This is a genomic window from Leisingera sp. G5_S3_59_S7 (assembly GCF_054968485.1).
This window is the reverse complement of the sequence record NZ_JBQKUH010000013.1, coordinates 1-53997: the sequence shown is the minus strand read 5'-3', so window position 1 is coordinate 53997 and position 53997 is coordinate 1. Positions and strand designations below refer to the sequence as shown.

Sequence of the window (53997 nt, the reverse complement as noted above, 5' to 3'; positions counted from 1 at the left end):
TACGTAAGGCGCACGGGCGGCGGCCACGACCAGCCAGGCCAGGATCGCAAGCGACAACAGGCTGTAGGCAATGATGTAGCCGCGCAGCCCCATGCGGCTGACCAGCCAAGGCCGCACCGGCGGGCGCACGGGAATGGCGTGGCTGGCCAGGAACAGCATCAGCGCGGCGGTGAATTCAAGCCAGCCCATGGGGTTTCTCCGGATATATATCAGTCTTGCGTGCAGCTATAGGCGGGCGGGCAGTATAAAACGTTGCCCCAGATCAAAAAAGGGCGCCGCTGGGGCGCCCTTCTTTAAGGGTTTTCAGGATCGCTACAGACCCAGCGCCTTGCGCCGCTCCTCTGCAAAACCCTGCACCATGCGGTCGGCAATCAAGGCAAGGATCGCCATCGCCGCGCCGGCGGAGATGCCCAGCCCCACGTCCGCCTGCCCCAGCGCCAGGTAGATCGACTGGCCCAGGCCAGTGGTGCCGATCAGCGCCGCAATCACCAGCATCGCAAAGGCATAGAGAATGGTCTGGTTGAGCCCCAAGAGGATCGACGGCGCCGCATAAGGCGCGCGGATGTCCTTGAGCATCTGCCACGTGGTTGCGCCAGAGGCGGTGGCTGCTTCGATCATCTCATCCGGTGTCGAGACCAGCCCGTGCCGGGTGTAACGGATCATCGGGACGATGGCATAGGCGATGATCGCCAGGAAGGCGGAGAACTCGCCGATCTGGAACACCATCAGCACAGGGATCAGGAACACGAACAGCGGGATCGTCTGCAGCATGTCACAGACCGGCCGCACCACGCGCCAGACACCGGGTGACACCGCAGAGGCCAGGCCAACCGCTCCGCCCAGCACCGCGCAGGCAAAGACCGCAGCGCCGGAGAGGTAGAGCGACAAGAGCGCCCGTTCCCACAGGCCGGAGAGAAGGATGGTCCCCAAGAGCACCACAGTAAGGATTGCCAGCCCGCGCCCGCCTGCGACCCAGGCCAAGGCCCCTGCCCCGGCGAGCACAAAGGGCCAAGGCAACTGCGAGATGCCGGTTTCCAGCATTCCGGCGGCAATCAGCAGCATCACGCCCAGCGCAATTTGGCCGCGCAGGGCAAAAACCACCGCCGCCGCAGCGCCTGCTGCAAACAGCCCCAGGCTCATCACCGGGGTCCAGGCAAAGCCCCAGGTGAAGGGCAGCACAGCCTGATCCAATCCGATCCGCAGCGGCAGCAGCACGTAGAACAGCACGTTGTTTTTCAGCGCTGTCAGAACCTCCGCATTGGCGCTGGTGAAGGCCGACAGCCCCCGGTCGACGCTATCCGCGACCGGGTTGAACAGGGCATAGGTGCCGGGCTGCTGAAGCTGGCTCCAAAAGATTGCGCTTACTGCCGCGCCCAGTGCCAGAATGCCCCAGGCAACGCGCGGGTCGTGTCTGTTGCGCCGGTCCTGAGTCAGGGTGCCACTCATCCGGTCGATCAGGATCGCGAAGATCACGATTACCAGACCGGCCAGCAGGCTTTGCCCGAACTGCGCCTTGCGCATGGTCAAGAGGACCTCCCAGCCGATGTCGTCAAAGCCGCCGATCACGGCCGCAATGATCACCATCGACAAAGCCGCCATCAGGCATTGGTTGACACCCACCATGATCTGCTGCCCGGCCGAGGGGATCTCGCACTGGAACAACTGCTGCAGGCGGGTGCCGCCGGACATGACGGCGGCTTCCTTGATCTCAGGCTCCACCCGCTCCAACCCCAACAGCACGTTGCGCGCCATTGGCGGGGCGGCATAAATGGCCGAGGCGATGAGGCCGACCACCGGGCCAAAGCCGAACAGCACCAGCAGCGGCGTCAGGTAGGCAAAGGTCGGCACCGTCTGCATGATATCCAGCACCGCCTGCACCGGCTGGCGGATCCTGGGGTATTCATTGGCGAGGATACCGATGCCGCCGCCGATGATCAGCGCCAGCGGCACTGAGACGGCAACCAGCGCCAGGGTGTTCATGCTTTCGGGCCAATAGCCCGACGCCAGCACAAAGCCGAGGCCAACCACAGCCATCAGCGCCATGCGCACGCCGCCCAGCATCCAGGCCAGCGCCGTGGTGGCGCAAATGACCAGAGGCCAGGGCGTGTGGCTCAGCACATAATTGGCGGCCTCCATAGGGTAGAACATCAGCGCCGAGAAACTGCGCGCCGCAGGTTTGATCAGCGCCAGAAACCATTCCATGGCGGCCCCGACCCAATCGGTTGCGGGCAGCACCCAGGCGGCCGGGAATTTCACCAGCCACGGCAGGCTGCTTTCCAGCAGAAGGCATAGGGCGCCTACCGCCGCTGCGATCAGCGCCGCAATGGAGCCTTTCGAAAGACCCGCCATCACTCTTGCTCCACCTGCAGGGCCGCGGCCAGATCCGCAGGGTTCACCACGCCGACCAGCTTGCCGTCATCCGTGCGGACCGGCACAGGCTCGTACAGCTCCATGCAGCGCGCAAGGGCTGCATCCAGCGTCATGTCCTGGCGCAGGCCGGGATCGTCGGCGCCGTAAACATGGTGTTCGCCCGGCTGCATCACCGAGGACACATGCGCGTGCTGGCCCTTGGCCACGTCCTTGGAAAACTCGCGCACGTAGTCATCGACCGGGCGCAGCACGATGTCGGCGGGTGTGCCGATCTGCACGACCTTGCCGTCGCGCATGATGGCGATGCGGTCAGCCAGTTTCAGCGCCTCGTTGATGTCATGGGTGATGAAAACGATGGTGGTCTTCAGCTTGGCCTGGATCTCCAGGAACTCATCCTGCAGCTGCCGCCGGATCAGCGGGTCCAGCGCCGAGAACGGCTCATCCAGGAACCAGACCGAGCAATCCGCCACCAGCGAGCGGGCGATGCCGACGCGCTGGCGCTGGCCGCCGGAGAGTTCGCGCGGGTAGTTCTTTTCGCGCCCGCCGAGGCCGACCAGTTCGATGACTTCCTGCGCCTTGGCAAGGCGCTGCTTCTTCTTCACCCCCTGCACCCGCAGCGGGTAGGCGACGTTGTCGGCTACGGTCATATGCGGGAACAGGCCGAAGTGCTGGAACACCATGCCCAGCTTCTTGCGGCGCAGCTCGATCAGCCGCTTGGGGCTGGCCTCGACGATGTTCTCGCCATCGATACGGATTTCGCCGCCGGTGGCGTGCAGCAGGTGCGAGATGCAGCGGATCAGGGTCGACTTGCCGGAGCCCGACAGCCCCATGATCACGAACAGCTCCCCCTCCTTCACGTCAAAGGAGGCGTCCTGCACCGCCGGAATCAGCCCCTTGGAGCGCAGATCCTGAGCTGCCGCTTCGGGTGTTTCGTGCCGCGACAGCGCCTCCTTCAAGGCGCTGCCTGCATTGTTGCCAAACACTTGCCAGACATTCCGGCAGGTGATGGCAGGCGTTTCAGAGCCGCTCACTGGGCAAGGCTCAGTTGGTGGCGGCGTCGACAACCGGGCGCCACTTGTCCTCGTTGGCGGCCATCCATTCGGCAACCACCTCTTCGACCTTGCCGCCGTCCACATCGACCGCGCCCATCATCGGCTGCTGGTCTTCCACGGCCAGGGTGTAGTTCGACAGGATTTCATAGGCTGCGGGCCAGGTTTCCTCCATCCCGGACCAGGCGGCCTTGAAGATGCGGGAAGGCGAGAAGTCGCAGTCGTTCACCGCATCGGGGTTCGGGCCCCAAGCCGGATCGCTGAAACAGGCGTCCTCGCCCGGCGGCAGGTCGACGAACTTGACGTCATAGGCGGACATCGCCCAATGCGGCTGCCAGAAGGTGATCAGCAGCGGCGTCTTGCGCTCGGTCGCGGCGCGCAGCTCGACGATCAGCGCCGCCTCGGAGCCAGCAGGCACAGCCTTGAACGGCAGCCCCAGACCGGTCATGCGGTCCGCACCCGGCGTGCCCCAGTCAGCGGGGTAGTCCACCAGGCGGCCTTCGGGCAGGGTTTCGGCGGTGGCGAACTGCATCGCGCAGTCTTTCAGCGCTTCCCAGGCCGGCAGGCCGGGGCAGATCTCCGCCACATGCGCCGGATAGGCGATGCCTTCACGGGCGTTCAGCTCCAGGTCGCCCAGCTCCACCACGGTGCCTTCTTCGATCTTCTTGGCGTATTCGTCGGAAACGTTGGAGGACCAGATTTCCAGCGTCGCGTGGATGTCGCCATCGGCAATCGCCTGGAACTGGTTCATCATGCCCGCAGAGACATATTCGACGTCATAGCCTGCAGCCTTGAGCATCTCGCCCGCGATGTGGGTGGTCACGTGCTGGCCGGTCCATTCGTTCACCGCCAGCTTGATCGGCTTGCTGGTGTCGCCCAGTTCAGCGGCCGAGGCGATGCCCGCAGCCACAGTCATCGCGGCTGCGCCCAGTGCCAGCGCATATCCTTTGAAAGTCATCTCAATACTCCCTGTCATTATCCTTTTGCGCCGCCTGTTTCCGGCTGTGGCGCGTCTTTTGGAACCCGACGGTTCATGGCACCTGACTGGCATTTCAGCCGGCCGTGTTTCTGTCAGCGGCGCCCATGAGCCAAGTGTGGCCGGGGATAATGCAAGTATTGGAACATATTACGACACTTTGTCGAGCAATTGCGTCGCAAACGGCAAAATATTTTGATTGACGGTTCAAGTTTTTGTGCAAACACACAAGTTCCGGAATCACTTTCCCCGCCCTCGCCGGGCTTACGCGGCGGCGCATCCAGGCACAAGCCGCAAGGCTGAATGCGAAAACAGCGCCCCGCATCGCAGAGGCGCTGTTCCGAAGATTTAATCACCAAATTGCCTGGCTGCCCCCGCGATCAGGAACGGCCCTTGCCGGTGGCCTCCTCGACCGTTGGCATCCACTTGGCGCGGTTCACCGCCAGCCAGCCGCGGGCCGCGCCCTGGACGGTCTCGCCCCGCACATCCACCAGCCCGATCAGCGGCTGCTGGTCCCAGATGCTCAGCTCGTAGTTCTTGAGGATTTCATGGGCTGCGGGCCAGCGGCCCTTGAAGCCGGACCAGCTGGCCTTGACCACGCCGCCGCGGGCAAAGTCGCAATCGCCGGTGGCCTTTGGGTTCGGCCCCCAAGACGGGTCGCTGTAGCAGGCCGGCTCCGGCTTGGGCAACCGCACGAATTGCAGCGCATAAGATGACATCGCCCAGTGCGGTGCCCAGAAGGTGGCGATCACCGGGCGCTTGTCCTTGTAGGCCTGCTGGAACTCCTCGATCATCGCCGCCTCGGACTCGGCCGCGACCACGTCAAACGGCAGATCCAGCGCCCGGATCCGGTCCGCCCCGGGCGAGCCCCAGGATTCCGGATAGGCCAGGTAGCGCCCGCGCTTGCCGTTGCCGTCTTCGGAGAAGATGCTGGCACACTCACGCAACGCTTCCCAGTTGGGCAGCCCCGGGCACATCTGCGCCACATAGGGCGGGTAAACCACGCCGTTGCGTGCATCCAGCCCCAGGTCGCCCAGTTCTTCTACCCGGCCAGCCTCCCGCGCTGCGATGTATTCGTCGGGATTGCTGGTAGTCCAGATCTCCACCATGGCATGCAGCTCGCCAGTGGCAATCTGCTCGTACAAGGCGCCCTGATCCGCCTCGACATATTCGACCGTATAGCCTGCCTCCTCCAGCATCCCGCCCGCGATATAGGTCGACAGGCGCTGGCCGGTCCAATTGTTCAGCGACAGGCGGATGGGCGTTTCCACATCCCCCATATCGGCCGCTTCAACGGCCCCCGAAACTGCCAGCGCCGCCAGCGCTGCCGTAAACGCTTTGACTTTCATTGGCGTCACTCCCGTACTGCCAGTCTTCCCACGTGCCGCGCGCAGGCGCAGCTCAGGGTCCGGCATAACAGGGGGACATTGACAAAGATTAACGCTGCGGCGGGGCGGCTTCGCGAAAGAATAGAAAAAAGCCTAAAACTTGCTTCAAGCGCGCATCGCGCCGCGGGAACAGCGCCAACCGGTCAGGCGGTGCGCCGGGCCACCAGCAGCACCGGATCATAGGTCAGCGGCAGCTTTCCATCGCAGCCGAACCGCGCCCGGTAAGCGTCCTCAAAGTCGCGCAGATGCCGGCGGGACCAGCTTTGCTGGGCATGGCCGTTGACGCCGGTCTGGCGCAAATGCCGCAGCAGCGCCAGCGCGCTGTCGAATTCCAGCACCACCGGCGCCTGTTTGACCGCCAGCAGATCCAGGCATTGCGGCAGCACCGGCCGCCACTCCGCGGCATCCAGGTAGCTGGGCGCGGCGGCCGCGGAGCCCAACGCCGCCAGCTCGCGAAACTGCCCGCGCCCGAAGCCCGAAAGCGCCAGCCATCCGCCGGGCTTCAGCCGTGCCGCCAGCCGCGCCGTCAGCGCCGGCAGGTCCGGAATCCATTGCACGGTGGAGGCCGAGGCGATCAGATCCAGCCCGTGCGGCAGCGGCAGGCTTTCGACCGGCCCGGCTTTGAACCGGGCCTGAACCGGCGCAGCGCCCCCGAAATCCTGCAAGGCGGACGCCGCTTCCGGCACCAGATCGTTCAGCAGCAGGCTGCCAATTTCGAACCGCTGCACCAGCTGCCGGGTCAGGTGGCCGGTGCCGCAGCCGAATTCCAAAGCAGTCTCGAATTGCCCGGGCGCGCCCTGGGCCTGCAGCAAGTCTGCCAGCCGTGCGGCAATATCCGCCTGCACCGAGGCGGTGCGGTGATAGCTTTGCAGCCCGCGGCGGAAGCTTTGCCGGACCCGCGACTGGTCCAGCTGAGGAGGCGTCATGTCTTTCATTGCAACAGCGCCTCCCACGCCGCGAACTGGCCGAATGGCGCGTGCGGCGCGTCGATCAGGCTGACTGCCTGCCCCGCCCAGGCCCGTTCCAGGTTGGCGGGCGGAAAAATCTTGTCGCCGGTGCTGATCCAGACCCGGTCGAACCGCGTTTGCGGAGCGTCGCCGCGCCGCTCCACTGCCAGCAGCTCAGCCCGGAGCGCGTCCGCATCCAGCGGCTCAGGGGGCTGAGGCTGCCCGAAGACGCGCGTCAGGAAGCTCTGAAAGCTTTCCAGGCTCAGCGTCTCAGCCGTTTTGCGGAAGACCGCGGGCGGAATGCCCGCGCTGCGGTTCACCGGTTTCAGGCTGCCGTTCACCGCCACCTTGCGCTGGAACGGATCCGGCCGCCCCTGCTGCCAGTGTGCATAGGCCGCCACGCCGAACGACCACGCCAGCAGGCTGATCCGTTCATAGCCCGACAGGTCCGGCAGCTCCGCGTTCAGATCGCTGTAACCGCTGGCAAACAGGATGTCCTGCGGGCCATCCAGATGCCAGAACACCTCTGGCCCCACAGCCCAGCCGCCAAAGACCACGATGGCCTCGGCTGCGCTGTTGTGTTTGAGCCAGCGGAATTCCATGCCTACAGCTCCCGCGCCAGCCGCAGCATGCCCGCGGTGATTTCGCTGAGCTGATCCGGCGCCGTGATGAAGGGCGGCATGGTGTAGATGTTAGTCCCGAAGGGGCGCAGGAAGACGCCCATCTCATGCGCGCGGGCGTGCGCCTCGTCTGCGGAAACCCGGTGCTTCATCTCAATCACACCGATGGCGCCCAGCACCCGCACGTCCGCCACATTGGGCAGGCCGCGCGCAGGCGCCAGCTCCGCCTCCATCTGCTCGCCGATAGCCGCCACCGTGCCGCGCCAGTCCTGGCCGGTCAGCAGGTCCAGCGAGGCCTTCGCGGCCGCACAGGCCAGCGGGTTGCCCATGTAAGTCGGCCCGTGCATGAACAAACCGGGATTGCCGCCGCCGATGCCTTCGGCCACGCGGTCATTGGTCATGGTGCAGGCGAAAGAGATATGGCCGCCGGTCAGGCCCTTGCCGAGGCAGATGATATCCGGCTCGACGGTGCAGAAATTTGTGGCGAACAGCTCGCCCGTGCGGGCGAAACCGGTGGCGATCTCGTCGAAGATCAAGAGGATGCCCAGCTCATCGCACATTGCACGCGCCTGATTCAGATACTCCGGGTGGTAGAAATACATGCCGCCGGTGCCCTGCACCACGGGCTCCAGAATGAAGGCTGCGATCTTCTGCGCGTTGGCTTCCAGCACGGCACGCAGTTCTCCCAGACCGTTTTGCGCCGGGTCGTCATTCCAGTCCTCATTAATGCGGTTCGGCGGGCGGGAGACGAAATGCTGCACGCTCAGCGCGCCCTGAAACAGATGGTGCATGCCGGTGTCCGGGTCGCAAACGCTCATCGCCTTCCAGGTATCGCCGTGATAGCCGGAGCGGATGGTGGCAAACTCCTTGCGATCCGGCTGGCCGATCGCGTGCTGGTACTGCACCGCCATCTTCATCGCCACCTCGACCGAGACCGAGCCTGAATCACAATAGAAAATGCGCGTGAGGCTTTCGGGGGTGATCTCCAGCAGCTTGCGGCCCAGGTCAATCGCCGGGTCATGGGTCAGCCCGCCGAACATCACATGCGGCAGGGTGTCGAGCTGGTCGTGAATGGCCTTGGTGATCGCCGGATTCTTGTGGCCGTGCATCATGCACCACCAGGACGACATGGCGTCGATCAGCCGGGTACCGTCGTCCAGAGTGATGTAAACACCCTCGCTCTCCTTCACGACGAACGTCGGACCGGGCTTGGCGACATTGGTGTAGGGATGCCAGAGGTGCTGCTGGTCAAACTCCAGCTGGGTGAGGTCTGCGGCACTCATGACAGCACCTCCTTGATCAGGTCCACCCGGATGCTGGCCTGAAAGGCCACGGCCAGCGCGTCAGAGGTCAGCTCGCCAAGCACCGGCAGCCGCCCCAGGTGCGCCACTTGGCCGAATTGGCAGATGGTTTCCTCCACCGCCGGCTCCGCGTCGCCGATGAAGGCCACGCCCGCAACCGGGCAGCCCGCATCGCGCAGGGCTTTCAGCGACAGCAGCGTGTGGTTGATCGTGCCCAGCTGGGTCCGCGCGCAGAGGATCACCGGCGCGCCCCAGCGGGCGAACAGATCGAGATACAGCACCTTGCGGTTCAGCGGCACCATCAGCCCGCCTGCGCCTTCGGCCACCAGCACGCCATCGGCCTCAGGCAAAGACAGCGAATCCGGGTCGATCTCCACGCCCTCGGCCTCTGCCGACAGATGCGGCGAGGCTGGCAGTTGCAGAAGATACCCTTCAGGCAGCGCCGGGCGGCCCGACAGGCGGGAGACGATCTGGCTGTCGGTCTCCTCTTCCAGTCCGGATTGCACCGGCTTCCAGTAGGTTGCGCCCAGGGCCTGCACCAGGCCGGCCGAGAAGACGGTCTTGCCAATGCCTGTATCGGTCCCGGTGACGATCAGCGCGCTCATGCCCCATTCTCCATTTCCCGGGCGAGGTCTTCGAACATCGCGGTGATGACCCCTGCCCCCGTGTTCAGCGTGATCGACAGCCGCAGCCGCGAGGTGCCGCGTGGCACGGTCGGCGGGCGGATGCCGCGAATGTCATAGCCGCGGGCCTGCATAGCGGAGGCCAGCGCCATGGAGCGCTTGTCGTCACCGATCACCACCGGCAGGATCTGGCTTTGGAAACCCTCCAGCCCGCACAGGCGTTTGGCTTCACCTTGGGCATGGGTGATCCCCTGCCACGCTTGCTCGCGGCGGCTTGGGTTCTGCTGCAGCTCCTGCAAGGCCGCCCGCACCAGTGCCGCGTTCAAGGGTGACGGGGCGGTGGCAAAGATAAACCCGCGCGCCTTGTTGATCAGCGTCTCAATCAGCACCCGCTGACCGCAGATCAAAGCGCCGGAGGCCCCCAGCGCCTTGCCGCAGGTGTGCAGGCTCAGGACGTTTGGCCGGTGCGCGATCTCATACGCCAGCCCGCGGCCCAAATCGCCGAACACGCCCGTTGAATGCGCCTCATCCACCACCAGCACTGCGCCGTCCGCATCGGCCAGTGCCATCAGCGCGTCCAGCGGCGCGAGGTCGCCGTCCATGGAATAAACCGCCTCAACCGCGATCCAGACCTGACCGGTGCCGCCCGCCGCGCGCCACTCTTTCAGCACCCGCGCCGCGTCTTCCACATCGCCATGCGCAAAGCTGCGGGTCTCCGCCCGGCCCAGCCGCATTCCGTCGTGAGTGCTCGCATGGATCAGCGCGTCATAGAGCACCAGATCGCCCAGTTGCGGCAGGGTAGAGAAGATCGCCTGATTGGCATTAAAGCCGCCGCCCATGAACAGCGCGGCCTCGGTGCCGAAGAACTCCGCTGCCTCAGCCTCCAGAAGCTGGTGTTCCGCGTCATTGCCGCGCAGCAGGCGCGCGCCGCCTGCCCCCACCGGCACACCGCGCGCCAGCGCATCGGCTGCGGCGGCGCGCATCACATCGCTGCACGCCAGCCCAAGGTAGTCATTGGAGGCGAAGTCATGCCCTTCCCGCGGCATCAGCTGCCGGTAGCGTCCGCGCGTGCGCAGCGCTTCCAGCGATTTCTCATGCCTGGGGAAGGCGCCCGCCATCAGCGGCTGCCGTCGCAGCCCGCGGCCATGGCGGTGATGCCCAGACGGTCGAACAGCTGCTGGTCCTTGTCCTCTTCGGGGTTGTCGGCAGTCAGCAGCGTGTCGCCGACAAAGATCGAGTTGGCCCCGGCAAAGAAGCACATCGCCTGCATCTCGTCCGACATATCGGTGCGGCCTGCGGACAGGCGCACGTGCGATTTCGGCATCAGAATGCGGGCCAGAGCAACCGAGCGGACGAATTCGATCGGGTCCAGCTTCTCGACATTGGCCAGCGGCGTATCGGCGATCGGGATCAGCATGTTGACCGGCACCGAATCCGGGTGCACCTCCAGCGTCGCCAGCGCCAGCATCATATCGATACGGTCCAGCTGCTGCTCGCCCATGCCGACGATGCCGCCGGAGCACACCTTGATGCCCGCCTCGCGCACTCGGTTCAGGGTGTCGATCCGGTCGGCGAAGGTGCGGGTGGTGATGATCTCGGAGTAGTAGCGCTCCGAGGTGTCGATGTTGTGGTTGTAATAATCGAGACCGGCGTCGCGCAGGCGGAACACCTGTTCCTCGTCCAGCATGCCCAGGGTCATGCAGGTTTCCATACCCAGGTCCTTGACGCCCTGCACCATCGCCTCCAGAGCCGCCATGTCGCGGTCCTTGGGAGAGCGCCAGGCGGCGCCCATGCAGTAACGGGTGGCGCCGCCTTCCTTAGCTTTCTTGGCCTCGGCGATCACACGCTGAACCTCGATCAGCTTGGAGGCCGAGAGCTGCGCGCCGTTGCGCGCCGACTGCGAGCAATAGGCGCAATCCTCGGCGCAGCCGCCGGTCTTGATGCTGAGCAGCTTGGATTTCTGCACCTGATTGGGGTCGAAATACTGCCGGTGCACGGTGTGCGCCTGAAACAGCAAGTCCATGAATGGCTTATTGTAAATCGCTTCCGCTTCCTCGCGGGTCCAGTCGGTGCGGATGGGTGCAGCGTCCAGCATGCTGTCTCCTGTTCTCTATACCTGTTGGCCATGCGCGGATGGCGTTGCTGGTTTTTATAGATAATTTTGCAGCCGCCGATCAAGCATCAAAGCTGCGCTGCAGCGATTTGCCTCAAAAACCCGCCCATAAGTCCAGTATCACGCTGATACTAATACCAAAAAATAATCTACAAAGATTCCGGTTGACGCGAACCCCGCCCCTCCCCTAGCCCTATAGGCACGCAGGGGAGTCCCGCCCAAGGGACTGAGAGGCGTCATGGTGCGGGGTATCCCGGACCGGCGGCGCGACCCTTTGAACCTGACCCAGTTGATACTGGCGTAGGAAGCAAGAAGCATCGCACGGCGCCCCGGCGGCAAGCGCTGTTTCGGACAGGCAGCATGCGTGCACCGGCCGTACACCGGCTGTACACCCCCCTGCCCGTTTTCCTCCGTCCCGGCTCAATTGGTGTTTTTGAACCGAAGCCCCGGAGGAACACCAGATGAACGTCCCCAATCCCAAGATCACCACGGGCGCCCTGCCCGCATCGCGCAAGATCTATGTCAGCGGCGAGGTCCACCAGGACATCCGCGTGCCAATGCGTGAGATCTCCACCCACCCTACCGCGGGCGAGGCGCCGTTGCCGGTCTATGACAGCTCCGGCCCCTACACCGACCCGGACGTGCTGACCGACATCCGCCAGGGCCTGCCGCAGCTGCGCCGCCAGTGGATTGAGGCGCGCGGCGACGTCGAGAGCTACCAGGGCCGCGATGTGAAGCCGGAGGACAATGGATTTGTCGAGGGCGACCGGCTGACGCCTGAGTTCCCGGTGAGACCCGCCCCCCTGCGCGGCAAGGACGGCAAGGCGCCGACCCAGCTGGCCTATGCCCGTGCGGGCATCATCACACCGGAGATGGAATTTGTGGCGATCCGCGAAAACCAGCTGCGCGAGCTGTCGCCGTGCTACGCGAACCGTGACGGCAATGACTTCGGCGCCAACATCCCCGACTACGTGACGCCGGAATTCGTGCGCCAGGAAATCGCCGCGGGCCGCGCCATCATCCCGGCCAACATCAACCACCCGGAAATCGAGCCGATGATCATCGGCCGCAATTTTAAGGTGAAGATCAACGCCAACATGGGCACCTCTGCCGTCACCTCCTCGATGGAGGAAGAGGTCGACAAGCTGGTCTGGGCGATCCGCTGGGGGGCTGATACGGTGATGGACCTGTCGACAGGCCGCAACATCCACAACACCCGCGAATGGATCGTGCGCAACTCTCCGGTTCCGATCGGCACCGTGCCGATCTACCAGGCGCTGGAAAAGGTGAACGGCATCGCCGAGGACCTGACGTGGGAGGTGTTCCGCGACACGCTGATCGAGCAGGCGGAACAGGGCGTCGACTATTTTACCATCCATGCCGGTGTGCGGCTGCACATGGTGCCGATGACGGTGAACCGGGTGACGGGGATCGTCTCGCGCGGCGGCTCGATCATGGCGAAGTGGTGCCTGCATCACCACAAGGAGAGCTTCCTCTATGAGCATTTCGAGGACATCTGCGACATCTGCCGCCAGTATGACGTCTCCTTCTCGCTGGGCGATGGCTTGCGCCCCGGCTCCATCGCAGACGCCAATGACGAGGCGCAATTTGCCGAGCTCGAAACCCTGGGCGAGTTGACCAAGATCGCCTGGGCCAAGGATTGCCAGGTGATGATCGAGGGTCCGGGCCATGTCGCCATGCACAAGATCAAGGAGAACATGGACAAGCAGCTGGAGTGCTGCCACGAGGCGCCGTTCTACACGCTGGGGCCGCTGACCACTGATATCGCGCCGGGTTATGACCATATCACCTCCGGCATCGGGGCGGCGATGATCGGCTGGTTCGGCTGTGCAATGCTGTGCTACGTGACACCGAAGGAGCATCTTGGCCTGCCCGACCGCGACGATGTGAAGACGGGGGTGATCACCTACAAGATCGCTGCCCATGCTGCCGACCTCGCCAAGGGGCTGCCGGGCGCCCAGCGCCGCGACGATGCGCTGAGCCGCGCGCGGTTCGAGTTCCGCTGGGAGGATCAGTTCAACCTGTCGCTGGACCCGGACACCGCGCGCGAGTTCCACGACCAGACCCTGCCGAAACAGGCCCATAAGGTCGCGCATTTCTGCTCCATGTGCGGGCCGAAGTTCTGCTCCATGCGGATCAGCCACGACATCCGCGCCGAGGCGCAGAAAGAGGGCATGGAGGCGATGGCCGCCAAGTTCCGCGAGGGCGGTGAGCTCTATGTCCCTGCTGCCGAAGCTGTGGAACCGGCGGAATGATCACCATCGCAGGCGCGGGCCTCGCCGGTCTCGCCTGCGCCTATGAACTGGCGCAGCGCGGGGCGGCGGTCACCGTTTATGAGCGGGGCGAGGCGCCCGGGGCCGGCAGCGTCGCGCGCTTTGCAGGCGGCATGCTGGCGCCCTGGTGCGAACGCGAAAGCGCCGAGGAGGAGGTGATCACCCTCGGCAGCCGCGCCTTCGATTGGTGGGCCAAGGTCACAACGGTCCACAGGCGCGGCACGCTGGTGGTGGCGCCTGCCCGCGACCGGGCGGAGCTGACCCGTTTCGCCCGCCGCACGTCAGGCCACCGGGGTGTGGACGGGGCGGAGATTGCCAAGCTGGAACCGGCGTTGACGGGGCGGTTTGCGCAAGGGCTGTTCTTTGAGCAGGAGGCGCATCTGGACCCGCGGCGCGCGCTGCGCGATCTGAGCGCCAAGGTGCAGGCGATGGGGGTGGAGATCCGCTATGGCACCCCTGCCCCGGCCCGCGTCACGCTGGATTGCACCGGGATGGCGGCACCGCTGCCCGGCTTGCGCCCGGTGCGCGGCGAGATGGCCATCCTGTATTGCCCGGAGGTGGAGATCAGCCGCACCCTGCGGCTGCTGCACCCGCGGATGCCGCTCTACCTCGTTCCGCGCGGGGACGGGTATTTCATGATCGGCGGCACCATGATCGAGAGCAGCTCTGACCGGCCCATCTCCCTGCGCTCGCTCAACGAACTGCTGAGCGCGGCCTTTGCCCTGCACCCCGCCTTTGCCGAGGCCAGCGTGGCGGAGACCGGCGCGGGCCTGCGTCCGGCCTTTCCGGACAACCTGCCGCGGCTGACCGAACAGGACGGCACGCTCTGCCTCAATGGCCTTTACCGGCACGGCTTTCTGCTTGCCCCCGCGATGGCGCAAGCCGCGGCACGCCGCCTGTTACAGGAGACATCAGATGAAGATCATCGTGAACGCCGAACCGCGTGACGTATCCGCAACCGATCTGAAGACGGCTCTGCACGAGCTGGGCTTTGCCTCCTCGGTCGTGGCCACCGCGTTGAACGGCACCTTTGTGGCCCGCGGCAAGCGGGAAGAGGTGCAGCTGTCCGAGGGCGACCGGCTGGAAGTGCTGGCCCCGATGCAGGGAGGATGAGATGAAAGTTTACGGAACAGAGATCACCTCGCGCCTTTTCCTGGGCACCGCGCAATATCCTTCACCCGCAGTGCTGGCCGGGGCGATACAGTCCAGCGGCACGGAGGTCATCACCGTGTCCCTGCGCCGCGAGACCGCCGATGGCTCCGGCGCCGGGTTCTGGGAGAGCCTGCGGAAAACCGGCTGCCGCATCCTGCCTAATACCGCCGGCTGCCATTCAGTGCAGGAGGCGGTGACCACCGCCCGTATGGCACGGGAGCTGTTTGATACCCCTTGGATCAAACTGGAGGTGATCGGCCATTCCGACACTCTGCAGCCGGATGTTTTTGGGCTGGTGGAGGCGGCGCGGGTGCTGAGCAGAGAGGGTTTCCAAGTTTTTCCCTATACCACGGACGATCTGGTGGTGGGGGAAAAGCTGCTGGACGCCGGCTGTGAAGTGCTGATGCCCTGGGGAGCGCCTATCGGTTCCGGCCAGGGGCTGCGCAACCCGGACGCCCTGCGCACGATGCGCGCGCATTTCACCGGTGTGCCGCTGATTGTCGATGCCGGCATCGGGCGGCCGTCGGACGCTGCCCAGGCAATGGAGTTGGGTATGGATGCGGTCCTGTTGAACACCGCCGTGGCCAAGGCCGGCGACCCCGCCGGGATGGCCCGCGCGATGGCGCTGGCTATTGAGGCCGGGCGTTTGGGATATGAGGCCGATCCGATGGAGCCGCGCGACATGGCGGTGCCCTCCACCCCGGTGCTGGGCCTGGCGGAGTTTGCATGATGGAGCGTTTCTATCTGATCGTGGGCCATGTCGGCCGGCTGGAGCTGCTTGTCCCCCAAGGGGCGAAACTGGTGCAGCTGCGCATCAAGGATGAGCCGGAGGCCGAGGTGCGCCGCCAGATCGCCCGCGCCCGCGACTTTTGCGCGGTGCATGGCGCGCAGCTGGTGGTGAATGACTATTGGCAGGCGGCCTTGGACCTGAATTGCAACTTCGTCCACCTGGGGCAGGAGGACATGGACACCGCCGATTTCGCCGCGCTGCGCCGCAAGGGGGTTCGGTTCGGGCTGTCGACACATGACGAGGGGGAGCTGGACCGCGCCCTATCACTCAACCCGGCATATGTGGCACTGGGGCCGGTCTATCCGACATTGCTGAAGAAGATGAAATGGGGACCGCAGGGTCTGGAGCGGGTCGCGCGCTGGAAGCAAATGGCGGGAAAGACCCCTTTGGTCGCGATTGGCGGGCTGACGCCAGAGCGGCTGCCGGGGGTCTTTGCCGCAGGGGCCGACAGCGCCGCGGTGGTGACTGATATCCAGCTGGCGGACGACCCCGAGGCGCGCACCCGCGAATGGGTGGAGGCCTGCCGCGCAAAGGAGCCCGCATGAGCCGCTACGCGCGCCAGATGATCCTGCCGGAGGTCGGTGCGGAGGGTCAGGAGCGGCTGGCAAGCGCCCATGTGCTGGTGGTGGGCGCAGGCGGGCTGGGCTGCCCGGTGCTGCAATATCTGGGCGGGGCCGGAGTGGGCCGGATCACGGTGATGGACGGCGACCTAGTGGAGGAGAGCAACCTGCACCGGCAGGTGCTCTATTCCATGGCGGACCTCGGCCGGCCCAAGGCGGAGGCTGCACGTCAGCACCTGCTGGCCGCAAATCCGGCGTTGCACGTCAGCGCATTTGTTCAAGCGCTGGACGCCGCCAACGCCCCCGCAATGGTGGCCGGGGCCGATCTGGTGGTGGATGCGGCAGACATTTTTGCGGTGTCTTACATCCTCTCGGATGAATGCCTGCGGCAGGGCAAGACGCTGATTTCCGCTTCGGCGCTGGGGCAATCCGGGTATGCCGGCGGCTTCTGCGGCGGCGGGCCGTCCCTGCGCGCGGTGTTCCCGGACTTACCCGCACAGGCTGCGACCTGCGCAACCGCGGGCGTGATGGGGCCTGCCGTGGGCATGATCGGCGCGCTGCAGGCGCAGCTTGCCCTGAAGGCGCTGCTCAATCACCAGCCCTCCCCGCGGGGACAGCTGTTTATCTTCCGCCTGCAGGACCTGCAGGTCAGCTCTTTCCGCTTTGATGGGGCGGAAGAGCCGGAGGAAGCCCTGCCCTTTATCGCAGCGTCTCATATCGGCCCTGAGGATACGGTGATCGAGCTGCGCGATGCCGCCGAAGCCCCGCGCCTGCCAGCGCCGCAGGCCCGGCGGATTTCCCGTGCGGATCTGCTGGCGGCGGGCCTGCCCCGCAAGGCGCGTATCGTGCTGTGCTGCCGCACAGGTTTGCGGGCCTGGGGGGCGGCACAGGACTTGCGGCAGGCCGGGTATATCGATCTGGCGCTGCTGGCAGCGGGAGACAGTGCGTGACAGTGATCCTGGCCATTGGCGGCACCGACAGCAGCGGCGGCGCGGGCCTTACCCGCGATACCGCCATGGCGGCGGAGCTGGGGACCGCAGTCCGGCCGGTGGTGACAGCCGTGACCGTGCAAACCAATGAGACTGTACTGGACGTCCACCCCTGCCCGCCCCCACGTGTTGCGGATCAGGCGCGCGCCGCCTTGGCAACGCCTGCTCTGCCGGGGGCGGTGAAGATCGGGATGCTGGGCTCCGCTGCGGTGGCAGAGGCGGTGGACGCGGCCCTGCCCGCGGGATTGCCCATCGTGCTGGACCCGGTGCTGAAGGCAAGTTCCGGAGGCACTTTGATGGAGGCGGACGGTTTTGGCGCGCTGCTGCGGCGGGCGGCGCTGGTCACGCCGAACCTGGCGGAGCTGGAGGTGCTGTCCGGCGTTTTGGGCAGCCCTGAGGCGCAAGCCGCTGCACTGCTGACGCAGGGGGCGCGCGCGGTGCTGGTCAAAGGCGGCCATGGCACCGGTGCTGAAAGCGTGGACCTGCTGTTCACCGCGGAGGACGCGCCTGCCCCCTTTGCCGCGCCGCGGCTGGCGGTGTCAAAACGCGGCACCGGGTGCAGTCTGGCCACGGCCATTGCCTGCCATCTGGCAAAGGGGGACAGCCTGCAAGAGGCCTGCCGCCACGGCAAGGACGCGGTGCACTGCTGGCTGCGCCGCTGAGGCGCGCAAGGTCGCTGCCAGACAGTCTTTAGGCCGGTTTCAGGACGGAGCTTCCCGGCCCGTCTCCCTAGTGTCCGGGCAGCCTTTCACGCCCAGGCCCGGGAGACCTGCCGCATGACCGATATCACCGCGCTCACCGCTGAGCAGATGGCAGCGAAACTGCGCACGCGCGATCTGAGCGCCCGCGAGGTGCTGGCGGCGCACAAGGCGCAGACCGAGGCGCGGGAGGGCGCGGTCAATGCCTTTGTCACCATCGACTGGGACGCGGCAGAGGCGCGGGCGGCGGAATTGGATGCGATGGCCGCCTGCGGGGAGTTTGCCGGGCCGCTGCACGGGCTGCCCGTGGCAATCAAGGACTGCTTTGAAACCAGGGGCCTGCGCACCACCTGGGGATCGCGGAGCTTTGCGTCCCATGTGCCGGACTATGACGCGCTGCATGTGGCGCGGCTGCGGGCGGCGGGCGCGGTGATTACCGGCAAGACCAACACGCCGGAGTTCACCTTTTCCGGCCAGACCAGCAACCTGGTGGCCGGCACCACCCGCAACCCGCTGCACCCGGAAAAATCCGTCGCCGGCAGTTCCGGCGGCGCGGCGGCGGCGCTGGCGGCAAATATGGCGGCGCTGGCCGATGGCTCCGACCTCGGCGGCAGCACCCGCACGCCTGCGGCCTGGTGCGGGGTTGTGGGGATGCGCCCCACCTCCGGCCTTATTCCCTATGAGCCGAACCCGGCGCCCTTTGACGGGCTGTCGGTGCCGGGGCCGATGGCGCGGACAGTGCGGGACCTGGTGCTGATGCTGGAGGTGATGCAGGGCCACGCCCCCAGCCAGCCGCTGGGCTTCTGGCAGGATGTGCCGCGGCTGGCGGATCTGGAAGCGCCCCCTGCCAGGCGCTGTGGCCGGATCGCCCTGTCGCTCTCCCCCTTCGGCGCCAGTGTGGAGCCGTCGGTGCAGGCGGCGGTTGCGCCGGTCGGAACCCTGTGCCAAGCGCTGGGCTGGCAAGTGGCTGAGGACGCCCCGGCGCTGGAACCGCTGCTGGCGCATGGCGGTATCACCCGCGGCCAGTGCGCGCTGCAGATCCGCGCCGCGCTGGAACCGGACATGGAGCTGGCGGGGGAAAGCTTCCGCACCGCTTGCGCCCAGGCAGAGGGGCGCAGCCTGGCGGAACTGATTGCCTATCAGAAAACCCGCGCCCGGGTCTGGGCGGATGTTGCCGCCTTCTTTGACCGCTACGACGTTGCCCTGTGGCCCACGGCAACCGGGATGCCGTTCTCAGCAGACCTGCGCGACGGCGAGCTGCCCGAGGACTGGCGCACGGTGACCCTGACGCCGCCGATGGAGCTGCCGTCAATCTCAATCCCCTGCGGCCGCTCGGCGGACGGGATGCCCGTCGGGCTTCATATCACCGGGCCGAAAGGATCAGATGCGCGGCTGCTGCAATTTGCCCGCAGCATCGAGCGCGCGCTGCGGTAGCGGGGCAGAAACGCGCGCCCGCCGCCAGCCTCAGCGCATCCAGAAGCCTTCTTTCTTGATCCGGTTGCGGATCGCCTGCTCGCGCCGGGGCAAATTCCCGCGGTCGAACAGCGCCCGCACCTTCGCGCCGCGGCCCTGGTAGACCATGCGCTTGATCGGCTCATAGGCTTTCAGTACCTTCTTGATCCGGTTCGGCGCGGCTATTTCATGCAGCAGCTCAACCACCCGGTCGCTTTCACGCGCATAGAGCAGCGGAAATAGCCGGTAGTGGCAGCTGGTCTCTCCATCGAGGTAACCGCTTGGCAGCGCATCGCGGCCGCCGCCGAAGGAATGGATCACCAGGGGCAGCACGATCTGGTCGAGCCAGGGGTCCAGGCTTTGGCCGGTGAGTTCGACTGGCGGATCGTCCCGGACCGACTGCGCATAGGCCAGGAACCGCGCGCCAAAGGCCCGCGGACAGGCGCCGTAGAAAAAACCCGCGTTGAAATAGAGATACCGCTTCCAGAATTCATCCGGCTGGCTGAGGTCGAGGCTGGACGGGAAATCGAGGCCGAAGCGGGCATAGAGCGACTGCCAGATGCCAGCATAGCCGGGACCGTACAGCGTCGGCTTCGGCCATGTGCCCTCCACCCGCAAGGAGGCCGAGGGGCAGGAGAAATCGAACGGCACCTCCGCCAGCTCGCCGGTGATCAGCGTATCGGTGTCGAAAAACGCAAAAGGCTCGCCCTCGGGCAGCGCCTGCAGCGCCTCGATCTTGTTGCCATAGGGGTATGCGGCGCCGAACGCCTTGCTCTCAAACGGCAGGATTTCCGCCGCCAGATCCGCCAGCGCCTGCAGCACCTCCGGATTGCGGATGCTGGGATCCTTGTCCCACAAGGGCCCCGGCTGCGGCACCGCCACGAACAGCCGCCCGGCAAACCCCGGCGCGCAATGGCGCAGCGAGGCCGCAAACAGCACCGCCTCATACTGCAGCCGGCCCGCCTGGCCGATGATCATCACGTTGAAGGGGGCATTTGCCATTGTTTTCCCCGTTTTTCCGTCCCTGCCGGGCGGTTAGGACTGCCTGTTAAGGCCGCAGGCAGAACTGCCTGATAAGGTAGCTACAAGCCTGCAGGATGCCGTGCAACAGGCGGTTGGAAAATTCGGGCGCCCCTGTGTTGCAGCGGGCGCCGCAAGCGGAGAAAGACTATGATTGATGTGATCCTGGCAATCATCGCGGCCTCGGCCCAGCCGGGTGCGGACAACGGCGTGCCCGCGACCGCGGCGGTGTCCGCGCCCGCGCCGGCCCGCACCGCGCTGGCGGCGGAGCCGCAGGAGGCCACCGGCCGCTTTACCACTGCAACAGAGGTGAAGCCGATCCTGTCCGCGACCCGGGCCAACTGGATCCATGTGCGCGAATTCAACGGCCAGGACCTGCTTTATGTGACCCACCTGTGGTCCTGGCGCTGCGGCCTGGCGCAGGTCAGGCTGGGCGTGAACGGCGCTGCGCCGGAAATCTGGCCGCTGCCGGAGTGCCACCTGGACGAAGGCTTTCCGAACATGATCAAGGAAGAGGACGGCATGCCTTACCGCAGCTATCCGCTGGGCTCGATTCAGCAGATTGCTGTGGAGGTGACGTTTGATGATCTGACAGTGGAAAGCCTGGCCTTCGGGCGTGACGGGCAGCCCCTTCCGCAGGACTGAACCGGCTGCCTTGCCTCGGCGGCATGAAGGCAGCCCATTTCAGGAAAAAGACCTCTTGCGACAGACCCGCGAAGGATGTTAAGCGCGGTTTCACAGCTAAGTGCCCCTATAGCTCAGCTGGTAGAGCAACTGATTTGTAATCAGTAGGTCCGCGGTTCGAGTCCGTGTGGGGGCACCACCAACCTCTCTAAAGCATTGGTTTCGCTTCAGGTTTCCTGCGCTCTCCGGGGGCACCGGGAAAAGCGTTTTTGGCCGTTCTGCCCGCAATACCCCCTCAACTCACAGGTGCCAGAGCCCGCCTGCCGTGTTGAAACCGCCGCTTGCAAACCGCAGAACATATCGCAACCCGGCCTGCTTCCGCTGCGGCATTGCCGCAATTGCCTTCCGCACTCAGCCATGCTGTTGTGCGCGCGAAATAGTTTTCAGGGAGACCCACTCATGACCGATGCCCCGTCTTATGGTTTTGACACCTTGCAGATCCATGCTGGCGCCAAGCCGGACCCGGCCACCGGCGCGCGGCAGACGCCGATCTATCAAAGCACCGCTTATGTCTTCCGCGATGCCGAACACGCTGCAGCCCTGTTCAACCTGCAAGAGGTCGGATTTATCTATTCCCGCCTGACCAACCCTACCGTTGCGGTGCTGCAGGAACGGCTGGCGACGCTGGAGGGCGGCGTCGGCGCGGTCTGCTGCTCCTCCGGCCACGCGGCGCAGATCATGGCGCTGTTCCCGCTGATGGCGCCGGGCTGCAATGTGGTGGCCTCGACCCGGCTTTACGGCGGCACAGTGACCCAGTTCAGCCAGACCATCAAACGCTTCGGCTGGTCGGCGAAATTCGTCGACACCGACGATCTGGATGCAGTGGAGGCGGCGATCGACGAGAACACCCGCGCCGTGTTCTGCGAATCCATCGCCAACCCGGGCGGCTATGTCACCGACATCCGCGCGCTGGCCAATATCACCGACGGCGCCGGTATTCCGCTGATCGTCGATAACACCTCCGCCACCCCCTACCTGTGCCGCCCGATCGAGCAGGGCGCGTCGCTGGTGGTGCATTCGACCACCAAATACCTGACCGGCAACGGCACTGTGACCGGCGGCTGCGTCATCGACAGCGGCACCTTCGACTGGTCGGCCAATGACAAGTTCCCCTCCCTGTCGGAGCCGGAACCCGCCTATCACGGCCTCAAGTTCCATGAAACCTTCGGACCCCTGGCCTATACCTTCCACGGCATCGCCATCGGCCTGCGCGATCTGGGCATGACGATGAACCCGCAGGCGGCGCATTACACGCTGATGGGCGTCGAGACGCTGTCCCTGCGGATGCAGCGCCATTGCGAGAACGCCCGCAAGGTGGCCGAATGGCTCGAGAACGACGAGCGGATCGACTATGTGACCTATGCCGGGCTGCCGTCCTCGCCTTATTTCGAGCGCGCCCAGGAGCACTACCCGAAGGGCACTGGCGGGCTGTTCACTTTTGCCGTCAAGGGCGGCTATGAGGCCTGCATCAAGCTGGTGGATTCGCTGGAGATTTTCAGCCACGTGGCCAATCTGGGCGACACCCGCTCGCTGATCATCCACTCGGCCTCCACCACCCACCGGCAGCTGACACCGGAGCAGCAGGAAGCGGCGGGTGCCAGCCCCAACGTGGTGCGCGTGTCCATCGGTATCGAGGATGCGGACGACCTGATCCGTGACCTGGACCAGGCGCTGGCCAAGGCCTGCGGCTGACTCACCGTCTACCCGTAAGAGAAAGGCCGGGCGCCCTGCCCGGCCTTTTTTTATTCGCTTACCGCGCCGCCCGGCACGGTCATGTCGAACACCACTGAGACATTATGCGTGAAGGTCAGCTCCCCGGCTTCGACCGGCATCGCCTCGCTGCGCGCCATGTCCATGGCCATCATCGGCCGGGGCCCGCCACCGCTGCCGTTCTCGGTGATTGTGCGCACCGGACCCAGCTCCATGCCGGCCGCTTCAGCCAGCTGCTGCGCTTTGCGCATCGCATCCTTCACCGCCTCGCCGCGGATCCTGCCGATGACCGCGGCAGGGTCCTCAACACCAAAGTTCAAGCCCTGAAACTGGTTGGCGCCGGCCGTCAGCACCGTGTCCAGCACCGGCCCCAGCCGGTCCAGATACCGCACCCGCACCATCAGCGTGTTCGAGGCCTGGAAGCCGGTGATCTCGCGCCGGCCGCCGTTGCCGCTGGAGCGGTCCTGCGACCAGACCGGATGCATCGCAATCTGCTGGGTTTGCATGTCCGCGCCGGCGATGCCGCTGTCCTTGAGCCGCGCGATCACCGCGCCCATCGCCTCCGATGCTGCCGCCATTGCAGCTGCGGCTTCCTCCGCCTCCTCGGTCACGCCAAGAGTGATGGTTGCCAGCTCAGGGGCCACCTGCAGCGTGCTTTCGCCACTGACCGTGATCTGCCGCGGCGCGGCGGCCTCGCTTGCCGCAACAGCGCCAGCGCCCATCGACAGCGCCAGTGCGGCGGCCAGAAGTTTCTTTGCTTTCATCCTCAAAAGCTCCTTTGTTGAATGACCACTAGATGGGGGTGGCGGACAGCCGCCCGCAAGCCCCGCCGGAAGTCTTTTCCTTTAACTCGGCAGACTCCTGCTTTAAGGTCCGCGGCAAAACACCGGGCGCGGCAGGCGGCCCCGGGCAGTATGGATTTGGATGGTTTGACCCAAGGCATGAAACCGGCTTTTGCTCTTTCGCTTTCCGCTGATGGTATTGCGCTTCTTTATCGCGCCGGCGACGGCTGGCGGAGCGTGGGCAGCACCCCGTTCAGCGCTGAGGATCTGCCCGCTGCGCTGGCGGACATGCGCGCCGATGCGCTGCGGCTGGCACCGGGCGGCGTGTTCAGCAAGCTGATCCTGCCCAATGACCAGATCCGTTATCTGACGGTGGAGACCGGCGAACTGCCTGCGGAGGAGCGGATTGCTGCCGCCAGGGCCGCGCTGGAAGGCGCGACGCCCTATGAGGTGGACGAGCTGGCCTTTGATATCAGTGCTGACGGCGGCCTGACCCATATCGCCGCCGTGGCGCTAGAAACGCTGGATGAGGCAGAGACCTTTGCTGTGGAGCATGGCTTTGGCCCTGCCAGCTTCGTCGCGGCCCCCGAAGACAGCGGGTTTCAGGGTGAGCCATTCTTTGGCACTGCCCGCGCGATCCGCGGCACCGAGGTGGAGCCCGACAGCGCCGCAGTAGAGGTTGTTGGCCCGGCTAAGATGCCGGATCCGGCGGCGGAAGGCGATCAGGAAGACAGCCCGCCCGCCCCGGCAATGGACACCGCGGAGCCACCCAAGGACACTGCCGCCGACCAGCCCGCGGCGCAGCTGCCGCCTGCGCCGCAAGCTGAAAGCGTTGAACCGGCAGGCGGCAGGGACACCCCGGAGCACCCACAGGCGCCCGCGGAGGAACCAGAACCGGAAGCGGAACCGGCAGAAGAGGAAGCCACTGAGGACGCCCCGGCGACGGCCGCAGAAGCAAAGACGCCAGCCAGCCTTCCGCCTGCGCCGCCTGCACCGGCAGCCGATGGCTCCGCGCAGGAGGGCAACGGGTTTTCCAGCATCCGCAGCAAGGCTGCGCCCGCAAATTCCTCTGCCCCGCCTGTTTTGGGTCCGGCAAAGGCACCGCAGCCGGAACAGGTGCCGCCGCCGCTTGCCAAAGGGCCCCAGCCGGCCCCAGCCCCGTCAGCGGCGAAACCGCTGGAAGCCGCTGGTGCGGCCAGGCCCGCGGACCAGGCCGAAGCCGCCGTGCCGCAGCCGAAGATCCCGCCCGCCCCCGCGGCGCTGCGCGAGGCTGCCGCAACCCCGGCCCCGCCGCCCAAGGAGGCCGCCGGCAAACCGGCCGCCAAAGGCAAACCGCGCTACCTTGGGGTGATCCTGACCGCCTTGCTGCTGCTGTTCATGGCCACCGTCGCGGTATGGGCGGTTTTCGGTGAAAACGGCTTTCTTTCGGACACACCTGCTGAGGACAGCAGCCCTTCCCCCGACCCGGAAGCCGCCCCCGGCAGCAGCCTGCTGGAAGACGAAGACAGCCCGGCCGGAACACCGGCAGCAGCGCCGCAACCAGGCACGGACGAGGGTGCGCAAGCTATCGCGCCGCAGGTAAGCGTGCTGGCGGATCAGCCCGACCCCGGCGTGCAGGAGACCGGACTGATCCCCGCTGCCGCAGACGAAGCCGCCGCAGATGGCGCGGAGCTGCCCGTGGAGAGCGCTGACACCGCCGCAGTGGTCACGGACGCCCCTGAGGGCGGCGAGACGGAGGGCGGCTTGCAGGCGTCTGCCCCGGCGGCGGCGCTAGAAGAGCCGCTGGACGAACTGGCCCAGGCCGCGCGCTACGCCGCAACCGGGGTCTGGCCGGTTGCTCCTGACCTGGGAAGCTTCCCCGCTGCGCCGGGCCTTGACGAGCTTTATACCGCCTCCATTGACCAGCCCGACATCGCGGCGGATGCCGTGGCTCTGCCGCAGGCGGAGTCTTATGCACAAGACGGTCAGCCGGCAGCCATCACCTCCCCTGCCGCGGCGGGGCAAGCATTTGAACTCAACGACCGCGGCCTGGTGACGGCTAGCCGCGAAGGCACGCTCAACCCCGATGGCATCATGGTCTACCTCGGCCGCCCCGGTAAAGTGCCGCCGCGCGCGCCGGAGCGCAGCGACCCCGCCGCCGAAGCCCTGGCTGAGGAAGTGGCCCGCAACCAGGTACTGTCGCGCAAGCGCCCCAAGGCACGGCCCTCGGACCTGGAGGAACAGGTCGAGCGCGCCCAGCTGGGCGGCCTCAGCCGCGCCGAGCTCGCCTCGCTGCGCCCGCGCCAGCGCCCGGCCAGCCTTAAACCGGCGGAAGAAGAGCAGATGCCTGCCACCGCCCTGGCGGTTGCCGCCTCGGTGGTGCCCCGCGGGCGGCCCGCGAATTTCGCCAATCTGGTCGACCGCGCCCGCCGCAACGCCCAGAACCAGGTTCAGACCGCAGCCGCCGTGCCAGCCGCTGCCGCCGCCGCTGCGCCCCGCATACCGACCACAGCGTCGGTCGCCCGCCGCGCCACCGTCAGCAACGCTATCAACCTGCGCAAGCTGAACCTGATCGGCGTCTACGGCACCGCATCCAACCGCCGGGCGCTGGTCCGGCTGCCCTCGGGCCGCTACAAGAAGGTGCAAGTCGGAGACCGCATCGACGGCGGCCGGGTGATCGCCATCGGCGAAAACCAGTTGCAGTACCAGAAAAGCGGGCGCAACCGCACCCTGAAGATGCCGAACGGCTAAAGGCCCGGGCTGTACGGCGTCTCCCCCTCTTATCCCCCCTCCTAGGACCGGCAGTCAGCCGGGGGTGACGGGTTCGCGGCGGCAATCGCCCATCTTCTCACCGGCTGACTGGGCTGATTTACTCCTCTTTTCTTGATGCCGGACATAAAAAAGCCGGGCCCGCACTGCGGACCCGGCCATCGCACTTGTTTGGCAGCGGTTACTCGGCGGCTTGGATTTCGCCGTTTTCGATCTGCTCCCGCTCGATCGATTCAAACAGCGCCTTGAAGTTACCCTCGCCAAAGCCGTCGTCACCCTTGCGCTGGATAAACTCGAAGAAGATCGGCCCGATCACGGTCTTGGAGAAGATCTGCAGCAGGATCTTGGTTTCGCCGCCGTCGACCACGCCCTCGCCGTCGATCAGGATGCCGTGTTTCTTCATCCGATCCAGCGGCTCCTCGTGGCCCTGCACGCGGTCGTGGCTCAGATCGTAATAGGTCTCCGGCGGGGCCGGCATGAACTTGATGCCGCGTTCCGAAATCTCATCGGTCGAGTCATAGATGTTCTCGGTGCCGACGGCGATGTGCTGGATGCCCTCGCCCTTGTACTTCTTCAGGTAGGAGACGATCTGCCCAGTCTCGCCCCGGTCCTCGTTGATCGGGATCCGGATGCGGCCGCAGGGCGAGGTCAGCGCGCGGCTGAGCAGGCCGGTGTACTTGCCTTCGATGTCAAAGAAGCGGATCTCCTTGAAGTTGAACAGCTCGCCGTAGAAATTGAACCACTTGTCCATGTTGCCCTTGTAGACATTGTGGGTCAGGTGATCGAGGTAATAGAAGCCGACGCCGCGCGGCTTGGACTGCTTCAGCCACTCGAATTCCTCGTTATAGGGCGAGGTGTCGTAATACTGGTCGATGAAATAGATCAGCGAGCCGCCGATGCCCTTGATCGCGGGCACGTCCATGGTTTTGTCATCATCTTCATAGGGTTCGGCCCCCTTGGCAACGGCATGCTCGAACGCCTTCTGGGCATCCGCCACGCGCCAGCCCATCGACGGGGCGCAGGGGCCGTGCTCTGCGACGAACTTCTCGGCAAAGCTGCCGGCCTCGGCGTTCAGGATGTAAGTGATGTCGCCCTGCTGCCACAGCTCAACGCCGGGCTTCTGCTTGTGACGGCCGACCAGCTCATAGCCCATCTGGGTGAACAGGTCGCGCAGCTCCTGCGGCTCAGGGCTGGCAAATTCAACAAATTCAAAGCCATCGGTGCCAGCGGGGTTTTCAGGCGTGATCTCGGATTTCGGGGCGTTATGCGGGAACGGGCCCATCGCGCGTCTCCTTCATCTGATGTGGGGACAGAATTAAATCTTGTCCTAAGAATACCGCTTTTCGGATACAGGGTTTCCGCATAGTTTCGCGCGCGCCGGTTGATTTGCGCGGGTTTTTTGCGGAAAGTGGGGGAAATGAGGAGTATTTGCGCATGCTGGATCCGACAGACACGAAACTTCTCGCAGCACTGCAGAAGGACGCGCATCTGACCGCGCAGCAGCTTGGCGACCTGCTCAACCTGTCGCCCAGCCAGGCCGGGCGACGGCGCCAGCGGCTGGAGGCGGAAGGTTATATCGAGGGGTATTCCGCGCGGCTGAACCCGGCCAAGCTGGGGCTGGCAGTACAGGGATTCGTGCAAGTGCATCTGGGCAGCCACGGCCCCGAACAATCCAAGGGTTTCGCCCGGCTGGTGGCCAGCCAGCCGCAAATCACCTCAGCTTGGACAATGACCGGCGAGGCCGACTACCTGCTGCGGGTCTATTGCGCCGACCTGCAGGCGCTGAACGCGCTGATTCACGAGATCCTGCTGCCGCACCCCGGCGTGTCCAGAGTCCAGAGTCAGATCGTAATGGCACAATTAAAACGCGATGCGCCGCTGCCGACTTAACCAAGCGGGAAGGATTTGAACGTAAACAGACGGCAACGAATTCCGTAATCAGAAGTGGAAATTGCCGTGTCTTTTGTTGACCGCCGTGTTGAAACGCGACCAAGCAGCGGCGAGGCTCCCTTTGGCCTCAATGAAGTTTTCTTTTCCAGGACTGACAGCCGCGGTGTGATCCAGGCGGGCAACTACGTGTTCCGCCGCGTCGGTGCCTACCCCTGGGAGGAACTGATCGGCGCGCCGCACAAGGTGATCCGCCACCAGGACATGCCCAAGGGCGTGTTTTCGCTGTTCTGGGACACGCTCAAACGCGGCGAATGCATGGGTGCCTATGTCAAGAACAAGTCCAAGGACGGTCTGTACTATTGGGTGTTTGCCGTGGTCGTCCCCTGCGAGGACGGCTATCTCTCCGCCCGGATCAAGCCCAGCAGCAAGCTGTTCGATGAGGTGCGCGCCTTCTATACGCAGATGCTCAAACGCGAGAATGAGCAAGGCGTCAAGCCGGAGGAAAGCGCCCAGTACCTGCTCGACTGGCTGAGCGGCCATGGCTACGAGAACTACCACGAGTTTGCCGCCCACGCGCTGAGCCAGGAGCTGATCGCGCGTGACACCGGCCTGGGAAACCAGGCCCACGTCCGCATCCAGGAGCTGACCGGCATGCTGCGCAACGCCGAAACCCTGGTGGAGGAAACCGAGGGGCTGATCGCCGATTTCGACGCCATGCACACGATCCCGCATAACCTGCGGGTGCTGGCTTCGCGGATCGAGCCGTCGGGCGGCCCGGTCACGGTGCTGTCGCAGAACTACGGCTCCATGTCGCGTGAGATGTCGGACTGGTTCGGCGCGCATGTGATGGGCAAGAACAGCAATTTCGCCAAGATCAAATCCTCCGTGAACGACAGCCTGTTTGTCGAAGGCATGGCGCGGATCCTGATCGAATGCGACAATCAGCTGCAAAAAGAGCGCCGCGACCTGGGTAACGTCGACATGGAGGCCGAACGCAAAATTCTCGGCGACCTTGTGAAGGACCAGGTCAAGCGCGCGCAGGACGGCATGAAGGAGGTCGACCAGGAATCCGACCGCATCACCAGTGCCTGCCAGATCATGCACCGGCATTTCCTCGGCCTCAGCTCGACCCGGGTGCTGCTCAAGATCGAAAGCGCAAGACTGACCGATTCCGGTGAAACCCTGGCCGATATCATCGACCAGCTCGGCGGTTTCCAGGAGCGGATATCGCGGCGGCTGGACCGGATCGGCAAACTCAGCGAAGAAATCCGCCTGCTTGAGCAATAATTCCGCAGCGCCTGCCCCAGGCAGGCGTTGAATTGCCCTAACCGCGCACCGCAGCTGCCAAAGCCATTGCCAAGGTACCGGCGCGCTTGCGATACCTTCTGTATGGAAGAGTTTTTTTATCAGGCAACCGTTTATCTGGCGGCCGCTGTCATCGCGGTGCCTCTGGCCGCACGTCTCGGCCTCGGCTCTGTGCTGGGCTACCTGGCGGCGGGCATTGCCATTGGCCCGGTGCTTGGCCTGACCGGCACCGAAACCGAAGACCTGCGCCATTTTGCCGAGTTCGGCGTCGTCATGATGCTGTTCCTGATCGGGCTGGAACTGGAGCCGCGCACGCTGTGGGCGATGCGGCACAAGCTGCTGGGCTTGGGCGGCATGCAGGTTTCCCTGTCCACCCTTGCCCTGATGGGGGCTGCCATGGCCATGGGCCAGCCCTGGCATGTCAGCCTTGCCATCGGCCTGGCGCTGTCGCTCTCCTCCACCGCGATCGTGCTGCAGACCCTGTCGGAGAAGGGGCTGATGCGGACCGGCGGCGGCCGCTCAGCTTTTTCGGTGCTGCTGACCCAGGACATCGCGGTGATCCCGATTCTGGCTTTCCTGCCGCTGCTCGGCTCATATGCGATCCCGCAGTTCTCCAGCGACGGCTCCATCAGCCTCGAAGGCGACAACCATGGCGCAGGTCACAGTTCGCTGTCGCTGGTGGACGGGCTGCCCGGCTGGGCCGTGGCACTTGTGACCCTCGCGGCCATCGCCTTTATCATCCTGGCAGGCATTTACCTCACCCGGCCGCTGTTCCGCTTCATCCACGCCTCCAACCTGCGCGAGATGTACACCGCGCTGGCGCTGATGATCGTTGTCGGCATCTCCTTCCTGATGACGCTGGTCGGCCTGTCGCCGGCGCTTGGCGCGTTCCTGGCGGGGGTGGTGCTGGCCAACACGGAATTCCGGCACGAGCTGGAAAGCGACCTTAACCCCTTCAAGGGGCTGTTGCTGGGGCTGTTTTTCATCACCGTCGGCGCAGGCATCGACTACCGCCAGTTCCTGGCCGACCCGGCCGACCTGATCGGCCTGGCAGCGCTGGTGATCTTTGCCAAGGGTGCGGTCCTGTTTGCCGTTGGCCGGGCCTTTGGCCTGCGCCGCCGCGGGCTGTGGCTGTTTACACTCAGCCTGGCCCAGGCTGGTGAATTCGGCTTTGTGCTGCTCGCGTTCTCCCGCCAGCTCAACGTCATTCCGGCGGCGCTGTCGGAAAAGCTGCTTTTGGTGATTGCGCTGTCGATGCTGATCACGCCGCTGCTGTTTATCCTCTATGACCTCCTGTCCAAACGCATGGGCGAGGCCCGCCAGGAGCACGAGCCGGACGAGATCGACGAGGAAGGCCCCGTCATCATCGCGGGCATCGGCCGCTTCGGCCAGATCGTCAACCGGCTGGTGCAGGCCAGCGGCTTCAAAACGGTGGTGCTGGACCATGACATGGAAGCGGTGCAGCTGATGCGCCGCTTCGGGGTCAAAAGCTTCCTCGGCGACCCGACCCGCCCGGAACTGCTGAAGGCGGCAGGCATCGCCAAGGCCAAGGTGTTCGTGGTGGCGCTTGATGACCCCGAAGGGGTGGTCAAGATGGTATCCTATGTGCGCCGCGCCTATCCGGACCTGCATATCATCGCCCGCGCCAAGGACCGCAACCACGTCTATGAGCTGTATAAGGCCGGCGCCGACGACATCGTGCGCGAGCTGTTCGACAGCTCGGTGCGGGCGGGCCGCTACGTGCTGGAGAACGTCGGCCTCACCGAGTACGAGGCGGCGCAGGCGGCGCAGACCTTCTATGGCCATGACCGCCAGAACCTTCGCGACTTGGCCGAGCACTGGATCCCGGGCGTGCCCGCAAGCCAGAACCCGGCCTATATCGAACGGGCGCGGGAACTGGAAAAAGCCATCGAAAGCGCGATTTTCGAGATGGCAGAGCGCAAGCGGAAGAAATCCTCCGAAGCCGCCGAATGAAAAAGCCCCGGCGCAGGCCGGGGCTTGGTTTTGCAGGGCCAGTCACGCGGTCAGCCGTCTGAGACCCCCGCCTCGGCAAAAGTCGCCATGCCGCTGTGGCAGGCAATCGCGCCTTTCAGCACCTGGATCGCCAGCGCCGCACCTGAGGCCTCGCCCAGCCGCAGGCCCAGCGACAGCAGCGGCTGCTTGCCCAGTTTTTCCAGCAGCGCCCGGTGGGCGCCCTCAGCGCTTTGATGGCCTGCCAGCGCGTGGTCCAGCGCGCCGTCTGCGGTTTGCAGCAGGCAGGCGGCAGCGGCGCAGCAAATGAAGCCGTCCAGGATCACCGGGATGCGCAGCACCCGGGCCGCGGCAATAGCGCCGGCCATGGCGGCAATCTCGCGCCCGCCGAGGCAGGCCATCGCATCCAGACCGTCCCGGATGGCGTCTTTGTGCAGCGCCACGCCTTCGGCCACCACCCGGGTTTTGCTGGCAAGACCGGCGTCATCCACGCCGGTGCCGCGCCCGGTCCAGTCCGCCGCCTCACCGCCGAACAGCGCACAGGCCAGCGCCGCAGCCGGGGTAGTGTTGCCAATGCCCATTTCGCCAACCACCAGCAGGTCAGCGCTCGGATCCACCGCATCCCAGCCTGCCTGCAGGGCGGTCAGCAGGTCTTCTTGGGTCATCGCCGGGCCCTGGGTGAAATCGGCGGTCGGCCGGTCCAGCTCCAGCGCGTGCACATCCATGCGGGCGCCTGCCAGCCGGGCCAGCTGGTTGATCGCGGCCCCGCCGTGTTCGAAATTGATCACCATCTGTGCGGTGACCTCCGGCGGAAAGGCCGAAACGCCCTGGGCCGTCACCCCGTGATTTCCGGCAAAGACAATCACCTGCGGCGCGGAGATTTCGGGCCGGCCGCTGCCGCGCCAGCCGCCGTACCAGACGGCCAGATCCTCCAGCCGTCCCAGCGCGCCCGGCGGTTTGGTCAGCTGGCTGTTGCGCGCGGCAGCCCCCTGCAGCGCGGCCTGATCCTGGGCCGGCGCGTCGGCCAGTGCGGCGCGGAAATCATCAAGAGAGGAAAGCTGTGGCAGCATGTGAAAGCCTCGTTGCATCTGAGCGGGTGACGCGGATAAAGCGGTTGGCAATCTGTTTAACCGCTGGCGGCAGTGCCGCAAGCCCCGCAATAGGCCCGTAAATGCGAAAAAACGACATTCAGGCAAATGACGTGGCTTTGGCACTGGTGCTGCTGACCCGGCTGCCGCTGCCGCATCTGCCCGCTGCGACTTTCCAGCGCCAGGCCAAGGCTGTCTGGGCGTTTCCGCTGGCGGGCCTCGCGGTCGCCCTGCCCGCGGCGCTGCTGGCCGCGCTGGCGCTTGCTGCGGGCCTGCCGCCTGCGGCGGCGGCGGGGCTGGCGCTGGCGGTTCAGGTGATGCTGACCGGCGCCATGCACGAAGACGGGCTGGCCGACACCGCCGACGGGCTGTGGGGCGGCTTCGACCGCGCGCGGCGCCTGGAGATCATGAAGGACAGCCGTATCGGGGCCTATGGGGTGATTGCGCTGATCCTGGGGTTCGGCCTGCGCTGGTCTGCTGTGGCCGCCTTGCTGCAGGTTGCAGCCCCCTGGCCCCTGGTGGCGCTGGCAATGATGAGCCGGGCGGTGATGCCTGCACTGATGGCGGCGCTGCCCAATGCGCGCACTGCAGGTCTTTCGCAGACTGTGGGCCGCCCCCGCGCCCTGCCTTGTCTTTTGGCGGCGTTTCTTGCAGTTTTGCTGTCACTGCCGCTGATTGGCGCAGCGGCCCTGGGCACCGCCCTGGCAATGGGCGTGGCTGCCTTGGGCCTCGGCGCGCTGGCCAAGGCCAAGATCGGCGGCCAGACCGGTGACATTCTGGGCGCGTCGCAGCAGGTTGCCGAGATTGCCGGGCTGCTTACGCTGCTGGCGCTGAGCTAGCCGCCCGTCCAAGACCGGTTATTCCAAACCGGGCGTCGGGATCTTCAGCTTGGCACCGCAATGCTTGCAATGCACCGCGTCGGCTTCATGGCGCAGCAGCCCGCATTCCCGGCAGGTGTAATGCACTTTTTGCGGCTGAAACAGCGTCTGCGCCAGACGCACGAACAGCGCCACGCCCACGGCCATTACAAACACCGAGAACAGCTTGCCCGCGGGTGTCGTCATCGTGATGTCGCCGAACCCGGTGGTGGTGAGCGCCGCCACCGTGAAGTAGAGCGCGTCGATATAGGGCGTTTCCGTGACGTGGTCGTCAAAGAAGAACACCAGCACGGCCGCGGCGGTCACAAAGATGAAAACCAGAAGGTTGATGGCCGCGATCACCGCGTCCTCGTGGCGGCGGAAGATCTTGCTGTCCCGGCGCAGATCGCTCAGCAAATGGTAGGAGTGAATGAGCCGCAGCCCCCGCAGGACCCGCAAGAAGGCCAGGTTGCCGGCCAGGAACGGCTCCAGCAGCAGCGACAGGATCACCACGATATCGGCAAGCGTGTAGATGCGCAGCAGCAGCTTGCGCGGGCTGGAGGCGATCCACAACCGGGCTGCAAGGTCCAGCAGGATGACAAGGCCAACGGCAATGCTGAATCCGATCAGGACCGGCCCGTGGTGCAGATGGGCTGTCGCCAGGAAAAAGGCAATCGTCAGCCCGTCGAACAGGATCAGACCATAGCGGAAGGCCACCGCCCCGCGGGCGCGTCCCAGGTACAACCCTTTTACCAAATCCCGGAATTCGTCCATCTGCGCCTCCCGGGCCAACTAAAAGGCAAAGCTTCGCCGCCCGCAACCGCCGGCCTGAATGCAAAGAAGCCGCACCCGGGGGCGCGGCTTCTGCTGATGAATACTATCCGCAGGGATCAGGCAGCGCGAGAGGTCAGAACCTCATCCACCTGCTTGGCGGCAGCAATCTCGTCGTTGCCGGAGACGGCGGCCACTTCGCGGGTCAGGCGCTCAAGCGCGGCTTCGTACAGCTGGCGCTCGGAGTAGCTCTGCTCGCGCTGATCATCGGTCCGGTGCAGATCGCGCACCACCTCGGCAATCGAGATCAGGTCGCCGGAGTTGATCTTCTGCTCATATTCCTGGGCGCGGCGCGACCACATCGCGCGCTTCACCTTGGCCTTGCCCTTAAGCGTCTTCATCGCCTGCTCGATCACATCGGGCGAGCTCAGCGAACGCATCCCCACTTCGGTCGCCTTATTGGTCGGCACCCGCAGGGTCATCTTGTCCTTTTCAAAGGTGATCACGAAAAGCTCCAGCGCAAAGCCGGCCACTTCCTGCTCCTCGATCGAGATGATCTGGCCAACGCCATGCGCCGGGTAGACCACGTAATCATTGGGGCGGAATTCGAGCTTCTTCGACTTGGTCATACAGGTTTTTCCTCACTCACAGCCGGGCGGCACCGGCATTAACGCGAAAAAGCACCCGGCTCCGGCCAGTTCATTTTGACCAGTCCCCGGGACATTTTTCTCCGCAGAAATACCGCCCGAAGTGCGCACCGCTTGAGGCGTGCGCCGGGGGCGGACTCCGATTGTTTATGTCTATTGTGGCTCGAGTATATCATAAAAAAGGGCCGCCCGAAAGGCAGCCCGCTGGCCAGGAGACGTAAAATCCAAATGCAATGCGGCGATTTTCCGCACAATTGCGGCATCGCCGCGCTAGGCAGGGAATCAGCCGCCTTCGCCGGGCGCCTCGGAGAAATACTTCTCCATCTTGCCTTCTTCGCCGTCGCGTTCTTCGGCGTCGGGCAGCGGGTCCTTCTTGGACACGATCACCGGCCACATTTCGGAGTATTTGCGGTTGAATTCAACCCACTTGTCCATGTCCGGCTCGGTGTCCGGACGGATCGCATCCGCCGGGCATTCCGGTTCGCAAACGCCGCAGTCGATGCATTCGTCGGGGTGAATCACCAGGGTGTTCTCGCCCTCGTAAAAGCAGTCCACCGGGCACACCTCGACACAGTCGGTGTATTTGCAGGCGATGCAGTTTTCCGTCACGACATAGGTCATAGTACCGAGTCCCGTTATCCGTTTGCGCCTAGCTAATCCAGACCGGCGAAGGCTTCAAGCCGTCAAAGGGTATCCTGCTTGCGAGTAAGATCAAGCGCCCTGCGGGCTTTTTTGTCCGGGCGGCCTTTTCCTTCGAACTTGGGATTGGCCGGAATTTTTTCCTGCTTCTCCGTCATGTCGAAATACAGCGCCTGCGCTTCCGGCGCCGGGCCGCGGCGCTCGCCGGTGCCCTCTACCCGCACCACGCGGATCACCTTGCCCTGGGAAAAGGTCAGAACGTCTCCGGGAGAGACGTTCTGAGCCGGTTTCAATGCCTTGGTGCCGTTGACGCGCACATGGCCCGCACTGACCTGTTTGGCGGCCAGGCTGCGGGTCTTGAAAAACCGCGCAAACCACAGCCACTTGTCGATGCGGATCTTGGGCGCGTCCCCGGTCATGGCCGGGTCAGTCGCCCTGTTTCAGCCCCATCAGCGCAGCGGCAAAGGGGTTGTCCGGGTCGATCTGCTTTTCCTTCTTGGCGGGACGCGAGGAATAGGTCTTGGCGCCCTTGTCCTGGCGCGGACCGCCCTTGCGGCCAGGCTTGCCGCGGCCGCCTTCGCCACCGGCTTTGCCGCCGCGCGGTTTGCCCTTGCCGCCCGGCTTGTCGTCGCCCTGCGCACGGCGGTTCTGCTGGCGCTGGCCGCCCTGGCGTCCGCCCCGGGTGCCGCCCCAGGTGAAGGTGTAGAAGACCTCCATTTCCGGCGCGTCCACGGCGGCATCGGCCGCTTCGCCAACCGGGGTTTCATCCGCAGCGGTCTCCGGGACCGGCGCCTCTGCCACCGGCTCGGCCGGTTCCTCGGCCACCGGAGCAACGCCTGCATCCTCAATCGCTTCGGTGCCTTCCGGCACATCTGCGGGGGCAGTTTCGCCATCTTCGACCGGCGCGGCAGCGGGCGTGTTCTCGACCTCAGCGGCGGCGTCCATCACCGGCTTGTCTTCGGACGGGGTGCCGGTTTCGGTGACAACGGCGTCGACCGGCTTGACCTTCAGGCGCTCGCCCTTTTCGGCTTTGTAGCCCAGGCCCTGCATAAGGTCGGCGAACTGGTCCAGCGTCATGCCGGTGATCGACAGCATGTCAGCCTTGGCTTCAAAACCGCCGCGGCTGTCTTCGCCGCGCAGCATGTCGGCCAGACGCTCCAGCATGTCGATGCGGATCATCCGCTCGCCTGCCGCACGGTAGCCGCACATGGTGTCATAGCCTTCGGGCGCGTCCTTGATCGACGGCACGGTGACCAGACCCGGGGGCGGCGCCTCCGGGAAGTCCTGCAGGCCATTGGCCAGCGACCACAGCACCAGGCGCAGACGGGTCGGCGCGGGCTTCAGCAGCAGCGGCATGAAGATGGTGAACTGGCCAAAGCGGATGCCATGCTTGCGCAGGGCGCCGCGGGCGTCCTGGTCCAGGTCCTTGACCTCTTGCGCAACGCCTGCACGCGGCAGCACGCCGAGGTTTTCGACCATCCGGAAGGCAAAACCGCGGGCCAGGCCGGACAGCTCTTCGTCCTTCTGCAGGTTCAGCAGCGGCTCGAACAGAGCGTTGATCTTGCGGGTGATGAAATGCAGCAGGCGGCGCTCAACCTTCTGGGCGACATCAGGCCCCGCCGCTTCGTCGACGAACACCTCGATCTGCGGGCTTAGCGCGTCTGCGCCAGCCACCAGCTTGCCCACCGCATCGCCGCCCCACATCAGGCCGCCCTGTTCGGTAAAATCGATCTCGGTATCAGGCGCGTTATAGAACCGGTCCGCACGCAGATGGAATTGCGGCGCCAAAGCCTGCAGCGAGGCCGCTTTCAAGGCTTTTGCCTCGGCACCCTGCGCACCTTTGTCCGGGCTGAACCGGAACCCTTCCAGACGGCCGACGAATTCGCCTTCGACCGTCACTTCACCCTTGTCATTCACTTCGGCCAAAAGGGCCTCCTTCTGTTTGAGCCGGCGCAGAAGCACGGATGTGCGCCGGTCCACAAATCGCTGAGTCAAGCGCTCGTGCAGCGCGTCTGACAATCTGTCTTCTACAGCGCGCGTCTCCCCGCGCCAATGGCTTTCGTCACGCAGCCAGCCATTCCGCTGCGCGACATATGTCCACGTCCGGATAAAGGCCAGACGCTTGGACAGGGTATCTATGTTGCCGTCGGTCCGGTCAATCCGCTTGATCTGGCGGGCCATCCAGTCGTCCGGCACCACGCCGCCGCCGTGAAGGTGCTCGAATATAACGCCCAGAAGCGACGAATGTTCCGCATGGCTGATGCCGCGGAAGTCCGGAATCCGGCACACGTCCCACAGCAGTTTCACCGATTGCGCATTGGTGGTGCGGGCGATGATGGAGGATTCGCGCGACAGCATTTTCAGCGCGCCCAGGTCGTCGGCCTCACGCGCCTTGGTCAGGTGCTCGTTCGAGGGGCTTGATTCGAGCGAGTTGATCAGCGCCTCAACCGTGCCGAACTGCAAGTCCGCTGAGCGCCAGTTGAGCTTTTTCAGCGGCGTGAACTGGTGGTTCATGATGGCCGAGGCGGTGCCCTCGTCCAGCGGCCGGGCATCACCGGTGACGCCGAACGTGCCGTGGCTCATCCCCCGGCCTGCGCGGCCTGCGATCTGCGCCAGCTCATTGGGGGCCAGCGGGCGCATCCGGCGGCCGTCGAACTTGGTGGTGGAGGAAAACGCCACATGATCGATGTCAAGGTTCAGCCCCATGCCGATGGCATCGGTGGCGACCAGATAGTCGACCTCGCCATTCTGATACAGCGCCACCTGGGCGTTGCGCGTGCGCGGGGACAGCGCCCCCATCACCACCGCTGCGCCACCCTTCTGGCGGCGGATCAGCTCGGCAATTGCATAGACGTTATCAACAGAAAACCCGACAATCGCGGTGCGCTGCGGCATCCGGCTTATCTTTTTCGAACCTGCATAGACCAGATCGGACATCCGCTCGCGGCGGTGGAATTCGACACCCGGCACCAGTGCCGAAATCGGCCCGCGCATGGTGTCAGCCCCCAGGAACAGCGTCTCCAGCGTGCCGCGGGCCCGCAGCAGCCGGTCGGTGAAGACATGGCCGCGCTCCGGGTCGGCGCACAGCTGGATCTCGTCGATCGCCAGGAAGTCGCAGCCCATGCCCTCGGGCATCGCCTCCACGGTGCAGATCCAGTACTGCGCCCGCGGCGGCACAATGCGTTCCTCGCCGGTGACCAGCGCCACGACGGAGGGCCCGCGGGCGGCAACCACCTTGTCATAGACCTCCCGCGCCAGCAGGCGCAGCGGGAACCCCATCACACCGGTGCGGTAGCCCAGCATGCGTTCGATGGCGTAATGGGTTTTGCCGGTATTGGTCGGGCCCAGAACGGCCACGATCCGCGATGCGCTTGCCATTGCTTCAGCCCCCGCCCCCGAAAGGGCTTAGAGTTCCCTGCCCTCGACCGAGGGCTTCAGACGTTCGAGGGCGCTGCTTACTTCCTCGTGGTGCGGATGTATAGCCTTGGCGCGCAGGTAGGCCTGATAGGCGCGCTCAGGCTCACGGAACTGTTCGAACAGCGCGCCCAGCGCGTAGATGGCGTTGTAATCCCGGGGATTCAAGGCCAGCGCGCGCTCTAGGTCGGCAACTGACGGGCCGTAAAGCCCCATCGCGAAATAGACCCGCGCGCGCTCATACCAGCCCCGGGCGAATTCCGGCGCATGATCTGTCAGCGCCGTCAAATGCTCCGCCGCCTGCTGCAAATCCCCGCGCTCCATCGCGTCGGTGCCGCGCCGCAAGAGCAGGTCCATCGACGGCGAGCCGCTCCTCGCCCACAGCGCCTGAAGCTCGCGGTCAATCGCCGCAGCTTCCGTTGCTTCGGCCAAGGCCAGGTCTTGCAGCAGCACATCGGCAGACAGGCCCTGGGCCATAGCCTGCCCGGGCAGGAAAAAGGTGACTGCGGCCGCCGTTGCCGCCACGATAGCTTTGAGCTTTGGGAAATTTGCCAGCATGATGCCCCCAGTGTAATCCCGCGCGCCGCATTTTCCAGTATTGGATGCACATGCTTCACAGGTTTGTGCTATAAGCGCGCAAAACAGATTGAGGACCGATATGAGCGTTACCCTTGAACAGGCGGCAGAGGCCCTGAACGGCAAACTGGACGCAGGCGAATTCGATTCCACTGCGAAATTCCAGATCGAAGGCCTGGGCGCCATCATGCTGGACGGCGCCGGCGCCCGTGTCGGCGACGAAGAGGCGGATGTGACCATGACCGCGGACGCCGATACCTTCCAGTCGATCCTGGACGGCGAGCTGAACCCGACCGCTGCCTTCATGTCCGGCAAGCTGACCATCGACGGCGACATGGGTGCCGCGATGAAGCTGGCTTCGGCACTGGCCTGATGGACGGCGCCCCGGTGGAGCTGCAGCCTGCACCCCTGTTCGCGGAGATCGCGCAGGGGCCTGCAAATGGCGCGGCCCATTGGGTGCAGACCACTGACGGCCTGCGCATCCGCGCAGGCCATTGGCGTCCTGAGGGGGCGGGCAAGGGCACGGTCCTGCTGTTCCCCGGGCGCACCGAATATGTTGAGAAATACGGGCTGGCCGCGGCAGAGTTTGCCGCCCGCGGCTTTGCCACCCTGACGGTGGACTGGCGCGGCCAGGGGCTGGCCGGGCGGATGCTGGCCGAACGCAGGCTGGGCCACGTGGGCCATTTCACCGATTTCCAGAAAGACGTGAAGGCGCTGGCGGCGCTGGCGGAACAGCTGGAGCTGCCCAAGCCCTGGTTTCTGGTGGGTCATTCCATGGGCGGCGCCATCGGCCTGCGGGCGCTGATCGAAGGGCTGGACGTGAATGCCTGCTGCTTCACCGGCCCGATGTGGGGCATCCAGATCCCGCCGCTGATGCGCCCGCTGGTGCGCGTCCTCAGCGGCATCGCGCCCTATCTGCGCCTGCACGAGCGGCTGCTGCCGACCACCGCGCTGGAGCAATATGTCCAGATCACCCCGTTTGAAGGCAACACGCTGACCACCGATCCGGAGATGTACCGGATGATGCATGCCCAGCTGGCGGCGCAGCCGGACCTTGCGCTTGGCGGTCCCACCATCCAATGGCTGCGCGTCAGCCTGGAAGAATGCGCCTGGCTGGCGCAGCAGCCCTCTCCTGCCCTTCCCTGCATCACCTTCCTGGGCACCGAAGAGCAGATCGTCAACTGCGAGGCGATCCACGACCGCATGGACCGCTGGCCCGGCGGCGAGCTGGACCTGATCAAGGGCGGCCAGCACGAGGTGATGATGGAAACCCCGGACATCCGCGCCCATGTGTTTTCCCGCATGTGCCGTCTGTTTGAGCAGCACGGCGGCTGACACCCCGCGGCATCCCGTTGCCCGTCCAGCGCGCGCCCCTTTTACCCGGCCGTTACCCGGCTCTGTCATTCTCCTGCGCTGATCCGCCCCCGGCTGCTTGTGATCCCGCAAGCCGCCGCTTAGATGTTGGGTCAAAGCATTTCTCATGACAGGAGCCCCCATGTTCCAGCTTCCCTTCCCCGTCCGCGACGCAAACGCCACCGCCGGTTCCGGCGGCCTCGGCAACTTGCCGGAGTGGGACCTCAGCGACCTTTACACCTCAGAGGACGCCCCCGAACTGGCCCGCGATCTGGACTGGCTGGAGCAGGAATGCGCTGCCTTTGCCGCCGATTACGAAGGCAAGCTGGCGGATCTCGATGCAGACGGGCTGCTGGAATGCGTGCAGCGCAACGAGAAGATCAACAACATCGCCGGCCGCATCATGTCCTTTGCGGGCCTGCGCTATTACCAGCTGACCACCGACGCGGACCGCGCGGCTTTCCTGTCGGACTGCCAGGAAAAGGTGACCATCGCCACCACCCCGCTGGTGTTCTTCACGCTGGAACTGAACCGCATCGAAGATGACGCGATGCAGGCGCATCTGGACGCCAATGCTGAGCTCGCCCGCTATGCCAGCGTGTTCCGCCGCATCCGCGCGATGAAGCCCTACCAGCTGTCCGATGAGCTGGAGAAATTCATGCATGACCTTGGCATCGTCGGCGACGCCTGGGAAAAGCTGTTTGACGAAACCGTCGCGGGCCTGACCTTTACCGTCGATGGCGAAGAACTGAACATCGAAGGCACCCTGAACCTGCTGACCGAGCAGGACCGCAGCAAGCGCGAGGCCGCGGCCCGCGAGCTGGCGCGCGTGTTTGGTGAAAACATCAAGACCTTTGCTCGCGTCCACAACACGCAAGCCAAGGAAAAGGAAATCATCGACCGCTGGCGCGGCATGCCCAGCCCACAGACCGGCCGCCACCTCTCCAACGATGTGGAGCCCGAAGTGGTCGAAGCGCTGCGCGAGGCGGTGGTTGCCGCCTACCCCAAGCTCAGCCACCGCTACTATGAGCTGAAGCGCAAATGGCTGGGGCTGGACGTGATGCAGGTCTGGGACCGCAACGCGCCGCTGCCGCTGGAGGACACCCGCACCATTGGCTGGGACGAGGCCGAAAAAACCGTCATGGAGGCCTACAACGCCTTTGATCCCCGCATGGGCGAGATCGCCGCGCCGTTCTTCTCCGACGGCTGGATCGACGCAGGCGTGAAACCCGGCAAGGCCCCCGGCGCCTTTGCCCATCCGACGGTCACCAACGTGCACCCCTATGTGATGCTCAACTACCTGGGCAAACCGCGCGACGTGATGACCCTGGCGCACGAACTCGGCCACGGCGTGCATCAGGTGCTGGCGGCGGATCAGGGCGAGATGCTGTCTTCCACCCCGCTGACGCTGGCGGAAACCGCGTCTGTCTTCGGTGAGATGCTGACCTTCCGCAAGATGCTGGACAAGGCTGAAACCAAAGAGCAGCGCAAGGTGCTGCTGGCGGGCAAGGTCGAGGACATGATCAACACGGTGGTGCGCCAGATCGCTTTCTATGACTTTGAATGCAAACTGCACGAAGCCCGCGCCGGGGGTGAGCTGACACCGGATGACATCAACGCCATCTGGATGTCGGTGCAGGCGGAATCGCTCGGCCCGGCATTTGATTACATGGAAGGCTATGAGACCTTCTGGGCCTACATCCCCCACTTCGTGCATTCGCCCTTCTACGTCTATGCCTATGCCTTCGGCGATGGCCTCGTGAACGCGCTCTACTCGGTCTACGCCGAGGGCGGCGAAGGGTTCGAGGACAAGTATTTCGAGATGCTCAAGGCGGGCGGCTCCAAGCACCACAAGGAGCTGCTGGCGCCCTTCGGTCTTGATGCCACTGACCCCAAGTTCTGGGACAAGGGCCTCAGCATGATTTCCGGCTTCATTGATGAGCTGGAGGCGATGGAGGACTGATGCGCCTCTCCCTGCGTGCGGTGGCCCGCAGCGAATTTGATCTGGTTTCCCGCATCCAGGTGGAACCGGATCAGGTGCGGTATTCCGGCACGGTGGCGCAGGCGTTTGAAGAGAATGAGGAAGGCGTGGATTTTCACGCCATCCTCGACAGCAGCCGCGCGGTGGGCTTCTTTAAGATCGACCGGCTGTATCACGAGACCTATGAGTTTGCCCAAGCGGATGAGCTGGGCCTGCGCGCCTTTATGATCCACAGCGATGATCAGGGCAAAGGTTATGCCACCGCAGCCGTGGCGGCACTGAAAGCCTACCTGCCCGCCTGCTACCCTGACCGCCGCGCTGTGGTGCTGACGGTCAACATGCAGAACCACGGCGCCGTCCGCTGCTACCTGAAGGGCGGTTTTGCCGATACCGGCGGCATCAACCCCCACGGTCTCGCCGGCCCGCAGCACATTCTGCGGATGGGCCTCGCGGCGGAGCGCTAGGTGGCCGGGAAGGATAATTTCAGGGACCGTTTCCGCCCCTTCTTTGCCTGGGTGCGCGCGCATGTGCCGCGCGGGCTGAGGCTGCTGCTGGGCATCCTGCTGATTGTTGGCGGGGTGTTCGGGTTTCTGCCGGTCCTCGGCTTCTGGATGATCCCGCTTGGCGTGCTGGTCGCCGCCATGGACATCAAGCTGATCCGCCGGTGGCTGCGGCGCAGACGGCGGTAAGAGCGCGACCAATCGCAGGCAGCGCTTATTTCAGCTGGCTGTCCTTGGAGCCGCGCCGGTTGATGCCGCTGCGCGACTGATGCGCGCCGTCGCGTTCCTGCTGGCAGTCGATGCACAGCTTCACGCCCGGGATGGCCGCGCGGCGCTTCTCGGGGATCGGCTCCTCGCACTCGGCGCAATGGGTCAGGCTTTCGCCCACCGGGCGTTTCTGCGCCTTCAACCGTGCCAGCTCATCATTGATCGAGGCTTCGATCTGCTCATTCACCGCACCATCCTGTGCCCAGCCGCCTGCCATGGCTCCTCCTCCTGTGCCAGAGGATGTGAATGTAGGGCCGGACAGCCGCCCTGACCAGTGCCCTGCGGCGGCAATATCCGAGCAAATCTGTCAACTATATGATTTTATTACATTTTCCATTGACGACCCGCTTATTCCCCGATACACAGAATGCAGAAATTGCAAGCAAGCCAGACTCACCAGGCCGCAAGCAGCCAGCGCACCAGCCATCCTCCGGGACAGCCAGACCGCCAGCGACGCCCGCCACCAGAGTGATTTCAGCCAGCCACGCGCCAGCCCCTCAGCCAGCAATTCCGCCAGCCCTCCCCATCCAGCTTGAGCGCACCCAGCCCCGCAGCAGCCAGCCACGCGCCAGACAGGTTATCCTGCCAGCATCCGCCAGCCTTTCAGGTCAGCCAGACTGACCCAATGTTTCGCGCGCGAAACATTGGGGAAACACTCCTGCCGTAAAGCCAGCACAACGGCCAGCAGCCCGGCGCACGAAAAAAGGCGGTGCCGCGGCACCGCCTTTGACTATTTTCCGCGGGAAACTGCGGTCAGACGCTGGACAGCATGCCCTTTTCGCTCGCCAGTTCACGCATTTTCTTCTGCAGCTTTTCGAACGCCCGCACTTCGATCTGGCGGATGCGTTCACGGCTGACATTATACTGCGAGCTCAGATCCTCGAGCGTCACCGCCTGATCCATCAGGCGGCGCTGGGTCAGGATGTCCTTCTCGCGGTCGTTCAGCACATCCAGCGCCTCGGCCAGCAGCTCGCGCCGCGCCTCCAACTCATCGCGGGCCTCGTAATCGCTGGCCTGGTCGGCGTCCTCATCCTCCAGCCAGTCCTGCCACTGCATGGTGCCCTCGCCCTCGGAGCCGACAGTAGCGTTGAGCGAGGCGTCGCCGCCGGACATGCGGCGGTTCATCGAGATCACCTCGTCCTCGGTCACGCCGAGGTCGGTGGCAATCCGCTTGACGTTCTCGGGGCGCAGGTCGCCGTCTTCCAGCGCGCCGATGCGGGCCTTGGCTTTGCGCAGGTTGAAGAACAGTTTCTTTTGCGCCGAAGTGGTGCCCAGCTTCACCAGCGACCAGGACCGCAGAATGTATTCCTGGATCGAGGCGCGGATCCACCACATGGCATAGGTCGCCAGGCGGAAGCCCTTTTCGGGGTCAAAGCGTTTCACAGCCTGCATCAGGCCGACGTTCGCCTCGGAGATCACTTCGGCCTGCGGCAAGCCATAGCCGCGGTAGCCCATGGCGATCTTGGCCGCGAGCCGCAGATGGGATGTTACCATCTTATGGGCCGAGGCCGCATCCTGTTCCTCCACCCAGCGCTTGGCCAGCATATATTCCTCTTCCGGCTCCAGCAGTGGAAACTTGCGGATTTCCTGGAGATACCGGTTTAGGCCGCCTTCGGGCGTCGGGGCAGGCAGGTTTGCATAATTCGCCATCTAAAGTGTCCCTCCCAAAATGTATAAGGACTTAACATTAGCGCATATGTGTTAGCGCTAAGCCCTTTTCAAGGACCGCTTGTGGAATTCTTCTATGTTAGCGCCGCCGCTGCCGTCTGTGAATTGCATCACAGGGCTGAACACACATATTTGCTGGTAGTTTACTGGCGCAAAGCAGCCAGCAAATCCGCCATATCCTGCGGCAGCGGCGCATCAAATCTGAGTGACTCGCCGGTAACCGGATGGGCAAACCCCAAAACCGCGGCATGCAGTGCCTGGCGCGGAAACGCCTGAACCGCGGCCTGCGCCGCCTCGCTCAAGGCCTTGGCGGGCAGTTTGCGGCGGCCGCCATAGGTGGGATCGCCCACCAGCCCGTGCCCGGCATGGGCCATATGCACCCGGATCTGGTGGGTGCGGCCGGTTTCCAGCCAGCATTCAATAAGCGCCGCGCAAGGCGGGGTGCCGAAGCTTTCGCAGATGCGCGCGCGGGTCACCGCGTGGCGGCCGCCCTGGAACAGCACTGCCTGCCTCTGACGGTCGGTCTTGTGCCGGGCCAGCTGGGTGGTGAGCTTAAGGATATTTCCGGGCTCAAAGCTCGCCCCCTTGACGCCGCGCAGGCGCGGGTCGTTGCCGTCCGGAACCCCGTAGCAGACCGCCTGATAGTAACGCTCCACCGTGTGCTTTTCGAACTGCGCAGCCAGCCCCTGATGCGCGGCATCGGATTTGGCAACCACCAGCAGACCGCTGGTCTCCTTGTCGATGCGGTGCACGATGCCCGGGCGCTTGACACCGCCGACGCCCGACAGGTTGCCGCCAAAGTGATGCAGCAGCGCGTTGACCAGCGTGCCCGAAGGCGAACCCGGCGCCGGATGCACCACCATGCCCGCAGGTTTGTTGATCACGATCAGGTCGTCGTCTTCAAAGACGATCTCCAGCGGGATGTCCTCGGGGCCGATGTGGCTGTCTTCGGCCTCCTCCACCTCGATCGCAATCAATGCACCGGCCTCAACCTTGGCCTTGGCGTCCTGAACCACGGCGCCGTCGACCGTCAGCGCGCCCTCCTCGATCAGCCGGGCCAGACGGGTGCGCGACAAAGACGCCTCCTCTGGCACATCGCGCGAAACCGCTTTATCAAGCCGCTTAGGCGGGTTTTCCGCGATGACAAACTCAATCCGGCGGCTGCCCATGACTGATCCTTCCGAGACCGAAATCCAAACGGAGCCGCCGCAGATCCGGTTCCTGCGTAGGCTTGTGACCACGCTGACCGTGGTGATGATTGGCGGGCTTGTAGTGATAATCTCGCTGCTTGTCATCCGCCTGCAGGCAAGTGATGTGCCGCTGCCCGCGGAAATCGCCCTGCCCGCCGGGGCGGAGGCTGAGGCGGTGACGCTGGGCCGGGACTGGATCGCGGTGGTCAGCCAGGACAACCGCATCCTGATCTATGACCGGGAGACCGGTGAATTGCGCCAGCAAGTGCAGATCAAGGACTAAGCCGCCCGGCTCAGGACCGCAGCAGCACCTTGTTGGAATCGATTGCCGCGGCGATCTGGGCGTATTGGGTCTGCCGCTCCTGCGCGGTCTCCGCACTGCGCAACAGGACAGTGGCGGCTTCTTCCAGAATGCGGGTAGCCTCCTGATTGACCGCAGCCTGGACTGAGGCGCGCACCGGAGTGAGCGGCCGGGCAGTGCGTTCTGCCGGGTCAGTTGCGCTGGAGACGGTGACCCGGCGCCGGTCGGGATCGCGGTTCTGGCGGGCCAGCCGCTTGAGCCTGCCGGAGGTGTCCTCCAGCACGCTGCGCACCTCATCGTAGTCGGTGCCTTCGGGAATACCGCCCGCTGCAGCCTCAAGCCGTTCGGACAGGCAGTCGACCTGAAGGGCCGAATCGCCGGTGGCGCGGCAGAAGGCCTTGGCCGCCGCCAAGGTTGCCAGCAGCTCCGCCAGAAAGGCGGCCGAGCCGAACTCCCCGGCCGGCACCACGACCGTATAGACAAACGTCCCCGGGCTTTGTGCCAGGGCCGGCGCGGCAGTCAGGCCCAGGCAGGAAACCCCTGCGGTCAATGTCTTGGCGATTGATTTCAGCATCTCGTAACCCCTGCTGCAGCGCTGAGAGCACCCGCCGCCGCCCGCTCCGCGCAGCGGCATTGCGCGGCATCTTGCCGGAACAACGCGGCCCGGTATCTGCGATATTGCCCGGTGCTCAGCCGTTAACTAATCTGAATACGTTCCTAATCATAAGGTTGTTTATCCATGTATACCAGTATCTTGCAGGCGGCCACGCTGATAATTCCGCTCGCCTTCGCCGGTCAGGCGGCTTTTGCCCAAGCAGCGGGTCCGGCCCTGGATGAGGCCAAGCGCCGCCTGGCCTGCGGCGCCGGGGTGCCGGTTTCCGCCAGCTATCTTCCGGACGGTTCGCTGCAGGTGACGTGCCAGGCCACAGGCGCCGAAACCGTGGCCCAGAACAACACCAACGGGATGCCGCAGACCGGTCTGTCGGCTGGAGCCACCGCCGGGGTGGTCGCGGGCGCGCTGTTTCTGGTTGTGATTGCCGACGACGATGACGGCACCACCACAACAACGACAACAACCACCACAAGCACGGCCGATTGAGGCCGAGGCCGGCCGCTGGTTCAGGCAGCGGCCGGCCTGCTTTACGGCGCCGGGCGCCCCGGCATTGATGCCCTTACACGCCGCCGCACCGCCTGCCGTGTGCCGCCGTAAATGTCAGCAGCAACAGCGCAAAACCGAAGGACCGCCCGGCAACTGTGCTCGAAGCGTTCTGACTGGCAATTTCTTTTAAGAGAGATGGTACCGCCTCCCCGGCTTGAACGGGGGACCTCTGGATCCACAATCCAGCGCTCTAACCAACTGAGCTAAGGCGGCACTGAGGGGGCATTTATAGCACGTCCCAGAGGCACGCAAGAGGTTTTTTCACGTTTCCGCCGCAGAAAACAGCGGCTGCTGAAATTCTGATGCAGCGCCTTGTGCGGCCTGCCGCAGCCGCCCGGGAGTTATCCACAACCGGTTGCAATTACACCCGAATCCGGCGCAGCCTACCCTGCTTCGGCTAAGCGCCTGAAGAGTCAAATGACAGGCGCCAGGTCTGTTCCACAAGGTCCTGGCCGTAACTGCGCACCGGACGGCTGCCGGTCAGCTGCCAGCCAAAGGCCTGGTACAGGGCGCAGGCCGTGCGGTGGCTTTCATGGGTTGTCAGCATCATGCCCCGGTACCCTGCGGCGCGGGCAAATCCCATGCACTCACGCAACAGCCGCTTGCCCAGCCCCTTGCCGCGCGCCTCGGGCGTCAGCAGGAACAGCCGCAACTGCGCGGTCTGGTCGTCCTTCTTCATGCAGAACACCGTGCCCAGCCGCTCGCCGCGGCTTTCCGCCATCCAGCCCCGTTCGCAGCCCGGATCATGGCCCGCGCAAAAACTGTGCAGGATGTCGGCGACCAGCGGTCCGAAGGTCTCGTCAAACCCGGCCTCGCGGGCATAGAGATCCTGGTGGCGGGCCACCAGCCATTGCATGTCGGTCGGGGCGAATCGGCGCAAGGTCACATCCGTCATACCCCCAGTGTAGCGCAAACGCGGCTTGCCTTTCAGCGTGCGGCGGGCTAGCACCGGCTGCATTCCGCTGACCGGCTAGGGAGTGCAAGATGAGTATCAACACCGAACGCGACGTCGAGGCAAACCTGCAAATCGGCCCGACCGATCAGGGCATGGTGCGGATCTTCATTGAAGCCGGCGGCACCGAAATCCCGATGGACTTCGATCCGGAAGAGGCTGACGAGATCGCCGACGAAATCCGCGCAGCAGCCCAGGCAGCGCGCAGCATCACCTGATCCAGGCCGCCAGAACCGCCGCGCCTGTTTTCAGGCCGGTGTTCAGTCCTGGAGCCTGTTCACTCAAACCGGACGATTGCTCCGGGCTGTCTCCGGCCCGGACTTTGCGACCGGTGCAGCTGACAATCGTGACGTGGCGCGCGATCCCCGCACGCAGACTGCCGTTGCCTGACGGAGCGGGTCCGCAACCGCCGGCAGGGCGCCGAAGGCGCGCTGCCGGGCCCAAGGCTGCCAAGGGGGCCCGGCGCAGCCGGGGCACCTGCGGGCGCGGGAGCCCCCGCCCCTCCGCCCTCACATATCCGGCGTTTCCTTCCCTGCTCCACCGAGCAGCAGACCGTCCTTGCCCGGGACCGGATCGCGCAGGAATTGCAGGCGGCGTGCGGCGTCCATGGCGAACTTTTGCACCAGCTTCTTGCGCCGGGCGGGCGGCAGCTTATCCTCCGGCGCCATGCGGATGATTTCCGCGTCATAGGGATCAGCGATGATCAGCCCCGTGCCGCCCGGCAGCAGTTCGGCGGGAAAATCCATATCCACCGCCCAGAAATAGCGGTCGCACCATTCCAGATAGCCTTCCCATTTGCTGTCAGCCTGGAAATCAGCGCGGCTGGATTTGCATTCGATGACCCAAAGCTCCCCCTTCGGCCCCAGCGCCATCACGTCCACCCGCAAACCGCGGGCGGGCACGAATTCCTCCAGCGGCGCGTATCCGAGCGAGCGCAGATAGCGCGACACCCCGCGGGCCAGTTTTTGTCCAGGCTGCAAATCTTCCATCATGGGCGCGAATGTGAACAATTGGTGAACAAATTGCAATCCCGCGGTTTTGCCCGGAAATGACGAAGCCGGGCCTTGCGCCCCCTTGTAACGAAGGACCGGGCAGCTTACTTACGGCCTTGGCGGGTTCTGCCCTTCTCGTGACAGGCAGCATTCCGGTGGCCTTAAGCAATTCCGAGGGAGCTGGCTCTGTCCGGATCCTGGTCCGTTTACCTGGCGCCCACCTGTATATACAGGTCCTCGGGAATCAAAGCCGCACGGTTGACTGGTGGTCCCGCCGCTTCTCCCCCCTTTACGCAAAAGAAATCCGCGCCCTCCGTCAGGAAAGCGCGGTTCGGATGTCCGTATGTCTGCGGGTCAGCGGCGGGCGCGCAGCTGGCGCTGTACCTGAGACGGCTTTTCAGCGGGCACTTTGACCGGCTGAAAGTCATTCACCACAGGCGTGCCGCGGCGGGGGCCGCCGTCTTTCTCAGCCATCGCCATCACCGCCCAGGCGAACTGCACCCCGGCAAAGACGATGCCATGCATGAACCAGAGCAGGAACACCGCCAGCAGCCCCGCATCCGAAGCGGTGACCAGCGACCAGAGGTTCATCACATTGAACCACAACAGAACCGCGACAAAGGCAGCGGCGATTCCAAAGCCGATCACAACATTGCGGATATACATCTTAACCAGTTCAGGCATCTGAGTCCTCCAGAATTGCAAATTGAGGTTATCAGCCTTTGCAGCGCCGTCCAGCGGTTCCGGAGGGGATGAGCGGAATTTGTCGCACCCTTTGCGAACCGGTTGCCCCTGACGCAAAAAAGCGCGCCCTGCGGCGCGCCTTTTCAACTTCGAAACCCTTACCGGACAGCCTCAGAACGCTTCCGGCTTGGCTTCACGCGCCATGTGGTCGAGCACGGCATTGACGAACTTCGGCTCCTTGCCTTCGGGAAAGAAGGCGCGGGCGATGTCGACGAACTCGTTGATCACCACCTTGGGCGGGGTGTCGGACTGGGTCAGCTCAGCCCCCGCCGCGCGGAACAGCGCCCGCAGGGTCGGGTCGATCCGGGCAATCGGCCATTTCGCCACCAGGGCGCGGTCGGTCATCTGGTCGATCCGGGCCTGATGGTTCACGGCCTCGCGCACCAGCTTGCGGAAGACCTTGGTGTCGCCTTCCGCCATTTCGTCACCTTCGTAGACAGCGCCGAACCGGTGGTCCTCGAACTCGACGATCACCTGGTCAAAGGTCTGGCTGCTCTGCTCCATCTGGAACAGCGCCTGCAGCGCATAAAGCCGCGCTGCCGATCTCATTTGATTCTTGCCATTGCCCTTGGGGCGGCTGTCCTGGGTGCTCATGCGCTGGTGGATCCGTTGTCTGTACCGGCAATCTGATACGCCCCTGCGGGCGCCTTGAAGCCGATGCCTTTGGTCTGGGCGCCCCACTTACGCGTGAGAGCGATCAGATGCAAGGCCGCAGCTGCCGCGCCGCCGCCTTTGTTCTGATCGGCAGTATCTGCGCGCACTTCCGCTTGCTTGCGGTTTTCCACGGTCAGGATGCCGTTGCCGATGCACAAGCCCTGCAGGCCCATCAGCTGAATCGCGCGGGAGCTGTCGTTGCAGACGGTGTCATAGTGGGTGGTCTCGCCGCGGATCACGCAGCCCAATGCCACGTAGCCGTCGAAGTTGGACGTGCGGTCGGCAATCGCTATCGCGGTCGGCACTTCCAGCGCGCCGGGCACTTCGACAACCTCGAATGTGCCGCCTGCGGCCTCGATCTCGGCGGCGGCGCCTGCGACCAGATTGTCGGCAATATCCTTATAGTAGGGCGCGACAACGATCAGCAGCTTCACCGGCTTGTCGAACTCGGCCCGCGGCAGGGTGTAATGGGTTTCATGTCCGGCCATATCAGGAGTCCTTCAGAATGGGGCGGCTGCCGGTGATGGACAGGCCATAGGCGTCCAGCCCGACGTATTTGGTCGAGGGCGAGTCGGTCAGCAGGACCAGCTCATGCAGGCCCAGGCCCGACAGGATCTGGGCACCGATGCCGGTCTGCTTGATGGTCACGGTGCGCGGGCCTTCGTCCTCATTGGCATAAAGCGCATTGCGCGGCTGGCGGAACAGGGTCACCACACCGCGGCCCTCTTCGGCAATGATCTCCATCGCGCGCGGCAGCTGGCGGGCTGACTTGGGGCCGAGACCCAGGATATCTGTCGCCTCATGCAGTGCGTGGGTCCGCACCAGTACCGGCTCTGGCGTGGTAATGTCGCCCTTGATCATCACCACATGCTCAATACCGTGGGTCTGATCGGTAAACAGCCGCATTTCCCACTCGCCGCCGATTTCCGAAGTCACGGTCTCGCGCGAGGTTTCCACCACCAGGTTGTCGTTGCGGGCGCGGTAGGTGATCAGGTCGGAAATGGTGCCGATCTTCAGCCCGTGCTTTTGCGCGTATTCGACCAGATCGGGCAGCCGCGCCATGGTGCCGTCTTCCTTCATGATCTCGCAGATCACCGACGACGGGTAATGGCCCGCCAGACGCGCCACATCGCAGCCGGCCTCCGTGTGGCCTGCACGGACCAGCACTCCGCCCCGGCGCGCGCGCAGCGGGAAGACATGGCCGGGGGTGGCGATGTCGGCGGCGGTCTTCTCCGGATCGATGGCGGTGGCCACGGTCAGCGCGCGGTCGGCGGCGGAAATGCCGGTGGAGACGCCCTCGCGGGCCTCGATCGACACGGTAAAGGCGGTTTCGTGGCGCGAGGAGTTGTGCAGCGCCATCATCGGCAGGCCCAGCTCCTCGATCCGCTCCGCGGGCATCGTCAGGCAGATCAGCCCGCGGCCGTGGGTGGCCATGAAGTTGATCGCGGCGGCATCGGCGTGCTGCGCCGGGATCACCAGGTCGCCTTCGTTCTCGCGGTCCTCGTGGTCGACAAGGATGAACATGCGGCCCTGGCGGGCCTCTTCGATGATCTCTTCAATCGGGCTGATTGCATCGCGCAGTTGCGCCTCAACCGGCCCCGGTGTTTCAAAGCTCATATGGCAGCCTTTCGATGTGCGTGGGCAGCACGCCTGGCACTGCGGGTTCTTTCCCAGCCAGATAGCCCAGGCCGGCAGCAAATGCCAGTCCCGCAAACGGCAACAAGGGGTCTGGACGCGCCCTGTGCATCTGTGCACAAGTTGCTTTGGATCCAATCTCAGAGTCAAGCATCAATGGGTTGGGAGGACCAGACATGCGCGCATCCCGCATACTGCAGGCGGTCGAGGCTCATGCCGAGGGCGAGCCGGGCCGGGTGATCACCGGCGGCATGCCCCTGCTGCGGGGCAATTCGGTGTTCGAGAAGATGCAGGACATGGCCGCCAACCATGACGACATCCGCCTCACGATGCTGCGCGAGCCGCGCGGCAATCCCGGCCTGTGCGGCAATGCCATCGTGCCGCCCTGCCACCCGGAGGCCGATGCGGGTTTCATCATCTTCGAGCAGACAGAGTACCCGCCGATGTCCGGCTCCAACACGATCTGCGTGGTGACGGTGCTGCTGGAGACCGGCATCGTGCCAATGACAGAGCCGGTGACGGAGCTGGTGCTGGAGGCCCCTGCCGGGCTGATCCGGGTGCGGGCTGACTGCCGGGACGGCAAGGTCACACGGGTGGCATTCAGGAACGTGCCCGCCTTCGCCGTGCATCTGGATGCGCAGGTGGAGGTGGCGGGGCTCGGCACTGTCAGTGTGGATGTGGCCTGGGGCGGCATGTTCTTTGTGCTGGCCGGGGCCGAACGCCTGGGTGTCGCGCTGGACGCGGACAACGGCGCGGAGATTGTGCGGGTTTCGGAAGCCATCCGCCACGCCGCCGCGGAGCAGCTGCCCGTGGTGCATCCCGAAAACCCTGAGATCACCGGTCCGACGATCACCAACCTATGGGGGCTGCCGGTGGCGGAGGGCACCCACGGGCGCGGGGCAATTACCATTTCCACCGGCCCCTTCAACCCGGAGCGCCCGCAGGATGCCAGCGGTATCCTCGACCGCTCGCCCTGCGGCACCGGCACCTGCGCCAAGATGGCGGTGCTGCATGCGCGCGGGCTGCTGGGCATCGGGCAGGACTATGCGAACGCCGGGCCGCTTGGCACCACCTTCACCGGGCGGATTGTCGAGGAGACGCAGGTGGGGCCGTACAAGGCCATTGTCCCGACACTGTCCGGTCAGGGCTGGATTTATGGCCTCTCCAGCTACACGCT

Annotated in this window: 55 protein-coding genes, 2 tRNA genes and 1 riboswitch (1 of these 58 only partly in view); of the genes, 25 read left to right on the top strand and 32 right to left on the bottom strand. The window is 64.9% G+C overall.

Annotation, left to right across the window (positions count from 1 at the left end; all coding sequences use genetic code 11):
- The 11 genes from ACTRWG_RS08515 to bioB form a co-directional block, all read right to left on the bottom strand.
- Window positions 1-189 carry the beginning of an NnrU family protein gene (locus ACTRWG_RS08515; protein WP_027236970.1) on the bottom strand. The gene continues 474 nt to the left of window position 1, outside the view, so only the first 189 of its 663 coding nucleotides appear in the window; the start codon lies at window positions 187-189; the stop codon falls past the left edge of the window.
- Between the two features lie 123 nt (window positions 190-312).
- Window positions 313-2349, bottom strand: coding sequence for an ABC transporter permease (locus ACTRWG_RS08510; protein WP_036797462.1), 2037 nt, complete (start codon window positions 2347-2349; stop codon window positions 313-315).
- Entirely contained in the window at window positions 2349-3401 is a 1053-nt protein-coding gene (locus ACTRWG_RS08505) for a quaternary amine ABC transporter ATP-binding protein (protein WP_027236968.1), read from the bottom strand. Before ACTRWG_RS08505 ends, ACTRWG_RS08510 begins: the two co-directional genes overlap by 1 nt.
- A gap of 10 nt (window positions 3402-3411) precedes the next feature.
- Window positions 3412-4377, bottom strand: coding sequence for an ABC transporter substrate-binding protein (locus tag ACTRWG_RS08500; protein WP_027236967.1), 966 nt, complete (start codon window positions 4375-4377; stop codon window positions 3412-3414).
- Window positions 4378-4775: 398 nt separating this feature from the next.
- Complete coding sequence (locus ACTRWG_RS08495; protein WP_027236966.1) at window positions 4776-5744, bottom strand: ABC transporter substrate-binding protein; 969 nt, start codon at window positions 5742-5744, stop codon at window positions 4776-4778.
- Between the two features lie 182 nt (window positions 5745-5926).
- Entirely contained in the window at window positions 5927-6718 is a 792-nt protein-coding gene (gene bioC / locus ACTRWG_RS08490) for a malonyl-ACP O-methyltransferase BioC (RefSeq protein ID WP_027236965.1), read from the bottom strand.
- A complete protein-coding gene (locus tag ACTRWG_RS08485) occupies window positions 6715-7332 on the bottom strand; it encodes a pimeloyl-ACP methyl esterase BioG family protein (RefSeq protein ID WP_027236964.1) in 618 nt (205 codons plus the stop codon). The genes bioC and ACTRWG_RS08485 overlap by 4 nt, the downstream gene beginning before the upstream one ends.
- Before the next feature lie 2 nt (window positions 7333-7334).
- A complete protein-coding gene (gene bioA, locus ACTRWG_RS08480; RefSeq protein WP_027236963.1) occupies window positions 7335-8633 on the bottom strand; it encodes an adenosylmethionine--8-amino-7-oxononanoate transaminase in 1299 nt (432 codons plus the stop codon).
- Window positions 8630-9256, bottom strand: a complete 627-nt coding sequence (bioD, locus tag ACTRWG_RS08475) for a dethiobiotin synthase (RefSeq protein ID WP_027236962.1) — start codon at window positions 9254-9256, stop codon at window positions 8630-8632. The genes bioA and bioD overlap by 4 nt, the downstream gene beginning before the upstream one ends.
- Window positions 9253-10392 carry an 8-amino-7-oxononanoate synthase gene (locus tag ACTRWG_RS08470; RefSeq protein WP_027236961.1) on the bottom strand — a complete coding sequence of 380 codons (1140 nt, stop codon included), beginning with the start codon at window positions 10390-10392 and terminating at the stop codon, window positions 9253-9255. The genes bioD and ACTRWG_RS08470 overlap by 4 nt, the downstream gene beginning before the upstream one ends.
- Window positions 10392-11369 (bottom strand): biotin synthase BioB, encoded by a 978-nt coding sequence (gene bioB, locus ACTRWG_RS08465; RefSeq protein WP_008556688.1) that lies wholly within the window; start codon window positions 11367-11369, stop codon window positions 10392-10394. Before bioB ends, ACTRWG_RS08470 begins: the two co-directional genes overlap by 1 nt.
- Window positions 11370-11582: 213 nt before the next feature.
- Window positions 11583-11711, top strand: a riboswitch (TPP riboswitch).
- A gap of 137 nt (window positions 11712-11848) precedes the next feature.
- On the opposite strand from bioB, the gene thiC reads away from it, so the two are divergent.
- The 8 genes from thiC (at window position 11849) to ACTRWG_RS08425 (ending at window position 19304) form a co-directional block, all read left to right on the top strand.
- Window positions 11849-13663 (top strand): phosphomethylpyrimidine synthase ThiC, encoded by a 1815-nt coding sequence (gene thiC, locus ACTRWG_RS08460; RefSeq protein ID WP_462829220.1) that lies wholly within the window; start codon window positions 11849-11851, stop codon window positions 13661-13663.
- Window positions 13660-14628 carry an FAD-dependent oxidoreductase gene (locus tag ACTRWG_RS08455; protein ID WP_462829219.1) on the top strand — a complete coding sequence of 323 codons (969 nt, stop codon included), beginning with the start codon at window positions 13660-13662 and terminating at the stop codon, window positions 14626-14628. Before thiC ends, ACTRWG_RS08455 begins: the two co-directional genes overlap by 4 nt.
- Window positions 14597-14794: a sulfur carrier protein ThiS gene (thiS, locus tag ACTRWG_RS08450; protein WP_462829218.1), complete on the top strand. Its 198-nt coding sequence runs from the start codon at window positions 14597-14599 to the stop codon at window positions 14792-14794. The genes ACTRWG_RS08455 and thiS overlap by 32 nt, the downstream gene beginning before the upstream one ends.
- A gap of 1 nt (window position 14795) precedes the next feature.
- Window positions 14796-15563, top strand: coding sequence for a thiazole synthase (locus ACTRWG_RS08445; RefSeq protein WP_462829217.1), 768 nt, complete (start codon window positions 14796-14798; stop codon window positions 15561-15563).
- Window positions 15563-16168, top strand: coding sequence for a thiamine phosphate synthase (locus ACTRWG_RS08440; RefSeq protein ID WP_462829216.1), 606 nt, complete (start codon window positions 15563-15565; stop codon window positions 16166-16168). The genes ACTRWG_RS08445 and ACTRWG_RS08440 overlap by 1 nt, the downstream gene beginning before the upstream one ends.
- Window positions 16165-17133, top strand: a complete 969-nt coding sequence (locus ACTRWG_RS08435; protein ID WP_462829215.1) for a ThiF family adenylyltransferase — start codon at window positions 16165-16167, stop codon at window positions 17131-17133. The genes ACTRWG_RS08440 and ACTRWG_RS08435 overlap by 4 nt, the downstream gene beginning before the upstream one ends.
- A complete protein-coding gene (gene thiD, locus ACTRWG_RS08430; protein ID WP_027236954.1) occupies window positions 17130-17834 on the top strand; it encodes a bifunctional hydroxymethylpyrimidine kinase/phosphomethylpyrimidine kinase in 705 nt (234 codons plus the stop codon). The genes ACTRWG_RS08435 and thiD overlap by 4 nt, the downstream gene beginning before the upstream one ends.
- Before the next feature lie 114 nt (window positions 17835-17948).
- Window positions 17949-19304, top strand: a complete 1356-nt coding sequence (locus tag ACTRWG_RS08425; protein WP_027236953.1) for an amidase — start codon at window positions 17949-17951, stop codon at window positions 19302-19304.
- Between the two features lie 30 nt (window positions 19305-19334).
- Here the strand turns inward: ACTRWG_RS08425 and ACTRWG_RS08420 are convergent, their stop codons facing one another.
- Complete coding sequence (locus ACTRWG_RS08420) at window positions 19335-20324, bottom strand: hypothetical protein (RefSeq protein ID WP_027236952.1); 990 nt, start codon at window positions 20322-20324, stop codon at window positions 19335-19337.
- Window positions 20325-20492: 168 nt separating this feature from the next.
- Between ACTRWG_RS08420 and ACTRWG_RS08415 the strand changes: the two genes are divergently transcribed.
- From ACTRWG_RS08415 to ACTRWG_RS08405, 3 genes are all read left to right on the top strand, one after another.
- Window positions 20493-20987, top strand: coding sequence for a hypothetical protein (locus ACTRWG_RS08415; RefSeq protein WP_036797459.1), 495 nt, complete (start codon window positions 20493-20495; stop codon window positions 20985-20987).
- A gap of 102 nt (window positions 20988-21089) precedes the next feature.
- Window positions 21090-21165: transfer RNA gene (locus ACTRWG_RS08410), tRNA-Thr, on the top strand.
- Window positions 21166-21425: 260 nt separating this feature from the next.
- Window positions 21426-22718, top strand: coding sequence for an O-acetylhomoserine aminocarboxypropyltransferase/cysteine synthase family protein (locus tag ACTRWG_RS08405; RefSeq protein ID WP_027236950.1), 1293 nt, complete (start codon window positions 21426-21428; stop codon window positions 22716-22718).
- Window positions 22719-22768: 50 nt separating this feature from the next.
- On the opposite strand, the gene ACTRWG_RS08400 is transcribed toward ACTRWG_RS08405, so the two are convergent.
- Window positions 22769-23500 (bottom strand): SIMPL domain-containing protein, encoded by a 732-nt coding sequence (locus tag ACTRWG_RS08400; protein WP_027236949.1) that lies wholly within the window; start codon window positions 23498-23500, stop codon window positions 22769-22771.
- A gap of 177 nt (window positions 23501-23677) precedes the next feature.
- Here ACTRWG_RS08400 and ACTRWG_RS08395 point away from each other — a divergent pair, with 177 nt between their 5' ends.
- Window positions 23678-26248 (top strand): DNA polymerase III subunit gamma/tau domain-containing protein, encoded by a 2571-nt coding sequence (locus ACTRWG_RS08395; RefSeq protein WP_462829214.1) that lies wholly within the window; start codon window positions 23678-23680, stop codon window positions 26246-26248.
- 199 nt (window positions 26249-26447) lie between these two features.
- Here the strand turns inward: ACTRWG_RS08395 and hppD are convergent, their stop codons facing one another.
- Window positions 26448-27548: a 4-hydroxyphenylpyruvate dioxygenase gene (gene hppD, locus ACTRWG_RS08390; protein ID WP_260000559.1), complete on the bottom strand. Its 1101-nt coding sequence runs from the start codon at window positions 27546-27548 to the stop codon at window positions 26448-26450.
- A 152-nt stretch (window positions 27549-27700) separates the two neighbouring features.
- On the opposite strand from hppD, the gene ACTRWG_RS08385 reads away from it, so the two are divergent.
- The 3 genes from ACTRWG_RS08385 to ACTRWG_RS08375 all read left to right on the top strand — a co-directional run bounded on the left by ACTRWG_RS08385 (window position 27701) and on the right by ACTRWG_RS08375 (window position 31435).
- Window positions 27701-28156, top strand: coding sequence for an Lrp/AsnC family transcriptional regulator (locus ACTRWG_RS08385; protein ID WP_027236946.1), 456 nt, complete (start codon window positions 27701-27703; stop codon window positions 28154-28156).
- 66 nt (window positions 28157-28222) lie between these two features.
- On the top strand, window positions 28223-29443 hold the full coding sequence (locus ACTRWG_RS08380) for a PAS domain-containing protein (protein WP_462829213.1): 1221 nt from the start codon (window positions 28223-28225) through the stop codon (window positions 29441-29443).
- 102 nt (window positions 29444-29545) lie between these two features.
- Entirely contained in the window at window positions 29546-31435 is a 1890-nt protein-coding gene (locus ACTRWG_RS08375) for a monovalent cation:proton antiporter-2 (CPA2) family protein (protein WP_462829212.1), read from the top strand.
- Window positions 31436-31485: 50 nt separating this feature from the next.
- Here ACTRWG_RS08375 and cobT read toward each other — a convergent pair whose 3' ends face one another.
- Window positions 31486-32502 (bottom strand): nicotinate-nucleotide--dimethylbenzimidazole phosphoribosyltransferase, encoded by a 1017-nt coding sequence (gene cobT, locus ACTRWG_RS08370; protein WP_027236943.1) that lies wholly within the window; start codon window positions 32500-32502, stop codon window positions 31486-31488.
- A 101-nt stretch (window positions 32503-32603) separates the two neighbouring features.
- On the opposite strand from cobT, the gene cobS reads away from it, so the two are divergent.
- Complete coding sequence (cobS, locus tag ACTRWG_RS08365; RefSeq protein WP_027236942.1) at window positions 32604-33359, top strand: adenosylcobinamide-GDP ribazoletransferase; 756 nt, start codon at window positions 32604-32606, stop codon at window positions 33357-33359.
- Between the two features lie 18 nt (window positions 33360-33377).
- On the opposite strand, the gene ACTRWG_RS08360 is transcribed toward cobS, so the two are convergent.
- The 6 genes from ACTRWG_RS08360 to ACTRWG_RS08335 all read right to left on the bottom strand — a co-directional run bounded on the left by ACTRWG_RS08360 (window position 33378) and on the right by ACTRWG_RS08335 (window position 39406).
- Window positions 33378-34151 (bottom strand): potassium channel family protein, encoded by a 774-nt coding sequence (locus ACTRWG_RS08360; RefSeq protein WP_027236941.1) that lies wholly within the window; start codon window positions 34149-34151, stop codon window positions 33378-33380.
- A 116-nt stretch (window positions 34152-34267) separates the two neighbouring features.
- Entirely contained in the window at window positions 34268-34777 is a 510-nt protein-coding gene (locus tag ACTRWG_RS08355; protein WP_027236940.1) for a CarD family transcriptional regulator, read from the bottom strand.
- Window positions 34778-35077: 300 nt separating this feature from the next.
- Entirely contained in the window at window positions 35078-35416 is a 339-nt protein-coding gene (gene fdxA / locus ACTRWG_RS08350) for a ferredoxin FdxA (protein ID WP_027236939.1), read from the bottom strand.
- A 62-nt stretch (window positions 35417-35478) separates the two neighbouring features.
- Entirely contained in the window at window positions 35479-35853 is a 375-nt protein-coding gene (locus ACTRWG_RS08345; RefSeq protein WP_027236938.1) for an RNA-binding S4 domain-containing protein, read from the bottom strand.
- Window positions 35854-35860: 7 nt separating this feature from the next.
- Complete coding sequence (locus ACTRWG_RS08340) at window positions 35861-38812, bottom strand: helicase-related protein (RefSeq protein WP_027236937.1); 2952 nt, start codon at window positions 38810-38812, stop codon at window positions 35861-35863.
- Between the two features lie 27 nt (window positions 38813-38839).
- Window positions 38840-39406 (bottom strand): tetratricopeptide repeat protein, encoded by a 567-nt coding sequence (locus tag ACTRWG_RS08335; RefSeq protein ID WP_027236936.1) that lies wholly within the window; start codon window positions 39404-39406, stop codon window positions 38840-38842.
- A 100-nt stretch (window positions 39407-39506) separates the two neighbouring features.
- On the opposite strand from ACTRWG_RS08335, the gene ACTRWG_RS08330 reads away from it, so the two are divergent.
- The 5 genes from ACTRWG_RS08330 (at window position 39507) to ACTRWG_RS08310 (ending at window position 43447) form a co-directional block, all read left to right on the top strand.
- Window positions 39507-39797, top strand: a complete 291-nt coding sequence (locus ACTRWG_RS08330) for an SCP2 sterol-binding domain-containing protein (protein WP_027236935.1) — start codon at window positions 39507-39509, stop codon at window positions 39795-39797.
- The gene (locus ACTRWG_RS08325; RefSeq protein WP_260027864.1) at window positions 39797-40759 is read left to right on the top strand and encodes an alpha/beta fold hydrolase; all 963 of its coding nucleotides are present in this window, start codon (window positions 39797-39799) and stop codon (window positions 40757-40759) included. Before ACTRWG_RS08330 ends, ACTRWG_RS08325 begins: the two co-directional genes overlap by 1 nt.
- Window positions 40760-40919: 160 nt before the next feature.
- Entirely contained in the window at window positions 40920-42740 is a 1821-nt protein-coding gene (locus ACTRWG_RS08320; protein WP_462829211.1) for a M3 family oligoendopeptidase, read from the top strand.
- Window positions 42740-43222, top strand: coding sequence for a GNAT family N-acetyltransferase (locus ACTRWG_RS08315; protein WP_051357817.1), 483 nt, complete (start codon window positions 42740-42742; stop codon window positions 43220-43222). The genes ACTRWG_RS08320 and ACTRWG_RS08315 overlap by 1 nt, the downstream gene beginning before the upstream one ends.
- Window positions 43223-43447, top strand: a complete 225-nt coding sequence (locus ACTRWG_RS08310; protein WP_027236931.1) for a hypothetical protein — start codon at window positions 43223-43225, stop codon at window positions 43445-43447. It begins immediately after the preceding gene.
- A gap of 25 nt (window positions 43448-43472) precedes the next feature.
- On the opposite strand, the gene ACTRWG_RS08305 is transcribed toward ACTRWG_RS08310, so the two are convergent.
- The 3 genes from ACTRWG_RS08305 to ACTRWG_RS08295 form a co-directional block, all read right to left on the bottom strand.
- The gene (locus ACTRWG_RS08305; protein ID WP_027236930.1) at window positions 43473-43742 is read right to left on the bottom strand and encodes a DksA/TraR family C4-type zinc finger protein; all 270 of its coding nucleotides are present in this window, start codon (window positions 43740-43742) and stop codon (window positions 43473-43475) included.
- A gap of 536 nt (window positions 43743-44278) precedes the next feature.
- Window positions 44279-45175 (bottom strand): RNA polymerase sigma factor RpoH, encoded by an 897-nt coding sequence (rpoH, locus tag ACTRWG_RS08300; RefSeq protein ID WP_027236929.1) that lies wholly within the window; start codon window positions 45173-45175, stop codon window positions 44279-44281.
- Between the two features lie 161 nt (window positions 45176-45336).
- Complete coding sequence (locus tag ACTRWG_RS08295) at window positions 45337-46362, bottom strand: RluA family pseudouridine synthase (RefSeq protein WP_027236928.1); 1026 nt, start codon at window positions 46360-46362, stop codon at window positions 45337-45339.
- Here ACTRWG_RS08295 and ACTRWG_RS08290 point away from each other — a divergent pair.
- The gene (locus tag ACTRWG_RS08290) at window positions 46361-46666 is read left to right on the top strand and encodes a DUF6476 family protein (RefSeq protein WP_027236927.1); all 306 of its coding nucleotides are present in this window, start codon (window positions 46361-46363) and stop codon (window positions 46664-46666) included. The genes ACTRWG_RS08295 and ACTRWG_RS08290 overlap by 2 nt on opposite strands.
- A gap of 10 nt (window positions 46667-46676) precedes the next feature.
- On the opposite strand, the gene ACTRWG_RS08285 is transcribed toward ACTRWG_RS08290, so the two are convergent.
- The gene (locus ACTRWG_RS08285; RefSeq protein WP_027236926.1) at window positions 46677-47258 is read right to left on the bottom strand and encodes a hypothetical protein; all 582 of its coding nucleotides are present in this window, start codon (window positions 47256-47258) and stop codon (window positions 46677-46679) included.
- A 165-nt stretch (window positions 47259-47423) separates the two neighbouring features.
- Between ACTRWG_RS08285 and ACTRWG_RS08280 the strand changes: the two genes are divergently transcribed.
- Window positions 47424-47783, top strand: coding sequence for a hypothetical protein (locus ACTRWG_RS08280; protein WP_027236925.1), 360 nt, complete (start codon window positions 47424-47426; stop codon window positions 47781-47783).
- A gap of 196 nt (window positions 47784-47979) precedes the next feature.
- On the opposite strand, the gene ACTRWG_RS08275 is transcribed toward ACTRWG_RS08280, so the two are convergent.
- A tRNA-His gene (locus ACTRWG_RS08275) sits at window positions 47980-48056 on the bottom strand.
- A gap of 184 nt (window positions 48057-48240) precedes the next feature.
- Window positions 48241-48738, bottom strand: a complete 498-nt coding sequence (locus ACTRWG_RS08270; RefSeq protein WP_027236924.1) for a GNAT family N-acetyltransferase — start codon at window positions 48736-48738, stop codon at window positions 48241-48243.
- Between the two features lie 89 nt (window positions 48739-48827).
- Between ACTRWG_RS08270 and ACTRWG_RS08265 the strand changes: the two genes are divergently transcribed.
- The gene (locus tag ACTRWG_RS08265; RefSeq protein ID WP_027236923.1) at window positions 48828-49013 is read left to right on the top strand and encodes a DUF6324 family protein; all 186 of its coding nucleotides are present in this window, start codon (window positions 48828-48830) and stop codon (window positions 49011-49013) included.
- A 291-nt stretch (window positions 49014-49304) separates the two neighbouring features.
- Here ACTRWG_RS08265 and ACTRWG_RS08260 read toward each other — a convergent pair whose 3' ends face one another.
- The 5 genes from ACTRWG_RS08260 to ribB all read right to left on the bottom strand — a co-directional run bounded on the left by ACTRWG_RS08260 (window position 49305) and on the right by ribB (window position 52802).
- On the bottom strand, window positions 49305-49787 hold the full coding sequence (locus tag ACTRWG_RS08260; RefSeq protein WP_036797822.1) for an MmcB family DNA repair protein: 483 nt from the start codon (window positions 49785-49787) through the stop codon (window positions 49305-49307).
- 354 nt (window positions 49788-50141) lie between these two features.
- Window positions 50142-50471 carry a hypothetical protein gene (locus tag ACTRWG_RS08255; RefSeq protein WP_027236921.1) on the bottom strand — a complete coding sequence of 110 codons (330 nt, stop codon included), beginning with the start codon at window positions 50469-50471 and terminating at the stop codon, window positions 50142-50144.
- A gap of 171 nt (window positions 50472-50642) precedes the next feature.
- Window positions 50643-51125: a transcription antitermination factor NusB gene (gene nusB / locus ACTRWG_RS08250; RefSeq protein ID WP_027236920.1), complete on the bottom strand. Its 483-nt coding sequence runs from the start codon at window positions 51123-51125 to the stop codon at window positions 50643-50645.
- Entirely contained in the window at window positions 51122-51673 is a 552-nt protein-coding gene (locus ACTRWG_RS08245) for a 6,7-dimethyl-8-ribityllumazine synthase (protein WP_027236919.1), read from the bottom strand. The genes nusB and ACTRWG_RS08245 overlap by 4 nt, the downstream gene beginning before the upstream one ends.
- A gap of 1 nt (window position 51674) precedes the next feature.
- Window positions 51675-52802: a 3,4-dihydroxy-2-butanone-4-phosphate synthase gene (ribB, locus tag ACTRWG_RS08240; protein ID WP_027236918.1), complete on the bottom strand. Its 1128-nt coding sequence runs from the start codon at window positions 52800-52802 to the stop codon at window positions 51675-51677.
- A gap of 194 nt (window positions 52803-52996) precedes the next feature.
- On the opposite strand from ribB, the gene ACTRWG_RS08235 reads away from it, so the two are divergent.
- Window positions 52997-53997, top strand: a 1001-nt coding sequence (locus ACTRWG_RS08235; protein WP_462829210.1) for a proline racemase family protein, incomplete at its 3' end; no start/stop codon positions are given.

Coding starts and splice junctions, on each gene's coding strand:
- ACTRWG_RS08510 (WP_036797462.1), bottom strand. CDS start 2,349: ATGGCGGGTCTTTCGAAAGGCTCCATTGCGGCGCTGATCGCAGCGGCG.
- ACTRWG_RS08500 (WP_027236967.1), bottom strand. CDS start 4,377: ATGACTTTCAAAGGATATGCGCTGGCACTGGGCGCAGCCGCGATGACT.
- ACTRWG_RS08495 (WP_027236966.1), bottom strand. CDS start 5,744: ATGAAAGTCAAAGCGTTTACGGCAGCGCTGGCGGCGCTGGCAGTTTCG.
- bioC (WP_027236965.1), bottom strand. CDS start 6,718: ATGAAAGACATGACGCCTCCTCAGCTGGACCAGTCGCGGGTCCGGCAA.
- ACTRWG_RS08485 (WP_027236964.1), bottom strand. CDS start 7,332: ATGGAATTCCGCTGGCTCAAACACAACAGCGCAGCCGAGGCCATCGTG.
- bioA (WP_027236963.1), bottom strand. CDS start 8,633: ATGAGTGCCGCAGACCTCACCCAGCTGGAGTTTGACCAGCAGCACCTC.
- bioD (WP_027236962.1), bottom strand. CDS start 9,256: ATGAGCGCGCTGATCGTCACCGGGACCGATACAGGCATTGGCAAGACC.
- ACTRWG_RS08470 (WP_027236961.1), bottom strand. CDS start 10,392: ATGGCGGGCGCCTTCCCCAGGCATGAGAAATCGCTGGAAGCGCTGCGC.
- bioB (WP_008556688.1), bottom strand. CDS start 11,369: ATGCTGGACGCTGCACCCATCCGCACCGACTGGACCCGCGAGGAAGCG.
- thiC (WP_462829220.1), top strand. CDS start 11,849: ATGAACGTCCCCAATCCCAAGATCACCACGGGCGCCCTGCCCGCATCG.
- ACTRWG_RS08455 (WP_462829219.1), top strand. CDS start 13,660: ATGATCACCATCGCAGGCGCGGGCCTCGCCGGTCTCGCCTGCGCCTAT.
- thiS (WP_462829218.1), top strand. CDS start 14,597: ATGAAGATCATCGTGAACGCCGAACCGCGTGACGTATCCGCAACCGAT.
- ACTRWG_RS08445 (WP_462829217.1), top strand. CDS start 14,796: ATGAAAGTTTACGGAACAGAGATCACCTCGCGCCTTTTCCTGGGCACC.
- ACTRWG_RS08440 (WP_462829216.1), top strand. CDS start 15,563: ATGGAGCGTTTCTATCTGATCGTGGGCCATGTCGGCCGGCTGGAGCTG.
- ACTRWG_RS08435 (WP_462829215.1), top strand. CDS start 16,165: ATGAGCCGCTACGCGCGCCAGATGATCCTGCCGGAGGTCGGTGCGGAG.
- ACTRWG_RS08425 (WP_027236953.1), top strand. CDS start 17,949: ATGACCGATATCACCGCGCTCACCGCTGAGCAGATGGCAGCGAAACTG.
- ACTRWG_RS08420 (WP_027236952.1), bottom strand. CDS start 20,324: ATGGCAAATGCCCCCTTCAACGTGATGATCATCGGCCAGGCGGGCCGG.
- ACTRWG_RS08415 (WP_036797459.1), top strand. CDS start 20,493: ATGATTGATGTGATCCTGGCAATCATCGCGGCCTCGGCCCAGCCGGGT.
- ACTRWG_RS08405 (WP_027236950.1), top strand. CDS start 21,426: ATGACCGATGCCCCGTCTTATGGTTTTGACACCTTGCAGATCCATGCT.
- ACTRWG_RS08400 (WP_027236949.1), bottom strand. CDS start 23,500: ATGAAAGCAAAGAAACTTCTGGCCGCCGCACTGGCGCTGTCGATGGGC.
- ACTRWG_RS08395 (WP_462829214.1), top strand. CDS start 23,678: ATGAAACCGGCTTTTGCTCTTTCGCTTTCCGCTGATGGTATTGCGCTT.
- hppD (WP_260000559.1), bottom strand. CDS start 27,548: ATGGGCCCGTTCCCGCATAACGCCCCGAAATCCGAGATCACGCCTGAA.
- ACTRWG_RS08385 (WP_027236946.1), top strand. CDS start 27,701: ATGCTGGATCCGACAGACACGAAACTTCTCGCAGCACTGCAGAAGGAC.
- ACTRWG_RS08375 (WP_462829212.1), top strand. CDS start 29,546: ATGGAAGAGTTTTTTTATCAGGCAACCGTTTATCTGGCGGCCGCTGTC.
- cobT (WP_027236943.1), bottom strand. CDS start 32,502: ATGCTGCCACAGCTTTCCTCTCTTGATGATTTCCGCGCCGCACTGGCC.
- cobS (WP_027236942.1), top strand. CDS start 32,604: ATGCGAAAAAACGACATTCAGGCAAATGACGTGGCTTTGGCACTGGTG.
- ACTRWG_RS08360 (WP_027236941.1), bottom strand. CDS start 34,151: ATGGACGAATTCCGGGATTTGGTAAAAGGGTTGTACCTGGGACGCGCC.
- ACTRWG_RS08355 (WP_027236940.1), bottom strand. CDS start 34,777: ATGACCAAGTCGAAGAAGCTCGAATTCCGCCCCAATGATTACGTGGTC.
- fdxA (WP_027236939.1), bottom strand. CDS start 35,416: ATGACCTATGTCGTGACGGAAAACTGCATCGCCTGCAAATACACCGAC.
- ACTRWG_RS08345 (WP_027236938.1), bottom strand. CDS start 35,853: ATGACCGGGGACGCGCCCAAGATCCGCATCGACAAGTGGCTGTGGTTT.
- ACTRWG_RS08340 (WP_027236937.1), bottom strand. CDS start 38,812: ATGGCAAGCGCATCGCGGATCGTGGCCGTTCTGGGCCCGACCAATACC.
- ACTRWG_RS08335 (WP_027236936.1), bottom strand. CDS start 39,406: ATGCTGGCAAATTTCCCAAAGCTCAAAGCTATCGTGGCGGCAACGGCG.
- ACTRWG_RS08330 (WP_027236935.1), top strand. CDS start 39,507: ATGAGCGTTACCCTTGAACAGGCGGCAGAGGCCCTGAACGGCAAACTG.
- ACTRWG_RS08325 (WP_260027864.1), top strand. CDS start 39,797: ATGGACGGCGCCCCGGTGGAGCTGCAGCCTGCACCCCTGTTCGCGGAG.
- ACTRWG_RS08320 (WP_462829211.1), top strand. CDS start 40,920: ATGTTCCAGCTTCCCTTCCCCGTCCGCGACGCAAACGCCACCGCCGGT.
- ACTRWG_RS08315 (WP_051357817.1), top strand. CDS start 42,740: ATGCGCCTCTCCCTGCGTGCGGTGGCCCGCAGCGAATTTGATCTGGTT.
- ACTRWG_RS08305 (WP_027236930.1), bottom strand. CDS start 43,742: ATGGCAGGCGGCTGGGCACAGGATGGTGCGGTGAATGAGCAGATCGAA.
- rpoH (WP_027236929.1), bottom strand. CDS start 45,175: ATGGCGAATTATGCAAACCTGCCTGCCCCGACGCCCGAAGGCGGCCTA.
- ACTRWG_RS08290 (WP_027236927.1), top strand. CDS start 46,361: ATGACTGATCCTTCCGAGACCGAAATCCAAACGGAGCCGCCGCAGATC.
- ACTRWG_RS08295 (WP_027236928.1), bottom strand. CDS start 46,362: ATGGGCAGCCGCCGGATTGAGTTTGTCATCGCGGAAAACCCGCCTAAG.
- ACTRWG_RS08285 (WP_027236926.1), bottom strand. CDS start 47,258: ATGCTGAAATCAATCGCCAAGACATTGACCGCAGGGGTTTCCTGCCTG.
- ACTRWG_RS08280 (WP_027236925.1), top strand. CDS start 47,424: ATGTATACCAGTATCTTGCAGGCGGCCACGCTGATAATTCCGCTCGCC.
- ACTRWG_RS08270 (WP_027236924.1), bottom strand. CDS start 48,738: ATGACGGATGTGACCTTGCGCCGATTCGCCCCGACCGACATGCAATGG.
- ACTRWG_RS08265 (WP_027236923.1), top strand. CDS start 48,828: ATGAGTATCAACACCGAACGCGACGTCGAGGCAAACCTGCAAATCGGC.
- ACTRWG_RS08260 (WP_036797822.1), bottom strand. CDS start 49,787: ATGATGGAAGATTTGCAGCCTGGACAAAAACTGGCCCGCGGGGTGTCG.
- ACTRWG_RS08255 (WP_027236921.1), bottom strand. CDS start 50,471: ATGCCTGAACTGGTTAAGATGTATATCCGCAATGTTGTGATCGGCTTT.
- nusB (WP_027236920.1), bottom strand. CDS start 51,125: ATGAGCACCCAGGACAGCCGCCCCAAGGGCAATGGCAAGAATCAAATG.
- ACTRWG_RS08245 (WP_027236919.1), bottom strand. CDS start 51,673: ATGGCCGGACATGAAACCCATTACACCCTGCCGCGGGCCGAGTTCGAC.
- ribB (WP_027236918.1), bottom strand. CDS start 52,802: ATGAGCTTTGAAACACCGGGGCCGGTTGAGGCGCAACTGCGCGATGCA.